Annotated in this window: 43 protein-coding genes and 1 pseudogene; 8 read left to right on the plus strand and 36 right to left on the minus strand. The window is 32.6% G+C overall.

The features are described from left to right. Window positions 1-113: pseudogene (locus tag FOF46_RS32665) on the plus strand (IS982 family transposase); the annotation flags it as partial. A gap of 18 nt (window positions 114-131) precedes the next feature. On the opposite strand, the gene FOF46_RS22220 reads toward FOF46_RS32665, so the two are convergent. The 9 genes from FOF46_RS22220 to FOF46_RS22255 all read right to left on the minus strand — a co-directional run bounded on the left by FOF46_RS22220 (window position 132) and on the right by FOF46_RS22255 (window position 8,142). Further along, complete coding sequence (locus FOF46_RS22220; protein WP_109434718.1) at window positions 132-500, minus strand: cupredoxin domain-containing protein; 369 nt, start codon at window positions 498-500, stop codon at window positions 132-134. 110 nt (window positions 501-610) lie between these two features. Next, the gene (locus tag FOF46_RS22225; RefSeq protein ID WP_143917963.1) at window positions 611-1,159 is read right to left on the minus strand and encodes a carboxymuconolactone decarboxylase family protein; all 549 of its coding nucleotides are present in this window, start codon (window positions 1,157-1,159) and stop codon (window positions 611-613) included. A 159-nt stretch (window positions 1,160-1,318) separates the two neighbouring features. After that, complete coding sequence (locus tag FOF46_RS31710; RefSeq protein ID WP_160114052.1) at window positions 1,319-1,474, minus strand: hypothetical protein; 156 nt, start codon at window positions 1,472-1,474, stop codon at window positions 1,319-1,321. A 227-nt stretch (window positions 1,475-1,701) separates the two neighbouring features. After that, window positions 1,702-2,073, minus strand: coding sequence for a DoxX family membrane protein (locus FOF46_RS22230; RefSeq protein WP_143917964.1), 372 nt, complete (start codon window positions 2,071-2,073; stop codon window positions 1,702-1,704). Between the two features lie 48 nt (window positions 2,074-2,121). Further along, a complete protein-coding gene (locus tag FOF46_RS22235) occupies window positions 2,122-2,595 on the minus strand; it encodes a hypothetical protein (protein WP_109434721.1) in 474 nt (157 codons plus the stop codon). Window positions 2,596-2,703: 108 nt separating this feature from the next. Next, window positions 2,704-3,555, minus strand: a complete 852-nt coding sequence (locus FOF46_RS22240; RefSeq protein WP_143917965.1) for a helix-turn-helix domain-containing protein — start codon at window positions 3,553-3,555, stop codon at window positions 2,704-2,706. A gap of 238 nt (window positions 3,556-3,793) precedes the next feature. Further along, window positions 3,794-4,999 carry a carboxypeptidase-like regulatory domain-containing protein gene (locus tag FOF46_RS22245; protein ID WP_143917966.1) on the minus strand — a complete coding sequence of 402 codons (1,206 nt, stop codon included), beginning with the start codon at window positions 4,997-4,999 and terminating at the stop codon, window positions 3,794-3,796. Between the two features lie 111 nt (window positions 5,000-5,110). After that, window positions 5,111-6,157, minus strand: coding sequence for an alpha/beta hydrolase family protein (locus tag FOF46_RS22250; RefSeq protein ID WP_143917967.1), 1,047 nt, complete (start codon window positions 6,155-6,157; stop codon window positions 5,111-5,113). 80 nt (window positions 6,158-6,237) lie between these two features. Next, window positions 6,238-8,142, minus strand: coding sequence for a lipoxygenase family protein (locus FOF46_RS22255; protein ID WP_143917968.1), 1,905 nt, complete (start codon window positions 8,140-8,142; stop codon window positions 6,238-6,240). 617 nt (window positions 8,143-8,759) lie between these two features. Between FOF46_RS22255 and FOF46_RS22260 the strand changes: the two genes are divergently transcribed. The 3 genes from FOF46_RS22260 (at window position 8,760) to FOF46_RS22270 (ending at window position 12,689) form a co-directional block, all read left to right on the plus strand. After that, window positions 8,760-10,994: a toxin-antitoxin system YwqK family antitoxin gene (locus FOF46_RS22260; protein WP_208746807.1), complete on the plus strand. Its 2,235-nt coding sequence runs from the start codon at window positions 8,760-8,762 to the stop codon at window positions 10,992-10,994. 72 nt (window positions 10,995-11,066) lie between these two features. Further along, window positions 11,067-12,110 carry a T9SS type A sorting domain-containing protein gene (locus FOF46_RS22265; RefSeq protein ID WP_143917970.1) on the plus strand — a complete coding sequence of 348 codons (1,044 nt, stop codon included), beginning with the start codon at window positions 11,067-11,069 and terminating at the stop codon, window positions 12,108-12,110. A gap of 66 nt (window positions 12,111-12,176) precedes the next feature. Then, window positions 12,177-12,689 carry a hypothetical protein gene (locus FOF46_RS22270; protein ID WP_143917971.1) on the plus strand — a complete coding sequence of 171 codons (513 nt, stop codon included), beginning with the start codon at window positions 12,177-12,179 and terminating at the stop codon, window positions 12,687-12,689. A 100-nt stretch (window positions 12,690-12,789) separates the two neighbouring features. Here FOF46_RS22270 and FOF46_RS22275 read toward each other — a convergent pair whose 3' ends face one another. From FOF46_RS22275 to FOF46_RS22305, 7 genes are all read right to left on the minus strand, one after another. Beyond that, window positions 12,790-13,194 (minus strand): hypothetical protein, encoded by a 405-nt coding sequence (locus FOF46_RS22275; protein WP_143917972.1) that lies wholly within the window; start codon window positions 13,192-13,194, stop codon window positions 12,790-12,792. A gap of 820 nt (window positions 13,195-14,014) precedes the next feature. Beyond that, window positions 14,015-14,518, minus strand: a complete 504-nt coding sequence (locus FOF46_RS22280; RefSeq protein WP_143917973.1) for a GNAT family N-acetyltransferase — start codon at window positions 14,516-14,518, stop codon at window positions 14,015-14,017. 547 nt (window positions 14,519-15,065) lie between these two features. Next, complete coding sequence (locus FOF46_RS22285) at window positions 15,066-15,278, minus strand: hypothetical protein (RefSeq protein WP_143917974.1); 213 nt, start codon at window positions 15,276-15,278, stop codon at window positions 15,066-15,068. Window positions 15,279-15,504: 226 nt separating this feature from the next. Continuing rightward, complete coding sequence (locus FOF46_RS22290; RefSeq protein WP_109434732.1) at window positions 15,505-15,699, minus strand: hypothetical protein; 195 nt, start codon at window positions 15,697-15,699, stop codon at window positions 15,505-15,507. A gap of 430 nt (window positions 15,700-16,129) precedes the next feature. Continuing rightward, a complete protein-coding gene (locus tag FOF46_RS22295; RefSeq protein ID WP_143917996.1) occupies window positions 16,130-16,432 on the minus strand; it encodes a GIY-YIG nuclease family protein in 303 nt (100 codons plus the stop codon). A 239-nt stretch (window positions 16,433-16,671) separates the two neighbouring features. Beyond that, window positions 16,672-18,375, minus strand: a complete 1,704-nt coding sequence (locus FOF46_RS22300; protein WP_143917975.1) for a hypothetical protein — start codon at window positions 18,373-18,375, stop codon at window positions 16,672-16,674. A 164-nt stretch (window positions 18,376-18,539) separates the two neighbouring features. After that, window positions 18,540-19,223, minus strand: coding sequence for a hypothetical protein (locus FOF46_RS22305; RefSeq protein ID WP_143917976.1), 684 nt, complete (start codon window positions 19,221-19,223; stop codon window positions 18,540-18,542). Window positions 19,224-19,261: 38 nt separating this feature from the next. On the opposite strand from FOF46_RS22305, the gene FOF46_RS22310 reads away from it, so the two are divergent. Beyond that, entirely contained in the window at window positions 19,262-19,537 is a 276-nt protein-coding gene (locus FOF46_RS22310; protein ID WP_143917977.1) for a hypothetical protein, read from the plus strand. A 1,081-nt stretch (window positions 19,538-20,618) separates the two neighbouring features. Here the strand turns inward: FOF46_RS22310 and FOF46_RS31715 are convergent. Then, window positions 20,619-20,765, minus strand: coding sequence for a hypothetical protein (locus tag FOF46_RS31715; RefSeq protein ID WP_167571913.1), 147 nt, complete (start codon window positions 20,763-20,765; stop codon window positions 20,619-20,621). 333 nt (window positions 20,766-21,098) lie between these two features. Here FOF46_RS31715 and FOF46_RS32985 point away from each other — a divergent pair, with 333 nt between their 5' ends. After that, window positions 21,099-21,257: a helix-turn-helix transcriptional regulator gene (locus FOF46_RS32985; protein WP_262713264.1), complete on the plus strand. Its 159-nt coding sequence runs from the start codon at window positions 21,099-21,101 to the stop codon at window positions 21,255-21,257. Between the two features lie 43 nt (window positions 21,258-21,300). Here FOF46_RS32985 and FOF46_RS22320 read toward each other — a convergent pair whose 3' ends face one another. The 16 genes from FOF46_RS22320 to FOF46_RS22395 form a co-directional block, all read right to left on the minus strand. Next, window positions 21,301-21,756 (minus strand): hypothetical protein, encoded by a 456-nt coding sequence (locus tag FOF46_RS22320; RefSeq protein WP_143917978.1) that lies wholly within the window; start codon window positions 21,754-21,756, stop codon window positions 21,301-21,303. 171 nt (window positions 21,757-21,927) lie between these two features. After that, on the minus strand, window positions 21,928-23,793 hold the full coding sequence (locus tag FOF46_RS22325; protein WP_143917979.1) for an AAA family ATPase: 1,866 nt from the start codon (window positions 23,791-23,793) through the stop codon (window positions 21,928-21,930). A 428-nt stretch (window positions 23,794-24,221) separates the two neighbouring features. Next, complete coding sequence (locus FOF46_RS22330) at window positions 24,222-25,574, minus strand: ricin-type beta-trefoil lectin domain protein (protein WP_143917980.1); 1,353 nt, start codon at window positions 25,572-25,574, stop codon at window positions 24,222-24,224. A gap of 463 nt (window positions 25,575-26,037) precedes the next feature. Next, complete coding sequence (locus FOF46_RS22335) at window positions 26,038-26,721, minus strand: hypothetical protein (protein WP_143917981.1); 684 nt, start codon at window positions 26,719-26,721, stop codon at window positions 26,038-26,040. An 18-nt stretch (window positions 26,722-26,739) separates the two neighbouring features. Further along, complete coding sequence (locus FOF46_RS22340; protein ID WP_143917982.1) at window positions 26,740-27,876, minus strand: ankyrin repeat domain-containing protein; 1,137 nt, start codon at window positions 27,874-27,876, stop codon at window positions 26,740-26,742. A gap of 81 nt (window positions 27,877-27,957) precedes the next feature. After that, a complete protein-coding gene (locus FOF46_RS22345) occupies window positions 27,958-28,272 on the minus strand; it encodes a hypothetical protein (protein ID WP_143917983.1) in 315 nt (104 codons plus the stop codon). Between the two features lie 451 nt (window positions 28,273-28,723). Further along, window positions 28,724-29,869: an NAD-dependent epimerase/dehydratase family protein gene (locus FOF46_RS22350; protein ID WP_143917984.1), complete on the minus strand. Its 1,146-nt coding sequence runs from the start codon at window positions 29,867-29,869 to the stop codon at window positions 28,724-28,726. Window positions 29,870-30,076: 207 nt separating this feature from the next. Next, a complete protein-coding gene (locus FOF46_RS22355) occupies window positions 30,077-30,274 on the minus strand; it encodes a hypothetical protein (RefSeq protein WP_143917985.1) in 198 nt (65 codons plus the stop codon). 61 nt (window positions 30,275-30,335) lie between these two features. Beyond that, window positions 30,336-32,843: a glycoside hydrolase family 3 protein gene (locus FOF46_RS22360; RefSeq protein ID WP_244299714.1), complete on the minus strand. Its 2,508-nt coding sequence runs from the start codon at window positions 32,841-32,843 to the stop codon at window positions 30,336-30,338. A 305-nt stretch (window positions 32,844-33,148) separates the two neighbouring features. Further along, window positions 33,149-34,114, minus strand: a complete 966-nt coding sequence (locus FOF46_RS22365) for a hypothetical protein (protein WP_143917986.1) — start codon at window positions 34,112-34,114, stop codon at window positions 33,149-33,151. 149 nt (window positions 34,115-34,263) lie between these two features. Continuing rightward, window positions 34,264-35,091 carry a carboxypeptidase-like regulatory domain-containing protein gene (locus FOF46_RS22370; RefSeq protein ID WP_143917987.1) on the minus strand — a complete coding sequence of 276 codons (828 nt, stop codon included), beginning with the start codon at window positions 35,089-35,091 and terminating at the stop codon, window positions 34,264-34,266. A gap of 152 nt (window positions 35,092-35,243) precedes the next feature. Next, on the minus strand, window positions 35,244-36,338 hold the full coding sequence (locus tag FOF46_RS22375; protein WP_109434753.1) for a serine hydrolase domain-containing protein: 1,095 nt from the start codon (window positions 36,336-36,338) through the stop codon (window positions 35,244-35,246). Window positions 36,339-36,400: 62 nt separating this feature from the next. Beyond that, entirely contained in the window at window positions 36,401-37,174 is a 774-nt protein-coding gene (locus tag FOF46_RS22380; protein ID WP_143917988.1) for a hypothetical protein, read from the minus strand. Window positions 37,175-37,190: 16 nt separating this feature from the next. Continuing rightward, window positions 37,191-37,721, minus strand: a complete 531-nt coding sequence (locus tag FOF46_RS22385; protein ID WP_143917989.1) for a DUF1572 family protein — start codon at window positions 37,719-37,721, stop codon at window positions 37,191-37,193. A 46-nt stretch (window positions 37,722-37,767) separates the two neighbouring features. Next, entirely contained in the window at window positions 37,768-38,130 is a 363-nt protein-coding gene (locus FOF46_RS22390; RefSeq protein ID WP_143917990.1) for a hypothetical protein, read from the minus strand. A gap of 157 nt (window positions 38,131-38,287) precedes the next feature. Then, window positions 38,288-38,737, minus strand: a complete 450-nt coding sequence (locus tag FOF46_RS22395; RefSeq protein ID WP_143917991.1) for a GNAT family N-acetyltransferase — start codon at window positions 38,735-38,737, stop codon at window positions 38,288-38,290. A gap of 143 nt (window positions 38,738-38,880) precedes the next feature. On the opposite strand from FOF46_RS22395, the gene FOF46_RS22400 reads away from it, so the two are divergent. Continuing rightward, window positions 38,881-39,222: a hypothetical protein gene (locus tag FOF46_RS22400; RefSeq protein WP_143917992.1), complete on the plus strand. Its 342-nt coding sequence runs from the start codon at window positions 38,881-38,883 to the stop codon at window positions 39,220-39,222. A gap of 90 nt (window positions 39,223-39,312) precedes the next feature. Here FOF46_RS22400 and FOF46_RS22405 read toward each other — a convergent pair whose 3' ends face one another. From FOF46_RS22405 to FOF46_RS22415, 3 genes are all read right to left on the minus strand, one after another. After that, window positions 39,313-40,275, minus strand: coding sequence for a radical SAM protein (locus tag FOF46_RS22405; RefSeq protein ID WP_143917993.1), 963 nt, complete (start codon window positions 40,273-40,275; stop codon window positions 39,313-39,315). Between the two features lie 54 nt (window positions 40,276-40,329). Then, on the minus strand, window positions 40,330-40,668 hold the full coding sequence (locus tag FOF46_RS22410) for a hypothetical protein (RefSeq protein ID WP_109434760.1): 339 nt from the start codon (window positions 40,666-40,668) through the stop codon (window positions 40,330-40,332). A gap of 224 nt (window positions 40,669-40,892) precedes the next feature. Then, window positions 40,893-41,642 carry a response regulator transcription factor gene (locus FOF46_RS22415; RefSeq protein WP_143917994.1) on the minus strand — a complete coding sequence of 250 codons (750 nt, stop codon included), beginning with the start codon at window positions 41,640-41,642 and terminating at the stop codon, window positions 40,893-40,895. 266 nt (window positions 41,643-41,908) lie between these two features. Between FOF46_RS22415 and FOF46_RS22420 the strand changes: the two genes are divergently transcribed. Next, window positions 41,909-42,715 (plus strand): RNA polymerase sigma factor, encoded by an 807-nt coding sequence (locus FOF46_RS22420; protein ID WP_143917995.1) that lies wholly within the window; start codon window positions 41,909-41,911, stop codon window positions 42,713-42,715. The last annotated feature ends 268 nt before the right edge of the window (window positions 42,716-42,983 follow it).

Here is a 42,983-nt window from a genome sequence, read left to right on the forward strand (position 1 = left end):
AGGGATTTAAAAATAGAATCTTATCAAAGATCACAGCAATGACCATTATTCAATATATCAATAGGTTTGAATTCAACAGAAATATAAACAACCTAAAAATTAATATTAACTAAATGCACAACGGGTAATATTTACTCTACAACTAATTTATATTGTGGAGTTTTATTTAAAGGACAAAAGTATGTGTACGTTCCTTTTTCTAATTTTACCGTTTTAGAACTTTCTGTTTTACCTTCAGCAACTACTTTAGTTACATATGCTGCAGCAATATGATTTTTAGCATCAGAAACATCTTTTCCTTCAGGAACTAAAACAAAACCAACATCTGTACCTGCTTGGTTATTAGTAATGTTAAATACATAACTTCCTTCAGATAATTTTACTTCTTTCTGAGTGAATTCTCCCTTAGTTTGCTCTAAAGCAACTGTTTTTACTTGTTGTGCTTGTGCACTAAAAGTGATGGCTAAAATAAATGTGAATGCTGTGATTAACTTTTTCATGATTTTACTTATTTATTTAAATTATTTACTGATTTTAAAATTATTCTTAAAAAAGGAGGGTAGTATATATGCCCTCCTTTTTGTGGAGTATCTATCTTATGTGGTTACACTTATACCGAAGCGGTTTCTAGTGGTTGAGCAACTGGAAAATCTACAGGAACCTTAGTTGTACTGTGTAAGTAGTTAGAAACAGTTTTGTCTCCTACTAATACGATAGTATCTATTAAATTTCCTTTGGTATATCCCGATGCTAATAAATTATCTACTACATCTTGATCTGCTTTTCCTCTGTTTTCTGTAATGTTTTTTGCAAATTTAGCCAGTGCATCAAGCTTTGTATCAAAAGAAGCTCCTCCTGCTCTAAGTTCTAATATTTGTTCATCTGTAAATCCATTCATTTTTCCGATAGCTGTGTGTGCAGATAAACAGTAGATACAATCATTAACTTGACTAACTGCAAGATTTACTACTTCTTTTTCTTTAGCAGAAAGTGATGTTTTTGCATTTGAAAAAGTTAAATAGTTTTCTAATGCTGTATCACTATGTGCATAGGTTGCATATAAGTTAGGTACAAAACCTAATCCCTTATTAAGGTTGTCAAATATTGCCTGGTTATTGGCGCTTACTTCATCTCTTGTTGGTACATTAAATGTGCTCATAATTTTTGTGTTTTTTGATCCCGAAATTTTTTCGGGGTTTATTATTATTTATTTTGTTATTTTAATTTAACACTGCAAAGATCTGGCAGAAATAAAGGGTATAAAATGAATGTTTTTCCCGATCACTTGTCAAATCTTCCCGAGTTACTTTTTTATCATCTATTTTTGAATAAAAGGCCGTTCTGCATCACAATAGAAATCATGAATACCTTTTTGTTCGCAATGTGTTTTGGCGTGAATAGAATTGATTACTTTTCTTTTTCCCTGACGAAAAATTTCGATTAAATTGAAAATTGATTTATTCTGAATGTTCATATACTTTATTTTAAAATTTCGATTCCAAATTAGCTTGGGACCTATTATTTAATGTTTAATTTCTGGTACAAAGATGCATTACAAAAGAGAGGAAAGAAATGAATGTTTTTCCCGAGGACTTGTCAATTTTTCCTAAAAAAGAAATACCCCCACGATTGTGGAGGTATGCTTAATTTTTTGAGGTTAGGATTGTAGTACTATATAACCCTATACCCTATAATATATGATTAAAAGAATTTAACTTCTTTTCTTTTTGTCCATAAGATAACTGCACTTAAGAGAAAAGTTACCACAGCAGTGATAAAAAGAACCCCACCATCATTATTAACTTCAAGCCCAAGTTTTGTAATGTGCATCATAATGGCCCCTCCTATAATACCAAGTGTTAACATGGCACCTACCCATGCAGTTTTTGGTATTAAAAGCAAAATTCCGGCAATAAGTTCAGTTATTCCGGTTCCTATTCTACCATAAGGCTCTAGTCCAACTTTTGTAAAAATATAAACACTGTCTGGGTGAGCTGTAAATTTAAATCTGAGGGTTTGAATCAAAATTATTGCTACGAGGATTCGTAGTAATAGGGGTAATTTTTTTTTCATTTTTGTTTGTGGTTGTTGTTTAATTAGCTTGTTTAGTATAATCTTATACTACAAAACACTCGGCAAAGCGTCTATTTTCCCATTAAATGTATTCTTTCTTGAGTACATATACAATTCTTCAAGGTTATTGTCTTTTTTAAATTGGTGCATTAATTCGGGTAATCTATCGTTAAGGAATTTTGCAAATGCTTCTGCATCAGAACTTCTATTCGCTCCTTTACGTATCGTTTTTAGATAAGCAGATGCCAATATTTCAAGATTACTTCTTTCAGAAAGAAACAGCAAATAATCTTTATCTTGTTTTGCTCTTTGTATTTCTATTCTAAAATTGATCTGGTTTGTAGCAATTAGCCGACCATTAAAGTTGCTAAAATTATTTGTGTATACCACTTCTTCAGCATTTTTACTGAGGTATACAGTTTCTAGCTCGTCTTCATAAATGATCTGTGCGTTGCTTACAGAAGCTGACAGAAATAAGATACTAAACAGTGCTATTTTGATAGTGTGAATCGAAGTTTTCATATCTATATATTTTACCCGAATATATTTCGGAGATTTTACGTTGTTTTTATAGTACAAAGTTGGGGCAAAAACAAATATGATATAATGGCACTTTTTCCTTAAAGCTGGTCAATATTTCCCTGCAGGTTCTGGTTTTAATTGTTTTTTGAACTCTGAAGGAGAAAAGGACGTATGCTTTTTAAACATTCTGCTAAGATGAGAAGCGTCTTCGAATCCTATTTCGTAGGCGATCTCTTTAGCAGTTTTGTCTGTATAGATAAGTAGGCGTTTGGCTTCTAAAATTACGCGATCGTGAATAATCTGCAAAGGACTTTTCTTAAGTTTAACAAAATTATTAGATAATGTCTTGGGTGACTTAAATAATTTCTCAGCATAAAACGCTACAGAATGTTCCTTTCTAAAATGTGTATCTACAAGAATATTAAAACTTCTGATAAGATCAACTTGATCATCTAATGCATCAAAATTATGCTGTTGTTTAATAAGTCGTGTTGTTGTAATGATAAATCTAGCCATTAACATGCGCAACATTTCTGCCTGTATAGTATCTACCGTATCTAACTCATCCAAAAATACACTGTGTAACTGGTCTAGTTTATTGCGTTCTGTAACATTGAGCTTAACTATTGGAGTAACTGCACTATTGCCATAAAAAAGTACACCCATACAGCTTACTTCTTTATCATGATCTTTAATACAGTAAAACTCTCTATTAAACTGATATGTGATTAGATCAGATCCGCTAATAAATTTAAAATATTGATCTGGTGTTAATACAACAATAGTATCTTTTTCGACCGTAGTCAAAATTCCGTCAATCTCCATAATTGCATCACCTTCTCTAGCCCAAATAAAAGTATATAAAACTATAATTTCTGATTTGGTATACGATTGTAATAATTCTTCGTTACCAACTTTTAGTATAGCTTCGGTCGAAAATTCTTTAAACTCCTTGATCATGTTTATTAAGTCGGTTTTTGTGTGATTTCATTACATGGATAAAGGTCGTAATTTTTTAAATTTTATTAAACATAGATAAGAGATAGATTTTTAAGATTTTACTAGGAATAATGTATGGGAATCTATTGTGTATTTTGAAGGTATAAATAAAACATCAAAATTTATAATAAGTCAAATATTGTATGATTTTAAATTGTGAGTATACGGATAACAATTATTAATTATTATATAAAGACGATTAATTAATCTTTTTTAGCTCTTCAATAATTTTGCTCTCTTTTTCGGTTTGTTGAGGTGCATTATATGTTGACCAAAATTCCTGGTTATAGGGTCTTGCCTGATTTTCTATGCTAGTACTAATCTTCATATTTCTTGTAAAAGGATATTGGGCTACGTTATCAGTAATAATCTTATTGATAAAAAGCTCTTTTTTAGGCTTTTTTATAAATAAGAGTTTTTGTGATTCTAACCCTTTAAATATTTTCCAGGTATCTTCTTCCTTTTGATATTTTAGATACATTTTACCTTTATACTCCTGATATTCAAAAATTACATTATAATACACTTGTAGTGATCCGTTGGTAAATTTTCTTCTCCAGGATCTGTTATTGATAGCCGACCTTGTTAATTCCATTCTCACAAAGGCAAAGGTTTCTGTATCAATATACAGTATGGCTTTTTGAAATGGTTTATCGATCCCGATAATTTTATAGACATATCTTTTGTTATATGGCAGAATACTTTCAATTTCATAATTCCAACCTTTTTTTGCTCTAATAGGACCATAATCAAAGCGAATGAAATCATCTTCGATCAAGTCCATAATCGAATTCTTACGCTCTTCATTCGCATTCCATGGATGTTTTTCTGCAATCTGACTTGTTCGTACTTCCACCAATTCTACAGAAGGTTCAATTTGTTTGGTGTAACCTTTATAATACAATTTTGCCGCAAACTCCAGGTACTCCACATACTGATCATCTTCATTCTGAAGATCTCTCACAAAACCTTCTAAGATATAAGGTTGATTGGGGTAATTGTTCTTTATACTCTTATATGCTTTTTTAATAATATCCTTTGCAGTAAGCGCTTTCTTTTTGGTAGAAGTGATCACTACTTCGTCCAGGCTATTAACTTTAGAACTCAATATGATTTTTTGATGATCAGAAAATGTACGTACTTTTTTCTCAATAGACTCATATCCAATCATAGATACTATTATTGAAGCATCTTCTTGCCTTTTGGGAACATAAAAAGTAAAATAACCTTCTTCATTTGAGGTTGTTCCTATAGCTAGATCTTTAATATAAATAGAGGCATAAACAATGGGTTCATTGGTTTCCTTATCCAAAATCTGTCCCGAAATAGTTGTAGTGCTTTGCTGCGCAAAAGCCGATGCCGAAACTATACAAAGAATACAATACCAATATAATGTTCTGTTCATATGCTCAAGACGAATGTGTTTCTTTTTTGTTACAAGATACACCAAAGTATAGTTATACGGTTTCTTATAAGAAACGATATAGGAAACTCAAAAATATGAACATATCTTTATTTACAGGTTCTTTTCAAAAAAATCAAGAGCGAGTTGCATGGTTTGTTGATGTATTTCCTTGCGATTTACCTCAGGATGATCGATAGTAATTTCTGGAGCTACTTTTTTTCCAAATTCTGTGGCTTCGTTTAAGAAAATATAGTGATCGACATGTTCTCCAAAAAGATGAATTTTACTTGTCGGGATTAAATTGTGATAATGTATTGCATTATGCTTAACAGGCGTATTTGTGTCTCCTTTTCCTGCAACAATGTATACCGGTGCAGTGATGGTTTCGGTTTGTTTTTTAGAATGAAAACCAAACCCTATAGCAGGAGCCATTACAAAAAAGGCTTTTATTCGATCATCTTTTACATGATCTTTATGGGTGTTATAGGATGCTACAATCAAACTATCGGTATCAAAATCTATAATCTCATCGGTTTGGGGAAACTCTGGAGGCATCTCACGATCCGTATCAGGCTCATCACTATCTTTCACCTCTCTATCTACATAACCACCTGCTAATGCAATATTAGTATATCCTCCCAAAGAAAAACCAACTCCGCCAATTTTGGACCGATCTATTTTAGGTCCAATTTCTGTATCTTCTAGAATTGTAGTTAGTGTATATTTGATATCAATAGCACGTTCCCACCATTTTACAAATTCTCTGGGCAGTTTATTAAAAGTAGAATTACCGTAGTGATCTACAGAGACTACGATATATCCTTTTTTGACCATGTCCTCTATAAACCAGGTAAGAGAAAAACGATTGCCCCCTGTACCGTGAGAAACAAGTAATAGTGGAAATTTTCCCTCTGGCATTGATGCATTAGGAATTGTCTTGATGTTTTTAAAAAGTTCCTTACGGGTGCTTTTAGTTTCTTTTGTGATTAAAGAATCATAGGTAGGATACCATATTTCTATAACTATTGGGCGATCCCTGGATTCGTCGACAATAGTAGTTGATTGTTGTCCTATATTAAATGTTTTTTCTTTTTCTTTCTCCTTGGCACAAGAAAATAATAAGACCAAAGTAAATGATAATAGAAGTACTTTTTGCATGAATATTAGGTTAGTTGTTTACAGAAAGATAGATCAAAACAAGATTTGTTACACTTGATACGATTATGTTGTGATTTTTTTTAGGTTTCAATATTTCTAGGCCACTGATATAGTTGTGCGGCTCCGGGTTTTTCATAAGAATGTATAAAACCTTCTAGGAATTCCCTAAAATTAATAAGAGCTGCATTACGAGGTTCTTTAGGATCATTACCCCAGATTAGTTCTGTTTGATTACCAGCAACGGGTAGAAAAGGAATGTAAGGAGAAGAGAATACAAATGTGAATAAAAAGGTAATCATTTCTCCAATAGTCCCTGTTTTTGGCAGATAGGTTAACAAATCTTCAGTAGGAAGATCGTTAGTTGGTAGAGGAATATCGGTCCGTTGTAAACAAGGCGGGGAGTTAGGAACAAATGAAAGCACGGGATTAGCGGTTGCATTTAATCTAGAAGCTCCATGTGCTGTAAGTCTAAAAACAAGACTTTGTAAGGTTGTAATCAGATTTTTACGACTATCAGGTGTTGGAATCCCAGCTACATTTCCATCAGAAGGGTCAGAAGAAGCGGCAATCCAGGCCTGAATTTGTTTGTCGGCAACTACCTCTTGGTCATTAGACCACGTCTGATTTACAAATGCAGTTACATAGGTTTCAACCGCATTAAAAACGGATAGCAATTCTCCTGCAATAGGATATTGATCCCAATCGGTTTTGTTTGAAAAGTCTTCCTTTTTAATACCATTGTTTTGCAAGGTAGTATTAGGGTCATCTTGCAGAAAAGATCTTCCCTTAGCAAAAGTATCTGTCATGTTAAGAAACTCAGAGGCACTGCTTACCGAGGTTGGCGGTGCGATTCTTTTCCATAGCAGGAGCAGAGTATCGTTAAAAGGAATAATAAACTCGCTTTGAGGAGCCATAAATACCCGTAAAGGATGTGTTTCCTCGACGTGATTATGTAAAGTCATTAATAATGCAGCAGAAACAATATGCCAATGATATACATGTCCCATCCATATTCCGTATAAGGTGATCGAAGTTTTGGCGGCCATTAGAGCATACAACCATGCTCCATTTGTACAGACTCCAAAAGAGTAGATCGTATTTCCTTTATTTTCGGGATTGATGATCAATACTACAATAGGTCGCAAGGATTTATCAGGATTTTGCGCTAATAGCGTAAGAGTAGCAGGAGTATATCTGGGGTTACCTTTTACATGGCTTATAGGAAGCATAGCGTACATACGAAGATCGATGGCATATAGTAATTGATCGCTTAGTAAAGTTTCAATTTCTGATGTCCAGGCATCTCCAAATACATTTTTATAATCAGTAGCTCTGGTATCATTTACTTTTTCAAGAATTAGTAAATTATAGGCAAATCCATACTTTGCAATAGTAGGCCAGAAAACACGGTTAGCAATGGCCACATCGGTCATCGTACCCATCATGTCGGGCAGAAATTTCTGAGCATTATGATACACACTATTAAAAGTAGTCCATGACATTGTAAATTGCTCAGGTTTGGTAAGAGAAAGCATAGTGATTGGATCTTCATCATTACTAGCCCTTAGATGTTCACTCGCATTCATTCGGTTTTTCAATTTAGCTGGGTTAAGCTCTACTTTAACCGATGATTTTTCGAGATCAGCTTTTAGCGATAGACGATCTGCATGTGCTTCTGCTTCAACATCTTTACCTCGCCCATATTGATATGAGTATCCATTAGCATTGTATTCATCAATTTGATATGTATTATTCATGCCCCATTTGGCCTGGGTAGTAGCATTAGCCCGTAACCCCAGTCTTACCAGGGTGCCGGGAATTTCACCTAATTGATAAGGTACTGCAGGGATATTTTTATATCCCAATTCTTGTAACGGAAGTTTGTGAATAAACGAACCGTATTTTTTACGACGTTTTAAGAAATAAAAGATTGCTCCGGCGATTAGCAATATGCCAACAATAAGTAAGATGATTTTTAAGCCCATGGTTATAAATTAGTGGTTAAAGAATAATTTTATGATATCGTTAATCTTTATTGTATCCTAATGTAATTTCCGGGGCCATGTATAATAACGACTGCTATTATTTTCCTTCTGTTTTTGTCTTACTAATTTACCAAAAGATTTGTTATCAGTTATATAGAAAATCAAAATAAAAGAAAAAATGTACAGGAGATAATATAAAAAGGTGAGAGGGTCTATAGAATTAGATAATAGTATTGTTGGTCACAAAAGTAAACCTGGATTTGCAAGTAAAAGGCAGTTTTTTTTAAATTATCAGCTCAAATGACTTCTTTTGTTGATTTTAAAAAATTATAGGGTGTTTGGCAAATATATATTAAAGAAATGCAAATATACATTACAAATAATCTGATTTTTCCAAATCAGGTATATTAGGGTTAAAATTATAATTGGGATTCTGGTAACTGCGTAATTTTTATAACTCATTTGATTGATGCATTAGTAAAAAGATAAGAAACAACAATTTCATAAACAACTTTGGCATTATGTGATTATTTATTTCAATTAACAATACTTCTTATGCACAAGAACTACATTCAAGAGTACCTTCGCTGAAAGAGTTTGAGAGTAAAAAAAATGAATTGACAATTGATGAACAAAAGAAAGTGATGGATTTTAGATATTTAAGTTTTTTTTTCATGTTTGCGCTAAGTTTTTTACAAAGCTATGCCCAAGAAAAAAGTGTTATTTATTTTGATGAGGAATGGAATAAAACCACAAAAGATAAAGCGACGTATTATCGAAACATACCTCTGGAAATAAAAGATGATAAAGTTCTCATTAAAGATTATTATATATCAGGTCAACCTCAAATGATAGGTTGGGCAGATAAGGATAATGAAGATGATTTTATTGGAGAAGTACGATGGTTTTATGAAAATGGAAACGTTAATATTATAAGTAATTATCATTATGGAAATCTAGATGGCGAGCATAAAGAGTTTTATGAAAATGGAAATAAAAAATTTACAGTTAATTATGAAGGCCAACTAAAAGAGGGAGAAGGGAAATTTTTTAATAAACAAGGAATTTTGACTTCTAGTGTAATGTATAAAAATGATAGACCCTACGAGGGAACAACAAATTGCTTTGCTACTTACAAAGAAGGAAAGAATATTGAGAGAAAATTATATTATGAAAACACTACACAATTAGCGTATGAAAAACATACTGCTAAGACTATAGTGACAGAACTATACTATAGAAAAAACGGGAAAAAGATAAGAGAGGTGATCACTGATCTGGAATTAAAAACACAAGATCGTTTTAAAGGAAGTTATTACCCAGGAAGTAAATGCGGTTATGTAGTAGGAATGCGTCATTTTCAGAATATAAAAAACGGTAAATTAGAAGGCGAAGAAGAATTTTATAATCTAGATGGTAGTGTCCTTTATCATGGTATAAATAGAGATAATAATCCTTATGATGGAACTTTTTATAGAAAGAAAAGAGGTGTCATACATGTGACTGCATATAAAAAAGGGATAAAGACAAAAGAAAAAATACTATATAATAGTAAGACAATAGCTATAGGAACCTATGTAAATGGTAAAAAACATTCAGGAACCTTTATTAGTGAAGCAGAAATACACGGTTGGGTATGCAGTAAAATCTCTACTCTTAAAGAAGGAAAAGAGGAAGGTAAACAGGTGTTTAAGCGTTTAAAAAATGAAGAACTATTAGCATATTATTATGCTAAAAATGGAGTAAAAGATGGGGAGAGTTATGATTATGATCGCGATAATGATACTGCTTATATCTTAAGTTATACAAAAGGGATTCCGACGGAAGGCAAACTTCTGAAAGATAACGGAGATGTTTTAATTTATAAAGAAGGTAAATTAGACAAGAGGAAAGTCAAAGTAAAAACCAAAGGGATTACGTTTTTCGAAATTTATAAAAATGATCAAAAAATAGGAGTTGAGTATACTGTATTTGAGATCGACGGACAAATAACACAAACAGGTACCTATCAAAACAATCAACCATATCAAGGTTATTTTTTAAGAACAATTTCAGACGTCGTAGTACTTCTTGATTATTATGAAAAAGGAATTAGAAAGTATCAATATGCTATATCAAATATTAAAGAAAATACAGAGTTAATTGATATTCCTTTTAAATCAATTTATAAAAACAACAAGATACATACTGGAGCCCAGTATGAAATGATTAATGATGGTATTCGTATTAAAATCTTAGAAAAAGGAAAAATAAACGCCATTAGTATTTGGGTATTTGCAATGCACTATGCAAATAATCTTATTTTAAAGAAAACAGATGAGGGTATGGAGATTGTCGAGATACAGAACCCAGACTTGAAAATAGTTGTTGGTAAAGAATTTATCTCGTTAACCTATAAAGAAGAAATAATAGATCAAAGAAAGAGAAATACAACCAACAATTTCATTAACAAAGGAATTGCATTCTATTTAGAAAAAGGAGTTTTAAAATCAGATATTTCCTGGGGCTTCTCTTCAGAGACCTTAGAAAAAATACAAAGCAAGAGACATGAATGGTTTAGGAGTGACTTTGTATTAGATATGTATTCGGGATTACCACCAAAAAATACAATTGAGTCAACTTTTAAAAAATTTAGCAGAGGCAATCTCGGGAGAGATAACAAGAGAGATTATATATCACATATTTTTTATGATGAAGTTGGTCAACCTGCCAAAGGGATTCTTATAGAAGAAAAAAAAGAGCTGTTTAATGCCAAACTATATCTTCAAAACAAAGTAAAAGAATCAAAGAAAAGTTTAACGATTGATTTGCTGAAAGAGCAGATTAGCATCTGGCACAAAAAGTATAATTAATAATGTAGAAGGAGAGTGCTCTTCAAAAATTAGACGAACACAACAGTAGTATAAATCACCTCATAAAGAACAATGAAAAAATATCTAATGCTAGTATGTTTTATTGGGACACATTCGTTTTCTCAAATCACCCTGGAGCATAATGATTTTGTATCTGTAGGAGACACCATTGTAGAATACTACGAAAGATTTCCCACCAGTACTATTGATGTAGGTGAGCCAGGACCAAATAAAGTATGGGATTTTTCTAATTTAAAATCTACTGCACGAGATACCTTAGTTTTTGTTGATCCTCAAGACACTCCATTTGGTGAAGATTTTCCTAATTCTAACATAGCACTCTATTCAAATAATGGCTATTATGAAGCATGGATGTTTATGAACCATTCTAGTTCTAAATTAGTAGGCAACGGCTCTGGTGTATTTGTTAATGAAAAAAAACGTGTTGATATTAGACAGGAAACAGTTATAAAGTATCCTTTAAATTATCAAGATACTTCATCAAACACCACAGAAGAAGATAAGATTGTAGAGAAAACAAAAAAAGGCGCAGATTCTATTAAAAGAACTCGAGTCTTTGAGCATCAAACAGTAGTGGATTCATGGGGTGATATTATTTTACCTAAAGGAACTTTCTTATCACTCAGATTAAAACATGTAATAAGTGTTACCGATTTTTTTTATAAGAAAGAATTAGATCAATGGGTACTTTTAAATCAATCCAAAAAAAACACATGTATCTTTTATCAATGGTGGACACAAGATAAAAAGGTCAAACATCCAGTTGCCCAAATTTCTATGGATGAGCATCATAAAAAACCAATAATCGCTAAGTTTTTACCGGCTAAACCTTTTTTAGAAATTATGAAAAGCGTACCCCTACAAACTTTAAAAATATATCCTAATCCAGCAATAAGAAGTACAATCATAGATGTAGGAGTAGAGGTGTCTTATATTTCTATATACTCTTTTAATGGACAACTCATAAAAAATATAAAAACTAATATTTCAAAAACAGAAATCAATGTTGAGGATTTTGCTAGTGCAACTTACTTTGTAGTAGTTAGAGACGAAGAAGGAAAGATAATAGGAAAAGGTCAGCTTATAAAAAAGTAAACTAGTGTATATGCGATTGGAGAAGGAAAATATAATGCTTTTGGGTATTTGATAAAAAAAATGATAATGAACATAAATAAACCACATTATAAATTAGTTGCATTGTTTGTACTCTTAAGTATAAAAATGATAGGACAATCAAAGGAAGAAAAAAGTACTATAGAAAATCTATTACAGAAAAATGCATGGTTTATTACTACATTGTTTTTAGAAGATAAATCGATTACAGAATATGAATTGACACCTATAAATAATAAACAGCAATATAAAGATTCACTAGGAGCAAGCATTGTAGAGTTTTATAAAAAATCAACAACTTTAGACAAAACAATGCGTTTTGCAAGCTTTGAAAACCTTCCTCGTTGTGGTAATGATGAAAGTGAAGATTATACTATTTACGGAGTGTATACTATTTTAAAAAACAATACACTACAAGTAGAAGTAATCGAAGCTATAGGGAATGAGGCTGTACTAGTAGGTGGTGTTTTTGAACCAATAAAAACAAAGAAACAGACATATTTATTTGAAATAATAAAAAAAGAAAACAAAGTTTTTTTAAAAAAAATCACAAAAAAATAATTTAATAATTAAAGTAGTTTGATCTTTTTGATGTAAATAATCTCAGCAGTTTTTCCATCACTCTCTTTGGTGAGAGATACATTGATGGTATTTTTGTTTACTAATCTATTTTTTGTAAATACACCTTCCCGCTTTGATTGACTATAATCAAGGTATTTCCATCATCTTCAAGCGAGAAATCTCCTTGGTAATTAATTTTTTCAAAGTGTTTCCATACTTTATCATCACAACAGGCCTCTGTACAATGTGCGAATGCACCAATAATGGTGTTCTTAATCGTTTTTGCTGCATACCCACAGGTGTTTACGCCCACAGAAAAACTAAATGTAGTATCAGATATAATAAGTTCATAATTAGCAGTTTTAGGAGGAGATATGGTATCCAGGCTATCTTCTATTTTGATTAGGCTCCATTTACCTATCAATTTTGCATCTATCTGTGCATGTATATGACAAGACATAAAAACAGTGGCAAAAATAATAGTGATGATTCTAATGCCTCCCATAGCTTTTTAATGTTTATCAATGTTTGCAATATTGTTTTTTAACCGTTATTACTAAGATAATAAAAGAAACTCATATACTGAAACGATATAAGCATATGCTCAGGTAAAATGATTTAAAAAAAGTTACCATTACTTTGGATTCCAGCCTACGCTGGAATGACAGATTTTGAGTGTTTTGTCATTCCAGCGTAGGCTGGAATCCATCTTTATTACTTATTGGAGTACTGAATGTATGGTAGAATTGTTTTAATGAGTCATTAACAAGGTTTGGTTTTTTTCTACAGAGAGTTTGTTTCATACCTATTTTGACTAAAACCACAACGTATATAAGTGGAATATTTTAAAGATAAACTTTTTTAGCAAAAGGATTTCAAAATGATAAAAGATAGTATACTTAAAACTTTTTAATTTTTGGTGAGGATTTCCGTAACGGGGTGATTAAAAGATGGTTGTATCTTGCTTATAGAAAAAAATAACATAACATATATACCCTATACTAGAGTTGTATTGTGATTAATTAATATTTGTGTGAATGGGAGCGTGAATGTTTAAGTTGGTTTTTAAGAGTTGATATTTGCGCTCTCTATTTTAAGTGTATAAAAATATATGAAGCCCCCAGTAATTATGGAGCGTAGGTACTAAGTTGGTTGAGAAGATGGTACTTACGCTCTTTTTTTATCACTTTATAAAATCAATCGAACAACAGGAGTACTACGTTTTATGTATTTTTATGCACATTATTTTCCCATTGTTTCTAAAACTTCTTTTTAGTTAAATACCAAAACCCGTATTAATTATTGCCATTGTTCTCGTGCCGTTTTTACTTCAATTCTTTTTGATAAAGATTATTTGTAGAAAGAGGTAATTCTTTTACTCCAACTTTATCAAAACCTTGTTTTTCATAATAGGAGCAAAGCTTTGGATTATTAGAATCAGCATCAAGCCTTAAATATTTACAATTGCTTTTTTTTGCCTCATTTTTAATCTGTTCAAGTATAGATTTACCTACTCCTTTACCTGCATATTTGTCTTTAACAACCAATGAATGAATATAAAGAGACTTTTCCTTTTGTTTGCCCCAATACAGTAAATCTTCCTTTAAAATCCTAACCATTCCGATAGTTGTAGAATCAGTATTCTTTATAAAATAAAATTCCTTGTTTCTTATTCCTTCTTCTAGCCATTCTATCCTTTCTAAAGGTGGGTTTTTCCAATATTGCCAATGGTCAATATTCATTTTTGCTATTTTCATAGCCGCTTCTTTAAATAAGTCTAAAACTATTTCCTTTTCGGTAATTTCTATTTGAGAAAACTTTATGTTCATTAATGTATATTCTCTTATTCAGTTTTATTTGTTCAAATTATTGTCAACAATTATATAATAACCATTGCTATTGTTTTACAGATACCATCACAAGACTAATGTACCAAAAGATTTTTATAGTGTATGTGTTTTTTGAAACGGTTGAGGCCGATTTTTATAAACAATAAGTAACATTATGATCGTGTTCTGCGAGTACTTGACTTTTTTTTTTAATCAGTGTACCCTCAGAAACTCAAAGACTAAAGACTTGCCAATGTGAATTTTGTTTTTTTATCAATTGAGATTACAAACCTAAACCGATGAAGACTTAATTTATATTTAAAACTTTTTAATTTTCAAAATGGATTTCCGTAATCGAGTGATTAAAAGTTGGTCGTATATTGCTAATAGAAAAGATAGAAATACAATATCATTTTATGGTATACTATATACAATTGAAGAATTGGGAATAATTGGTGTTTACATGAACATAGCGTAGATACATTGGCTTATTATAGCATGTATTTACGCTTTCTATTTTACGATAGATTTAAAAACAGGTATAATTTTATTTGTTAGCTTTTTTCTTAGGGCTAAAAGCATTTGCGAAAAAAAAGATACCGACTAATGTATACGTTATAAGTTCTGCAAGAAAACGATACGAGAAAAATATATCTACAAAGCTTTGATGATCTGCTAACTTAAACAGACTAGTGAGTATTGCAGTCAGTATTCCCCAGGTTCCACCAATTTTTACTCTGTATTTCCATTTTTCACTCATTCTTGTCCCTTTTTTACAAATATATTAATTTCAATCAGATCGCCAAGAAGAGTCCATTCTGCTGGTCAACAGAAAGAAAAGTAATGTATTTTATATCGTTGATCAGATCAGGAAAGAGTTGTAATACTAAGTGATTTTGATTAAACTATGATCAAGGTGATCCATTGATCATTAAAAATAGGTAGCATATATAAAGCGAACCGAAGTTCGCTTTATTTAAAATCTATTAAAAATTACAAGCGCCATGCGTAGGTAAAACGCATAATCCATTGCAACAAATATGACCAGGTACACCACAAAAAAATGAATTAGGAGTTGGACAGTACCCATACTCATCTGGATCAGTAAATCCACCAGTAATTGTTTTTTGTACTGATTTGTTTAGTCTCTTAATTCCATTAATGTTCACAATGTTTTTCATAATACTACGGTTTTAAAAGTTATCTCCTAAAGGTATATAATAACACTTGTAATGTTTAGCTCCCACAGTTAAATTTAAATTAAAAATTACTTAAATAGTGTTACTATTTTATCTCTTCTTTCTTGTAAGGATGGGTAAATGTCTAGATGCAAAGGCAATCTCGTTATACCTAAGTTTGCTTTGTCGTTCTTGAGTTTGCTTCGTCATTCTTCCTCGCAAAGGCGTTCGTTCTCACTCGGTATTGGGAGGTTACAAGGCATTGCAACACATGAATCCATCTCGGTGTTGTCAGGGTTTACTTCGTCGTTCCTGAGTTTGCTTCGTCATTCTTCCTCGCAAAGGCGTTTGTTTCTATTTGGCATTGCAAGTTCATCAGGCATTACGGGGTCACTAGGCATTGCGAGGAGGTACGACGAAGTAATCCCTACCATCAATCAAACACAAACAACCATCCATCAGAGAGATCTTTCCATTCTGGATTCTCCATGTTGATTAGCGCTTCCTTTCGTTTTCTATTTCCTGCTTTAAGTTGTTTTTCTCTGGCGATTGCAAGACCCATACTATTAAGCTCCTCAAAATACACAAGTTTATTACAGTTATATCTTGCAGAAAATGCTCCTTTATAAAATTTTGTTTTATGTTGATATACTCTTCTTACGATATTACTGGTAACACCAGTATAAATAACAGTATTGTTTTTATTGGTAATCAAGTATACGCATGGTTTTTTTATCATCTTCTTATTGTTGGTATTGCGAGACATAAAGCAATCTCGGCGTTCCTGAGTTTGCTTCGTCATTCTTCCTCGCAAAAGCGTTTGTTTCTATTTGGCATTACAAGTTCATCAGGCATTACGGGGTCACTAGGCATTGCAAGGAGGTACAACGAAGCAATCCCAGCTTTCTTAGTGGGATTACTTCGTTATTCTTCCTTATTATCATACGGTATTTGTCAATCTTACTGATATTATGCTTACGGTGCAGGATTTAGCGTATATGTATCTGTTGTTGCATCATATACATATATCTGATAAATATCACCGGTTCTATAACTATTAATATGTTTTGACGAATCAGATAGATTAATATAGGCTTTATAAATACTAGAATAACCATTGCCATTAAAAAATGTGAATACTGCAGCATTACTAAAAGAGCCATTGATCTGAAAATCCATTATAGAATTTTTGGCAGCATTTATGATCCCGTACTCATATTTTCCATTAATGGTTCCTGAAAAATTACTATCCATCCCAGAAATAGCATTATAAATTGCCGTATAGTCCAGAGTACTGGTACTAGATGAGATATTGATGTCTTTATAAACAGAATTTTTGGCATTATTATCTATCCCATACATGAAATTTCCGCTAATTGATAATCGGTTAAACCTTGTGTTTTTTATGAAATTCCAAATTGCACGTTTAAAAGTACCATTAACTTTAATATTGCTAAAGTTTAATTCATTACTAAGAGAAGCAGATGGACCAACACCAACGATAGCATCTGTTTGATTTGAAACACCAGTTATCTCTATATCATTTAAATTAATAACATCTGGAAACTGAATATTTATTCCTCTATGTTCAACATTCTGAATTTGAACGTTTGAAATATTGGCTTTAACTCCTTTTAATTCAAAACCTTGATAGATATCATCTAACACTACATTAGAGATCGTTAAATTTTTTATTCTTAAATGATCTCCATTAGAACTAATTCTAAAAGAAGCTTCTTTATCCAGGATATGAGCTTGAGGGTTGATCTCATTAATGCTCGAAGCAATGATGTTATCGACTACAATATTTTTTGCTATTCCGTTATTGATATCGATATTAATAGCATTTACTCCTCCTGTCTGAATCACATTTTCTATAATTACATTTTCTATAGCAGGATTACTAGAAATTGTAGAATTTGGGTTTTGCATTGCTATTCCTCTTAGGCTATTCTCTCCCTTAATGGTTACATTAGAAATCTTAATGTTTTTGGCATGTAGAATACCCAAAGAATTATCATGATTAAATTTTGGAATATATGTTCCTCCGGTAAGAGTAACATCTTCTACAGAGTGTTTGTCATTTATGCTAAAATCACGACCACCAATAGTGATTAAACCTCCATTATCTGTTCCTGTGGTTACTCCAATAAAAGTACTACCATTAAAATCATAGTGTCTACCATTAACGCTTAAAAGAATCTCTTTATTGACAAGAAAACTTCCTGATGCCACAAATTTCTTTATACAAGGAAATGATTCTATCGAGGTTTGAAATATATCTGATATCGGATTTGTTCCTGTATCGTCTACGCCCCACCAATGAGGAGTAACATATTCTATTTGCGGACAACCATTTACTTTTCCTCCCGCTGCGATTTCAAATATTTGAAATTTCCCAGCCGAAATAATTCCGTTTATGGTTACGGTTACTCCAGCATTAATGATCATCCTGTCCCGTACATTAAAGTTAAGAATTACATTTTCTGGTATCGTGAGGTGTTCAGTAAAAGTAACCGTGTTTTCTGCAATGATTACCCCAGTTTTATCTTCCAGATTAGCAATAGCCTCTGTAAATGATATTGAATTAGGGTTGATAGATTCGTCTAAGTCATTTTCTTCTGTAGTACAGCTATAGAAAATAACCAATAATAAAAGTGACCAAATTTTTAGTTTCATGTTGTTTGTTTTAATGTGATTCAATATTTATAGTTAGTATTTAAAAACTTATTTCTTCGTACCTGAGTTTGCTTCGTCGTACCTCCTCGTAAAGGCGTTCGTTCTTACTCGGCATTGCGAGATCACTAGGCATTGCGAGGAGGAACGACGAAGCTCCCAGAGAACTATTCTTCCTCATCTATGATCACAGGAGTACCATTACGGCCAGGGGAGCGGTACAACTCTCGTTTGGTAGGTTGCTCTTCGAATACATTATCGGCAGCAGAATTAACCTTTTGTAGTATAGCATATAACTCATTAAGTTGCTCTACCCGTGCAGCAGTATCTACAGTACGGGTTCCTTTTTTCTGTTCTTGCTCTTTATTTGCTATTCGTAATGCTTGCGAGAGGGTAGAGGGTTGAGTTAATAAATCTACAGAAGCCCCAGCAGTTTCTAAAGCAATACTATGTTGACTGATGGTCTCTTCTAACCCTTCTATAAACTGGATCATCTTTACCTGATTTCTCGATACTTCTCTAAACCTGCCAATACCAAACTGGCGTTGTATAGCTTTCTGATTAGGAAATGCATCGAGTACCCAATATTTTAATCGTTTAAAGTAGGTACGGCAATCTTGCATTGCCTTTTCTACCACTTCGGTCTTTTCTTGTAACTGGGCGATATTCACTACATCACCACCATCTTTGTAGCCTTGTGCTACTTTTTGCTCCAGGTCGGTGATAAAGTCCCTGTTAAGCTTTGCATCAAAGGTGATAAACTCTTCGATGTCGGTTTTTAAGTGTTCTACAATAATGTCTCCCCATTCTAACAGTACGGTATCTTTGATACCATAATTACGTTCTGCCATCTTTTTAATTTTTAAATTAATGATTCATAAAAAAATATGTGTTTTACATATACAGTGTAGCTGATCGTATCGTTTACATCGTTAACGCTTTCGCCGGTGTAGTTGACCCTTGTACCAACATAGTTAAGGATTGTACTGTTGTAGTTGACCCTTGTGCCAACACAGTCAACGCTTGTGCCTTTGTAGCTAACGATTGTACTGACTTAGTTGATAATTGTACCTATGTAGCTAACGATTGTAACAACATAGCTAACGATTGTACCGATGTTGCTAACAATGGTAACAACATAGTTAACACTTGTGCCAAAACTTAATCATGTACTATACTATATATGTAATCTGCAATCGTAAAGATTGCTTTGGGTAGGACATACCATTGGTATATAACGAAGATAGAAAATCTTTTTATGCTATGATGGGTTTTATGTTTTTCTTAAGATATGGTTGCCAGTAGTACAGTAAATCAAGTATCGTCACACTTCGACTACGCTCAGTGTGCAACTATTCGACAGGCTCAGGACAGGCACTGTCGAAGTATTCTCGAACCCTGAGGTTACTCGAAGGGAGAGATGTATCGAGTTTGAAAACGGGCTTCGAGAGCCTCAGCCCTCGGGTAGAGCACTTCGGCAAGCTTAGCGTGGCACACTTCGACTACGCTCAGTGTGCAACTATTCGACAAGCTTAGTGTGACGACTATATATACTATTCATTCCTACAACTCTACCAAATACTTTAACCGATGGTAGCAATCCTTTGCCAGGGGACGTAGAGACTCCCCCAAGGGAGTGACCTCATACTCGGTGGCCATACTCATAAACGCTGCATAGGTCTCTGCCAGGTAGTCGTTTTTTTTCTCGCGGGGGATTTGCATCAACTGATATATGATCTCTAGGATATCAAGATGATGTATACTCGATCCATGCAACCCCAATTGTTCTAACCCATAGACCAATTGGCAATGCTTAAGATCTTGCTGTATCAAATCAATGATTAACTGCTCGTTTTTGGAATGCATGATATTTGTTTTTTATCACTAAACAAATATCAATGAATCTTATGAGATTGTTGTCATACAGAAGGTTGACAGTGGATGATTTATGGGCACGGATTGCAAATGTGTGTTATCAGGTTTAAGGCTAAGACTAACAGTAGCGGGGAAATATATACAGTTAAGATATAGGGGTTTTTAAATCTACTGAAATCACCCTAAAGTTGATTTTGAAAGCTTAACTATAGGTTCGGAATACTAAACTTTAATAAAAAAATCTATGTCTTTGAAAGAAGATGTATTTATTTAAGTTTAAAATAAGGTAATAAAATCAAAAATACATATAGATAGTTAACTATCTATATGTATTTTTATAATTCAAATAATTATTATTAATTATTTAATTTCTAGCATAGAACTCTAGATCTTGCTCCACACATTGCTCGTCTACTTGCTAGAGATATGCTTCCGCCTTTAATGCTAGAGGCTTTGTTTTCTAGAATTGCTATAGTATTCTTTTCAAGTTTTAATGTTTTGATACTCTTTTTTTTCATAATAATAAACGTTTATAAATTAAAAATATTCGTGATTATTTTACCTTTTGGTTTCATTAAATGTATTGAGAGGGAGAATAAATAACAAGAGAACATTCTTGATATTTATAAATTTCAACTTAAATAACGTTATGTGCGTATGGGGTTAATTATTTGTTATTTAGTTTTTTACAACTTTAGTCAAGCGTTATTGTTTACGATTTTCTATCAATCTGTAAAGAAATTTTTCTGACATATAAATCAGTTCTTCGTATATTCCATAATTCCTTGCTGCCGCAAGTCTGTGACTTGTGCGTCACGTTCTATTGATTACATCATTCTTTCTTACTCATAATTGCTACTAGTCTAAGACTAGCGGGAGCTAGAGCATGCAATAAAGATAGACAAGCACTAGAAAAATTAGAAAATGGCAAAGTGAATCCTACAATTTATTCTTTATATGAAATCTCCAAAGCTCTAGAAGTATCGTTGCAACAGCTGGTTAAGTTTTGAGGTTTTTTATAGACACGGATTGCAAATCCGCGTCATCGGGGTTTTATTCAAATCCATATGTTGTTAGAATATTGTCAACTCCTTCTGATGTAATATCCCAAGCTTTAATTATACTCTTATTATTTTTCTCGAATATTGTTTTCAATAAATTTAGCAAGACACCTTTTCCTATTTGTTGTCTTCTGAATCTATTATTTGTATGCCACAGGTTTAAATTCCTTTCTCCATAAACATTTCCGCTATAAATCGAAGAGACTATTTTATTTTCAAATATGGCAACTGAATAAATTGGTTCAGGTCTACTGGTTATATTTTCAGACCATTCTTCAAATTCAAGTTTGTTAGGCTCTATTTTCTTTTCATTTTCGTAATATGAATTTAAGTACTCATTTGGTAATTCTGTCCAAATTTCAAACTGTAATTTTTCTATTTCTATGGATTCGAAATCTTCTTTTATTTTATTAAATATTGTATCAGAATAGATTAGTTTTTTATCCATTAATTATTTTTTCTATGATTTGGTCATATTACTGCCAACGGTAACGTATAAGAATAGTAGCGGATTTTACGCACTTACTTTTCGGTTTGTTACTGTTGTTTGATTTATATTTTTCACTTTCGTTCCATCACTTAAACCGCTATTACTTATACCCCTTGTTGTACATAGTTTTTAATCTTCATTAATAGGTTTTTGAACAGGGATTAAGGAATCTATTTCTTCAAGAATATGACGAAACTTCTCCCAACTCTCTTGACTAATTTCTATTTGGTGATTATAAATGGCTTGAGAAAACTCTTCTTTTGACAATGCTTGGTTTAGTTTGTCTTGATTGTAAACATCATTATCGATTATAACTCTTTTTCCTGACTTTTTATAAGAACCAGCTCCTAGGTTTAAATTTTCCGAACTGTGTTGACATGTTCTTGTGTCAAACTCATCACCTATATAGAGTCTTTTTCCGGCCACCAGCGATTTTAGTTCATCATCATTAAAGAGAAATTCAGTTGAAATCCCATCAAGCTTAATCTTGAAGGAATGAACTCCATATTCTGGTTTATTCCTAATTTTAATGTTAGTATCAGAGTCAAAAATTCCGATCCAAACCATTTTTCTTCTTTCCGTATTTCCAGTTCTTGAAGAAATTTCATTAGCTAAAAATCTATTTAATTGGTCCTCACCTAAATCAGCATTAATATTCGTTCCGCAAACTGAATTTTCCAAATCTTCTTGGGTGCCGAATTTATAAAAATGTGTCTCATTAATATTTTCGAATTCATTTCGAGAATGGAAGTATTTTAATGCACCAATTATATATTTCCAATCAGTTTTACCTTCTGTTATAATTAGTAGGTCTTCATTGGAATCAAGCGAAGCTTCCAGATCATTAATTCTTTGTGCTTGATCCTCAATTTTGTCATAAAATCTCTTGTTAACTTTTTGCAGTTCCTTGTACTCGTCTTTACTAACTTCAATTACCCGCTGATTAGAATAATTCTTCTTAAATACTTCATAGAAAGTGGTGTCTTCAGGTGCGAGTGAAATAGTCGCAGGTGAGTGAGTTGTTATCACAACAATTATATCCTTGTCAAGATAGTATTTTTTCAAAACTGTGAATAAATTCTCGGTTAAAGAGGGATTGAGAACGGCATCTAATTCATCGAGTAAAAGAAGTTTTTTATCTTCTCCTTCAATTTTTCGCAATGAGGTGAAACATAATGATATTATCGTTTTTTCACCATCTGATAAATCTTTTAAATTTCTAGTTTCAGAATCAATTATATTACCTTCCTTATCAATAGAATAGAGTCTTGGAATCTCATCAAGTTCAGCATGAATGATCTTGTAATTATTTTTGAATCGATACTCTAAATTTAATTCCGAAAATAAATTATTTAATTCCGTCCAAGGCGGTGTTCCCAAAGAAGTCTTATCAAATGCAGGTCCATCAACTGCACCAGCATCTTGTCTACCCTGAGCAATAGCCATCGCATGGGAATAAAAAATAAAACCTATTGTATCGGTAAATTGATCTTCATTTCGCCATGTAAAATCACTTTGTCGCAATGTGTTTTTAAAGTCCGATTCAGATATTGTATTACTAACTTCTCCGAATTTTTCTTTTAAAATATTAATTGCTTTGATACATGAACTAGCGTATTGAGGTAAACTAGCAGGATTCAATTTTCCTTGCTTAAATTGATTATGCGCCTGATCAATTGCATTGGTCAATTGGACAGATGTAGATTTTATGATTTCAGGCAAGTTAAAATTATCTTTAAAGCTTTTAATTTCAATTTGGTTTTGATCAACTTTTTCACCGTCTATTTCAATCGAACTACTGATATTGATATGCTGAGTTGGATTTAGTGGATTATTAAGGTCACCTTGTTCACGACCTCTAATAATATTCATCAGTTGTGATTTCCCCGAACCATTAATTCCAGAAAGAACAATAATATTTCCTTGTAGCGAAGTAGCGAAGCCTTGATCAAAGGATTTATATTTTTGGTTAAGTTTTATTGTAATTTCACTCATGTTTTCCAATTATGTACAACAATGGTATATAATTACCTTGATAACTAAATACATCCATTTATCATCATTCATAAACGTATACTAGTCGAGTAATATTCATTTATTATCCTCTAAAATAAAGCAGTACATTTTACAAATTTTACGGTTATCCACAATGTGATGTAAAAAGTTTGTTAAAGTAAAAAAGAAGGGCTAGAAAAAATATTTCATTGTATTTCATTAAGGGAGTGAAAAGTTTAAAGTGAAAAACTAAAAGTGAAAAACTAAAAGTGAAAAGTTTAAAGTGAAAAGTGGAAAGTTTGGAGTCAGAGGTCGGGTGTCGGGAGTTGGATGTTAGAGGTCAGAAATCAGATGTGAGGAGATTACAAAATAATCCGGCACCATGCTTTATGCTTTAGACACCGGACTTCATACTTGACTACTTTCTATTAGCTAATAGTACAGACGCCATTGCCATTGGGACTCATCCATTGCCCCTCAATCGTGTCTCCATCAGAAAGGTTGAGTAAGTCTGTCCCCTTTAATTGACAGCCTTGGTACCAATCAGTATCAACCTGGTAAATCATAGAGATTGCCTGAGTACCCTTAGGAAATGTAAAAGATTGCTGGGGTCCCAGTGGTGCGATCTCTACGGCTTCCTGCCAAACAATCGGACTTGCCCTTAAATCAGTAGTGTAATTAAATTTTATTGTCCTTCCTGTAGGAGGGTTGTTAATATTATTTGTCAAAGTAACCAAAATAGGTTTTGGCAATTCTGCTGGTGGCGGTGGCGGCGGATTAACCGTCCCGGTTATCACTACATTAGAAATATTGATTGTACAGTCTTTTGCAGTGGTGCCCATTGCGGTATCCAATACAAAAAAGTAATCATTCCTACTCGTCAGTGTAGCTTTTCCAATGCTAGCGTTATTCGAATTAGATACTTCTACCTTAACATCATTAGTACCTGAATTTGTAAAAACAGCAGTTATGGAGCCCTTCCACGATTCTGAATCATTAAATATCTCAACTTGATGCGCTCCTGACGCACCAGCAAAGTTTGTGTTTAGCCCTGTGCTTGGACCATATTTGCTTTCAATAAAATCTACCTCTTGTGTTTGTTGCCAAGGTTTGTTATAGATCCAAAATGCAAGCCAGGCGGTACCAGTTGCTGCTTCATGGCAGGATTTGCATACATCAAAATCAAAAGTGATCTTGGTAACTCCCCCCTCGCCAAGGTTGAATAGTAATTTGTCTGCAGTACTCACAGTTCTGCAATCGGTACCTGCGATCATACTAATGCTATCTTCTGTGTAAGAGAAGTAAGATTGCCAGTCGGTATTGCATATACCTCCTTTTTGTATGCATCCTTCTGAGCCATTGTCGTGACAAGGAGATACTGTAAAGAAATAGCCAAAAGGTAGTTCCCATTTGGCATCTGAGCTCTTAGAGACATACACAATAGGCCCTTGTGACCCGCCCACTCCATTGTCTAGCAAATAGTCCTGATTATCCAAAAGGTAGAGCTGGGATGTCTTGCTATTGTACCCCCATGTTTGTAAAAACCCACTCGCTCCTTTTGCTGCTAAAGAAACTCGACTTCCGTCCTGTAATGAATTACTCGATACGCTCAAGCAGAGTTCTGGAAGAGAAGACTTTAATACAATATATCCATCACTTGTAAAATTCCATTCCTGAAAACCTCCAGAATTTTGATTTAGAACTGCAATAGGTGTGTTTGCAGTATTTGATGGTGCTGTAATAACTCCACCATTTTTATATTTTATGTAGCCGTAATTCATAGTTAACTTTTTTATTTATTCTTCTATAAAAACTGATCTGATTAAAAATAGGAAAGAGGTGTATAAGAAAATATTTCATTGTATTTCATGGTGGGAGAAGTCGGATGTTGGGTGTCGGATGTTTGGAGTTTGGTTTTGGATGTTGGATGTCAGAGGTTGGATGTCAGAGGTTGGATGTTGGGAAATAACAAAAACATCGGGCATCGTGCTTCAAGCTTCGGGCATTAAAATGGGGTTCAGAAGTCAGAGGTTGGAAGTCGGAAGACCGAAGACAGGGGTTAAAAAAACATCGGATACCGGTCTTTGTACTTCGGGCATTAAAATGAGGTCAGAAGTTAGAGGTTGGAAGTTGGAAGACCGAAGAAAGGAGTTTAAAAAAACATCGGACATCTGGCTTCGGGCATTAAAAGTGAGGATATGGATTGCAAACATTTGCTATCGGAATACTTTGTTGGTTGCAGGTTTATTCTTTTGTTAAATCTTTTGCTGTTCCTCCTATAAAATAATTTTTAGTCTGTAGGTTCCCTTGTTCTATATAAAACATTTGGTTTAAATAAACTACTTGAGAAAATAATTCTTTTTTTGTGAGTAATCCTTGTTCATAATACTCAAAAATGGTAAAAAATTCTTTTTCATAAGATGTTACAAGATTATCATTTGAAGTTTCAACTTCTTTAAGTTCAACATGATCTTTTTGATTAGGAATAGGGGCTTTGGAGGAACTGTTTTTTTCTTTTTTTAGTTTATCTTCAGATGATGAAGTAATTTTTAGCTTCTCATTTAAGAATTCAATAAATTTAGCTAATTCTTGAGCTCTGTTAGTATCTCTATAGTTAAACTCAATTTTTCCGTTTTCGACCCAAACAGATTCAAAATAACCGTGACATTTAGCTGCTATTAATTCAAGTTGTTTTTCTTGCAAAATTAAGTCAATATCAAATACATAAATATAAAAGTCTTTTACTTCGGATCTATCTATTAACTTTAGAATTGAATTTCCGTGTATTATGGAGTGTCCACTCCAATTAGCATGAAACGAAAGTATACCTTTATTCACTTTTGTTATATCAAATTTATTAGGATCTGTAACATATATTATTCTTGAAGAAGTATCTTCTTTTATCCCTTTATAAAAATGCTTATTCATACAAATTGTTATGATCTTTTATTTTTCTAATAGATTTATAATCTCTTTATTTTTCATAGCTATGGCTAATGATAAGGGCGTATGACTTTCTGCTTCTACATTTTTATCGGCTCCATTTTCTAATAAAATGCGAACGATTTCTTTATGTCCCATTTCTGAGGCTCTGTGCAAAGCAGTAAAACCTCTATTGTCCTTAGCATTTATATCAGCTTTATTTTCAATCAAAATATTGAGATGTTCAACTTTATTTGATTGTACAGCATTCATTATTGGGGTTGCTCCTTCAGTTGATTTTGTATTTGGATTAGCTCCTTTATCAAGCAACAAACTTAATACATTTGAGTCAGCGGTTATTGCCCATTGTAACGTTGAAAGGCCATCTCCCGCCAAACAATTAATATTAGTATTTCGATCTAACTCTAGGTTTATTTTATCTAGTTCACCTCTTGCAATTGCAATATGTAATAAAGAATGGGTTCTTAGTTTTAACGCTGTTTTATAGTTAAAGTCCTCTCCAAAATATCCGAAATGAGCCATGTTTCCATAAGTAGAAAAAGCCCACATTCCTGCCTGATCTGTATTGCTTGATAAGTCTTTTGGAATAGGAGCGGGGACTGTTTCATTTAAAGAATGACTATATAGTAAAAACATCAAAATGGATTCAGTCATTTTAGATGATTCATTATCAGTGAATTCGCCTGTTATTTCAGTTATTCTTAATTGGTTTTTTTCTTGAGTCGTTTTTGCAACTACAAAAGCTTCTCTCAACCAACTTCTAATAAATAGTAAACGATCATTAATAAAATAAATCGCCCATTTGTTTTCCATTGTTGATGGATTAAACAAAACACCCTCCTCAAGTTTTTCATCTGTTGAAATCGTTAAATCACTAGAAAATGTTCTTTTGGATTTGGGTGAATACTCTGTAAAAGCTGTTCCGTCTTCTTGACCATAAGAAATAGCATTTGTAGCCATTTTAGGATCTTTTGAAGTTGAAAGCATATTTTGAGAAATTGGTCTTAAATCCAAAATTTTCAAACCCCAAGGGTTTTGTTCTGGATTAATCCATTTCAAATTGTATTCACTGGTTTTCTTTTCTTCTTGCTCAGAACTTTTTTTTTGATTCCCTCCAAATAGTTTTTTAAAAAATCCCATAAATTTTATTGATTGTTTATAACGTTCTGTGAATAATATTTTAGTTACCTCAAATAATAGCTATGCTGTTTCTGTAAGTTTTTATTTAGTTTTATAAAAATCCCCATCTTTCCAGATTCTCCTGCCTTTATACTTTCCACAAAAGTCATAAAGTTCGATAAATTGATTTTGATAATCCCTACTATGTCGGAAAACCTGTATTTCTCTATCAACAATCTTAATCCTTCTAAATATTTTGTCTTCTGAAGAATCCATAGATACAAGAAATACAGATTTACGTTTTAATATAACTTTTCCGTTAGAGTTTACCACCTTATCTATCAATATAACTTTTTTGTGTGGTAATTTCCAAAACAAGAATTTCCGTTCTCTTTCGATTGTTTCTGTTTTGAGCACTAGATTTTCTGTTTCACAACCTCTATGTTCGGTTAAATGATCAATTTGATTGTTAAACAAAAACAAGTGAAATACTAAGGTGAATAATGTGATATTGATGTCTACTACTTTTTAATTAGTGCTAGCGATTTGTGAATGAAACGTAGCGAGTAAAAAGATACTATATTTTGGATTAAGCACAGCGTCTAATTTTGTATTTTGTTTTACTTATTTATAGACATGGATTATGAATTAGTGTCATCTGGGTGGAGAAGACCGAAGACAAAGATTACAAAGACATCGGGCATCGTGCTTCAAGCTTCGGGCATTAAAATGAGGGGCAGAAGTCAGGTATTGGGTGTTGGAAATCAGATGTTGAGAGATTACAAAATTATTGGGTATCAGGTTACTGTAAATTATGTTTACAATTTAGTTCAATAGTTTTTCAAACATTAGACGATTTTGTAAAAAACTACCTCTGTTTAGAAACCCACTTTTTGATTATTTCTTTCTCATGTTCTAATGAATAGTATTTCACCTGACCATCTGATTGTTTTCCAAAAATGATATCGTTTTTTGGATATCTGTATTTATATCCCTCTATCTGGTCCTTTATCATATCAACTAATGGTCTATGTACAAATCCTGCTTCTATGGCCTTTTGTACATTAAAATAATATGAGCCTTCTGGTTTTGGCTTCCAGAAAGGGACTACTTTATATGGTATAAGTCCGTTTTTAATTAAAAATTCACCATCGATCCAATATAATTTCTCTGGCATTGCAGTAGCATGAATAAGACTAGAAACATAATCTTTAAATGGCGTTGGTTCGCAGGCAATATTAAATTCTCCAAAAGTATTTTGATGAGAACAAAGCACAATAAAACTCACCAAGCTTTTAACATCAACAGCTTGTATATGGTGATTTTTTACATGAGGTAATAATATTTCGCCTCCTCTGTAAAAGCGTATAGGCCAAAAAGGTTCGTCTATGATATTGCTTGGATCTACACTTCTAAAATCTCGCATTCCATGAGATCTGTATATTGTATAATTATCTATTTGTTCTCGTATGGCTTCTTCGGCAAACGTTTTACGAAGTGCATAACGATGTTTCATTCCTTCTGCAATAGATTCAGGACGTTTAGGCAGAGATTTTAAAGGGTCATTTTCAGTAATAAATTTTTTGTTCCAATTACCATAAACAGAAATTGATGATATGTAGTGATAATGACCTATTCTACCTTTAAATTCATCCAAAAAGTCGGATATCGCCTTTGGTGATTTTTGCCAGGTATCTACAACAATATCCCAATAGGTGTCTTTGTATTTTTTGTCGATTGCTTTTAAACCTGCTTTATTTTCCTTTTCCCTATCACAGATTATGATGGGTAAATTGTTGAATAAATGTGTATTTGTCTTTCCCCTATTTAAAAGTGTGACCTCATAGCCAGAGGTTAAAAATTCCTTTACTATACTAGGCCCAAGAAATCCTCTTCCACCTAAAATCAGCACTTTTTTGGAATTGTCATTGTGTATTCCAAAAACATCAGAAGGACTTAGGAGGGTAAGTATTGAAGCAGCTCCTACAGTCTTTAAGAAATCTCTTTTATTCATGTTTTATTGCTTTTAAAGCAAAAAAAGGGATTTAAAAGTGGATATGGGAAGTCCTTAATTAATCTGTACTGATTTCTTTTTATATTTTTCAGGCGTTTCTATCTGTTTTCTTCTTAAGGTTATTGAAGAAGGCAGATTTAGAACTAAAGCCACACTCATAACCCAACCCTTCCAATATTAAGTCGTTGTTTTTTCTTTCCCTTTTGGCTAATGCAGTAACGCTTTTTTAAAATTAGGTATTTGATAAGTTCTGGCCACCCTTATAATATGGTCATATAATTCTGATAAAGACCATGTACCTTGAGAAGGACTTATAGATATTTGTTCACTGTCTGTTTTTTTTAACACTATTAGACATTCACTAGCTTTTTTATTGAACTTATCTATCGCCCTTAATTTCTTCATATTATCATGAATTACAAATAAATCGCCTTGCCTGTGACATTTTTATGGTAAAGCAAAAAAACTATTTACCATCGCACCCGGGCTTAGCATCAAGATCTGATGCAAGGCGAATATTGCTTAGCCCAATCTCGACACCTTCTCCAGCGGTAATCATTAATGCAGAGCTAATTTTGGTCATATCAAGACCAAGATTATCAAAGCAACTTAGGCTTATTCGATATTCTTTCCAATCATTGGGAGCGACGATGATATTAAGCGTTTTATCACACGGAGTGTCTGGACCACACATACCAATTTGTAGGGCTGCGTCGCTGGCTGTAAATGATTTTGCTGAGAACGCAAGTTCCATAGCACCATTGGATTGGCGAGACATATCACTTGGTGACGCCGCACTAACCCGTATTTGGTCACGATCTGATTTTGTCCATTGTATTCTTAATGCATCTTCTTGCGCATTGTGGTCGGTTTTACTAATTATCAACCCGCCTACAGATGTAGGGAAACTACCAATTTGTTTGACTAAATCGCCTGAACTTAACCATAATCCCCAAGGTGCAACAGGAGCTCCTTTGCTAAAAAACTCACCTGTAGAGACTACTTGACTATCTTCTAAGCCTGAATCTTCTGAAAGCTGATCAACTGTTGCAGTATCGGTATAAGAAAGACCATAACCCAGGGTAAACAATGGTTTAGCGTCTTCTGATACTACAGCACTCGACGGCCATGAGAATGATAAACGACCTGTAAAATCATAAGAAGGGTCTGTTTGAAATAATAGATCTGAGATACCTCCTCCTTCACTACCAGGTAGCCATGCAGCGATAAATGCATCTGACTGGTTGATTTCTGGGTTGGTCCATAACGGACGACCAGATAGAAAAACGGATACAACAGGAATGCCTTTACTTTTAAATTCTGTCAATGTATTTACATCAAAATCATTAGGAACAAAGTCGAGATTTTCGCGGTCCCCCTGAAACTCTGCATATGGGTTCTCTCCATAAATGGCAATTACAAGATCGGCAGTTACGCTTGTGTCTGCATTGGCAGAATAAATTACTTTACCACCTGCTTTGTTAACGACTTCTTTTATACCCTCTAGTATTGATTCACCATTAGGGAACTCATCGTTGGTATGACCTGTACCTTGCCATGACAAAGTCCAACCACCACATGCCTTGGAGATGCTTTCTGCTCCGTCGCCAACAACCATAATCGTTTTTGTAGCGTCTATTGGTAAAACGCTATTATTATTTTTAAGCAAAACCATGGACTCACGAACAGCTTGTCGTGCTATGGCTCTGTTTTTAGGAAGCCCCAGAAGGCTTTCATCTCCTGCATTTTTACGAGTACTTGGTGCACCTTTGGTAAATATACCCGAGGCAATTTTTACTCTAAGAATACGGCGTACTGCATCATCCAAACGAGTCATAGGAATTGTTCCGTTCTTTACATGTTTCAAAGTGCTTTCATATAAACCTTTCCAACTATCCGGAGCCATATACATATCCAGACCTGCATTAAGTGATTGTGGACAATCTGTATTGGTACAGCCAGGAACTTGACCATGACCGTTCCAGTCACCAACCACAAAGCCATTAAAACCGAGTTGACCCTTTAAGACGTCTGTTAACAGTTCTTTGTCACCATGAAGTTTTCTGCCTTGCCAGCTAGAGAAAGAAGCCATTACGGTTTGTACCCCTGCAGGTATTGCACTATAATATCCTGCTGCATGCACGTCACGTAATTCTGTTTCACTAATAAGAGCATCTCCCTGATCAACACCTTTTTCTGTAGCGCCATCAGCAAGAAAGTGTTTAGCACTTGATATAACGCGACCAGCTCCCATAAAACCTTCTTCACCAACACGGCCTTGTAGTCCATAGACAATGCGACTTCCATAGGATTTTACTATTTTAGGATCTTCAGAGAATCCTTCATAACTTCTACCCCAACGCGTATCTTGCGGTATGGCCAAAGTTGGAGCAAAGGTCCAATCGTGACCAGATACAGTAAGTTCGTGAGCAGTTACTGATGCAATTTGCTCAATTAAGTCAGGGTTGTTCATCGCACCAAGTCCAATGTTATGTGGAAAAACAATAGCTCCACTAAGATTTGTATGACCATGTACTGCGTCTATTCCCCATATACAAGGTATAGCAATCTCAACACCTTCTTTATCAATCGATGCGTTGTAATATTCATCAGCCATTGCCAACCAGGTTTTGGTATCAGCATATGGTAACGGTCCTGGTGCCGAATTACCACCACTTAATACAGAGCCTAATCGATATTGCTTAACCTCTTCTGGAGTAATAGATCCATTATCTGCCTGGATGACCTGACCTACTTTTTGTTCTAACGTTAGTTTTGGCAGTATTTCATCAATTTGTGCTTCTATCGATGGGTCTAGCGGCAGGGCTTTGATGGTTGGCCAATCTTTTGGATTTACAAGGTTGGTTGATTTTTCTACATCTGTAGTATTCTTTTTTTGAGTACAGCTTAAAACTAAAATAGAGAGCATAACTAATAGTGAGATAGATGAGGTCGAAGACTTGATAGTACGCATATTAAAAATTGGTATTGGTTGTGGTTAACATAAAATAAATGTGTAAGTTACATTTTTTCTTAGTGTGTGTAAAAAAGTATGATGGAGTTATTTTGAAATGTTTTTTTTGGATTTTGTATAATGTTCTTGCTATGATTGACATTGGGTTTAAAGGTATACCTGTTGGTTGAAAATTAATCTACTATATTTTACTACGATTGGGTATTATAGATACGGGGTATAAATAGGTGTTGTCTAAGAATAGAGATCATATGTAGTTAAACATAGACACATGAATTACAAATTTAAGAGATATTTATTATTCTTTATTCTTTTTTAAGGCTTGTATATAGCCTATTCCTTTTATAATTCTTGAGCTTATCATTTTTTAAATCGATCCCAATAAGTGATACCCAAAAGGCATCTGTATCAGGAATAAACTCATATGCAATATATAAATTTTCGGTTTCCATAGATATAGGTACAGGAAGCATTTTGGATATTGAATATTCATTAATTATAGAATCAATAGGATTCTTATTTTTAAATAAGTAAAAACATTCTTTCTGAATTTTGTTATTGTAAATACCAAATGACACAAAAGAAATGGTATCAGTATTCTTTATCATTTTATAATGAGCGTAAACATTGGAGGGATGAAAAGAATTTTTAATAAGTGTTTTTGCTAAGTATGTAGAATCTTTTTTAAATACAGAGGTTTTACTTAAAACAATATCATTATTAGACATACATAAGTAGTCTTCATCTTTATTAACAATCTTGGTTTTTTCATATGTAGCAATCACTTGACTTTCTAATTGATCAGAGAAATACTCATAATTTTTTCTAAATAATGTATCTATTCTTTCTTGATCATCATTTAATATTATGATTGTATCCAAACCCCTTACATCAAAATATTTTTGAGCTACTGATTTTTTAATTTTATACCTTTCGTGATCCTCAGTTTTTGATATTAACTCTCCTATATAGTCTTCTGTATTTCTGTGAAATGTATTGTGGAATGAATCAGGTACAGCGTCATTAAATGCTATAGAGATGTAATAGTCATCTTCTCCATACATCTTCTGCAACATCCCAATATAGATGGATTCTTCTTGTGTATACTCTGAATTTATTATATCGCTAGTTCTTTCTGGAGTTTCAACAGTTTTATCCTCTTTTGTTATAACAATTGAATTATCCTTATTTTGGTTTTTAATTTCCTTAGTACAAGAAATGCCTAAAAAAGATAGAATTATTAAAAGGTATTTTAATGTATTTGTATTCACGGTTTGTGTTTGGTTTATTGTAGAATTGTCTAAAGGAAATATTCTGTATAATCCAAGATAATAAATTGTAATGAATTAGAAATTAAGAATTCATAATTTGAGATTCTGAGATAAGTTCAAAGTGATAAGTAAATTATGATATATGTTTATCAGTTCAGACCATTCGATTTTTTATATGTGTTGCTTTTACCCTTAATATACTCCCAAATCTGTAATGGATTTTTGGTATCTGATGGTTTAGGGAAATCTGTTTGATGTATACAGAAACTAAGAAAATCTTCAATGTGAGTTTGTGGTATTCCTAGTTCTTTAGAATAGGCAACCATTGGAAACATATTGGCTATTTGTTTCTCTATTTTGATATGCTCATCCAATACCAACCGATTTTTAAGTGCTTTTGTTTTTCCCGAAATCCTATTCATGATTTTGTGAGTATTTACTGTGATTCCGACTCCAAAAGGACTGCCTTGTAGTTTTACAAATTTCCCGTCATCTGCTTCAAAAAGCAATCGTTCGTTTTTGGTTTTTACCTTCACTTTTGCTTGGGGTAATCCTAAAGAAGAAGAGTTGATAACAGGTTTGCTGTCAAACCGTTGAGCATCAAGATGTATGTTGCCGGTTAAATTGTGTGGTTGTATTATAACTTCATCCAGATCGATAACTTTTTCTTGTAGATCGATAAAAATCATCTTTTGATGTATCATAGCCTCTGTTACCATAATTTCTTTTGTTGAGTAATGGACAGCAGAAAACTGTAAGGTGTCGTTTACGTTAACTTCTAGTTTAAAAAGCCCTTTTGCATTGGTAATCGTGGTTTTTTTGGTGTTAAGGTTAATGATCAAAACATTGGAGATGTCATGATTAAGGCTTTGAACCTTACCTATTAGCTCTTCGACATGTTCCTGGGCACATCCAATAGATGAGGTCAATGAAACAAGTAATAATCCAAAAATCTTAAATAAGCGATCATTGCTCACATTTTGGGTATTAAGGTTTTATAAAAAACCTTAAAATTTTGGAGATGTTGCAATGATGATATTAGGTGAGAGATAGGGTTTGGGGTACGAAATGCAACATAAAAAGATACAAAATGTTGGTTTGACAGGTGCTAGCTAAAGTATGTACAACGTTATTTTTTTTTCACAAATGTTGGCAAGAATATATCTTTCATTATTGCAAATGGTAATTTATCTTCTTGTGAATTATATGCACCCCCTGTAAATACAGCCACCATATCTAATGTAGGAAAGATCATAATATACTGTCCGCCGTTACCCGTTGCGGTTTTAGAAATAACCATTTTCTCTTCTATTTTAAACGGAATATTCCACCAGAAATATCCATAGTCAATTCCTGTTATTTTTGTTTTCGGAGTGGTGGATTCCTCAATCCACTTTTGAGAAACAATTTGTTTTTCATTCCATAGACCGTTGTTGAGTATCAATTGTCCAATTTTGGCCATATCGCGAGAGGTCATATATAACCTTTTTCCTGAAGGGATAATCTCCTTATCTGAAGTATGCCCCCAATGTACATTGGTAATACCTAAATCATTAAATACATATTGATCTGCGAATTTGTCAATTGTCATTCCAGAAGCTTGACTTATTATTTCTGCAATCAGAATTGCACCCATAGAACAATAATTGGATACCGCTCCTGGCTCATTGATCATAGGTAAATTAAGTGTGTATTGAAGCCAGTCTTTTTTTCTGGAAACTTTATCTTCTTGCCCTTTTGATTTTTTATTCCAATCGTTACAATCAAGCCCGCTAGACATAGTTAAAAGATGTTTGATCGTAATTGTTTCTTTTCTGTTGTCAATATTTTTGGTGACAATAGGGTTTTTAAGATATTTTGATATGGGGTCATCCACACTAGCTATAAATCCTTTATCGATAGCAATTCCCATTAGTATGGATCGTATACTTTTTGTTGTAGAACGAAGATCGTGTGGTTGGTCTGCAGAGGTTGTATTGAAATACTCCTCGATAATTAGCTGATCATTTTTTATCAATAAAACACTATGTAGTTTGTTTTTTTGATTGAGTATTTGGCTGAATAATTTATATATCCTTGTTGTATCTATTTTTTGAGACTGTAAATTGTTCGTTTTCCATCCATCATTATGTTCTTTTGGTTGAGAATATAGGTAGGTGTTTTGTCCATAGCATAGTGTACTTATCAATAAGGTGAAAAATGTTAGTGTTGCTATGTTTTTCATAATAAATGGGTAATGATCTTGATCCAGGAACCAAGATCGGTTTCTATATTTAATTTTATGTATTAAAGAATACCACTTATAAAAATGGGTTCTATCATTAAACCTTCATATCCTGGTCTCATACCATAGGCTATAATTATTATCTTGTTCTCACTATAAAAATAGACGCTACCCACAAAATAATCTCTGTAACATTGATTTAATTTTAATTGGTTTTCAAAATCAAAGGCTGGTTTATCAGATTCGTCAGTGATTTTTAAATTAAATTTTTTAATACATTCAGAACAACCCAATCCATCCTCATCAATAGTTAATTCATCCACAATCATTGTGGAGAAATTAATATTAAATTGTTGGGAATCTGCCGTATTTGTAGTTCTAAATCTTTCACTACTTATAGGAATACTTAATTTACTATGTGATTCTGGATTACTTACGCAGTCATTGTTTTTTAATATGTACTCGTGAATAGGTTGATAATATGCCAAATAACCAGTATTGCCTCTTATTATATTGTACTTATCAAGAAACCGGTTATTAAAAGCAATCATACTTTTTAGTAGATCATTAACAACGAGTTTATTTGAGACACCAGGAGTTACGGGTTTGTATTCTTTTTCTAATTCGAGCGCATCTATTGTTTTGTTTTTTTTAACATCAACAATAACAAGTCTTCCTTTCCAGGTATAACTTTCACTGTATGGGGTATAGGTATATATGGCTAGAAAATTACCTGAATCTGAAAAACCAATCAATCTTGTATTAATAATATTTTCGGCATTGCAATTTATTTGAAATAGTACAATGACGATAAAGGAATATATAATTTTTTGCATGTTGATATAATTGATTTTATTTAGAATTTTTCTCAAATTCTAATCGGATATATTCATTTGATTTTCCTTTTGGTATTGATGGTGAATTCCATTTTTCATTTAAAACCATTTTCCCAATAAAAGCAATTTGACCGATATGATATGGGTAATGAGCAATTTGTCTAGTTATGTTTTCAATTAATTTGACTTTTTTATTTCTTATGAGAATTGGTTTGTGAAAATTACTTTCATTAATAGAGCCTAAAGCATCATAAAGACAATTCCATCCTTTCTCCCATTTTTCAATTAATTCTGAATATGTTAAGTTCTGAGTCTTAAATTCACTTTCTCGATCTCTCCACTCTTTTTCTCCGTCACTCTCAAAAAAATCTGTCCATCTGGATAACATATTTTCTGATACATGGATCATTATGCATGCAATATCATTACTTCCTTCATTATATTTCCAATATAAATCTTTCTCTGTTAATTGTGAAATTGTTTTATCTGCAACTTCCTTATAGGATTCGAATTGCTTCTTTATATTGTTTAGATATTCTTCTATCATTAGTCCTTACTTTATTTCTGTTTTTTTTATATAATGTTAGACTTTGTTACTGATTTTTCATTGCATCCAGATAATAATTATAACCTTCTAGCTCTTCTTTAGATACTTTTTCTACTTTCAACAATACGGGTTTATCCATTAAGAATCCTTCTTTTGCCATAGGAGCATGCCCGATTAGGAAATTTAAATCTGCAGAGTTTAAGTCATTTGGTTTGGTTTTAAATTCATCAGAATACATTCTTATATGCACTGCAAATTCATCTAATGCTAATATTTTTGATACACTATAAAATCCATTATCATTTTGGATTATATAAAACCCGTCCACTACTAAATCATTAGATTTTTCGGAACAACCTGTCATCACGAATACTCCAATAATCAATATTAGTTTTGAAATAATTCTCATACTACTTCTTTTTCTTAAGTCTACCGTTTAAATAAACTCAATTGGATTATTTTTTATTGATTTTATATAGCTAATCTACCGTAAGATTTACTATAATCCTAATGAAGAATTACAATCAATTTACAATGTTTTTCTAGTGAAGGATAAGCATATTTTGTTATAGAGATTTCTTAAAACCTTTATGTGTTGAAGAATCAAAGCCTAATTTTTCGTAAAATTTAATAGAATCGCTTCTATCAGATTCGGTTAAGAAGATCATTTGCGAGCACTTTCTTTTTTTTGCGTTATTTTCTAATTCGCTCAAAAGGCTTTTTCCTATTCCTTTTCCTCTATGTTCTTTACTCACAACAAAATTTTCCATAACGAGAAATGGTTTACATGCTCCGTACAATTCTTCACATATAACACCTTGTATGGTCCCGATTATTTCTCCGTTCATTTCTGCACCTAAAAAAATGTATTGAGAATCTTTTGAAACCCTCTTAAAGACTTCTTTCATTTTTGTGAGGTTCATCGCATCATTCCAAAATAGCGAATAGAGTTCTGCTACTTGATGTAAATCAGTTTCTTTGAGCCTTCTTATGGAGTAATCTAATTTGGTATTCATAGATATAAGTCTTGATAGTCTTAGAAGAGTGATTTTTCCTTCAAAATTAGGATAAAAACCCCATGTAAATTAGGTAAAAGACGGTTGTTTTTGTTTGGTTATAGATTTTATTTTATATCAAACAAAAACTAAATATATTTATTATGACAACAGTTGAATACATCAAAAAGTATGACATCGCCTATTATGGAGGAGGAAATAATAGTAAAAATTATGCATATAGAGCAATAATAGGACTAAGAAGAGATAACGGCAGCTTAATCGGTGCTGCTTATTTTCATAGAGATGCATCTACTCTTCCTAATACAGATTCGATGAGTGGTTCGGGATACATTTATGTACATTATAGCGAATCAGATCTTGAACGAATTGTAGATTTACTTCGTAACGAAGAACCCGTTTATGTGCGATATGTACCAGGTTGGGAGATGGCTTCTATTAATACATCATTAGAACCCATAGGAGAAGAAGAGTTTAACGGGTAAAGTCAGAGATTTTAATAAGCGCGGATGTTGAAGTCCGCGCTATTAGTATAGTGAACTTTTTTTACTTTAATGAGAAACAATAAAGTAATTTTATTTAACTGCATTTTGGTATAGTGAATTTCTAATTTGTTTTATGGTAATGTTTTTAGTTTTTATTCCTATCGTATTGCATAAATCGCAAACATCATTAAATTTAGAATTTAATATTTCTGAAAAGTCAATATCATCTTTAATAAAAGAAATAATTTTATTAAAACCTAAATTGGATAGAGCCCATAAATAAGGATCGTTTTCTGCAAAATCTATGATTTCTTCGAAGCTATTCTCTTTTAAGTTTCCAAGAATAAGTTCATTTTTCTTATTTACTATATATGTAGAGCAGCAAGGATATACATCTCCATTGGGCCATACAGAAAACACAAAAGATTTTTTTAAAGGACATCTCATAGCTTTAGAAGTAATTTTTTCTTTTATAATGCTGCCACAGCCTTCTTTATTTTCCGCATATCCTACTTGGGCAACATAATGAAAATCAACTTTAATCAGAGAAGTATTTGAGTCAATAAGTTTAGATAATATATTTTTACTTAGATATTTTTCAAATTCTTGCCTTTCATTTTTAAATAGTGTGACACTAAGTAAAATAGGAATGTTATGCATTAAAAGTTCTCTGATGAATACTATATAAATTTTTTGATCTGTAAATTTTAAATGGGAAGGATCAATACTAATGGTAATATCATTTATTCTATTTGAAACTAATTCATTAGCTACGGTTATTGCATATTCTTCTTTTTTTGTCCAACCAAGTCCAGTGGTTAACCCCCAAGGGATACCTGAGTCATTACATAATCTTACTGCTTCGAATAGTTTTTTTCTTCTTATTAAAGGTTCACCACCTGTAAATCCAACTTTTTTGAATTTTCTTGACTCAGCTGTTTTTAAAACATCAAATAAGAATGAATCTTTTAAATCTAATGGTTTAGGAGGAACGCAACAAAATGAACATCTTAATGGGCAATTGTCTGTTAAAGAAATGGCTAATGTATGCATGTTTTATAATTTATATAGCACGGTTTTTATAATGAAACCGCGCTATGATCATTTTTAGCTATTGACTACCCAACCACCATCTTTATATACTATATTCCAGCTATATGGATCAATATCGGAGTTGAATGGATGAATAGATTCTAGATCGTTAACCCCGTATTTTTTTAATAATTCTATTGTAGTGTTGATACCATCAAGTTGAGTGATAGCATCACTTGTACCCGGTTTTATAACAAAATTAGAAAGATTACCATTATCATCAGATTTGATAACTACATCAGTACTATCTTTAATAATATCTTTTTCTTTAAGTTTAGATGTGAGTTCAGAGAAGAACTCAGTCCTAGTTAGTCCATCGTTTTTTAGTTTGAGATTTAGTTCATTTAAATCCATAATCAATTAAATTAGATATTACCTACTCTATACAGTTTTCGGCTTCCCTGTTTGTTTTAACATAAAAAGATCGTATTCCTTTTTTACAATATTTTTGGTAAATCAGTAGTACTTAGATTTTGGTGTTGATCAAACATGGTATACAAATGACTAATTCATTTTTAAATACTTGAATCAAAAGAAGTTATTATACCAGGGTTTATCAATACCCGATATTGGGTATTTTAGTTTTTAAAAGCTTTAAGAAAGGCTAAGAGGTTACTTTTATTCTGGATTTTTAATTTAGCTTTTGTATTTTTCCAATGGGTTCTTACCGTATGAAGAGAGATAAATAACTTTTCGGCTATTTGTTGATGCTTTTTGCATTCTGCAATTAGAGATAAGATTTCTTTTTCTCGCTGAGTTAGTAAATGATATTTGTATTCATTTTCCAGGATAAATTGTTCTTGTTCTATAGATTCATTAAGGAATTTTAAGGTAGATTTTATGTTTTGACAAGGCAGCTTGATAATCATATTTCCTTCTTGATCTACTCCTTCATAAATAATTTTACTTTTTTTATAATTTCGGGTATTTTCAACTGAATTAGTAAGCCATTGTCTTGCTTCTTGCTCTGTAGTAAAATGTATTGGAACAATGCAGGACTTTGTTTTTTCGAAAGAATTGATTACACTAACATGCGCTAAAATATCTTTACTAACTACAAAAGCACATTTCTTGTTACCGTATGTATAGCAAGGTTTATTAACCATTTCTTCAATCCATAGCTGTATAGTTTGATCTAAGTGCAAGGTGAATTTTTGTTGTAACCATAATGTATACATTGGTCTAAACTCCTCATAAAATAAAGTATAGGCTAACATTTCTTTTTTAAAATCATTGATACAGTCTGGTGAATTATACCAATATTGTATAAATAGACTGTTTTGGACTTCATAGGTAATCGCTAGATATTTCCCCTTGTAGATTTTCATTTAATTTTAACTAACAAAATGATATAGTACAATATGTTAGCATTATATCTATTTTGCGTTTGTAACCCCTTGTAAATGTGTTGTATAAAGATACACTGCTATTTTTTCTTTTTTTTACGGGATTCCATATTGAAGAATGAAAAATTTAAAGACACGAACAGAGCGTACCAAATTACTTTGATGTTATAGGTTTATTCTTATACTTTACTTTTTTCTATACTATTTGTCACACTTCGTATCTTTTGAATGTCTAACTTATAGAAGATATGAATGAACATCTAAAAAAACGTATTGAAAAAGCTAATTTGGGTGATAGAAAAGCACTTGAATCAGTTATTATTGAGGTTAAAGATTTGGCTTATAATCTTTCTTTGAAAATGTTACTCTTTCCAGAAGATGCAAAAGATGCCACACAAGAAATACTAATCAAAATAGTAACTCATTTAAGCACTTTTAACTATAAAAGTCAATTTAGAACTTGGGTGTACAGAGTGGCTACCAATTATTTACTATCCTACAAAGGAAAACAGGCGAGAGAATTTGCAATGCCATTCGAAGACTATTCTGATTTAATCGATTTGGGGCAGTCTGATATCGTTAAATATTCTAAAAACGATGGTGAACTTTTACTGTTGGAAGAAGAGGTTAAAGTGAGTTGTACACAAGGACTTCTTTTGTGCCTGAATGAGTTGGATAGGATTGTTTACATATTGTCAGATATTCTTGAGTTTAATAGTATTGAAGGCTCAGCAATAGTTGCAATTACAGCCGAAAATTTTAGAAAAAAATTATCTAGGTCAAGAGCTAAAATCAGAAATTTCATGAACAATAAATGTGGTTTGGCAAATCCTGATAATCCTTGTCGTTGCAAAAAGAAAATAGATTTTTTAATAGACAAAAATATGATTAATCCTAAAGATCTGAGGTTTGCAAAAAGTTCAAATCGCAGTATTGATTTGGTACAGAAGATAGGTGTTTTAGAAAAATCAGTTGCCATTTATCGTTCAACTCCGGATTTTCCAACTCCTCAAGCCATATTAGAAGAAATTAAACAAACACTAAATATTAATTGAAGTGAGTAACACTAATTTTAACCTAAAACAATTCATCATTATTACGTTGATAACAAGTATTTGGATAAATGCTTCTGAAGTATTTCGATACTTCGTTTTAGTTATGTCCAGAATAAAATCATTTTTTGAAAACAAAGCTGGTTGGAGATTCCTATGAAATTGACCCGGGTATTCCTGTTTAAATAGAGCATAGCAAAACAGTTCCCAAAAGCGTGTTTATTTCAGTGTTAAAATTACGATTTTTTTCTTTTTCTTCTCATCGACTCTC

The organism is Aquimarina algiphila (assembly GCF_007489275.1).
Taxonomy (GTDB): domain Bacteria; phylum Bacteroidota; class Bacteroidia; order Flavobacteriales; family Flavobacteriaceae; genus Aquimarina; species Aquimarina algiphila.

Coding starts and splice junctions, on each gene's coding strand:
- FOF46_RS22420 (WP_143917995.1), top strand. CDS start 41,909: ATGAATGAACATCTAAAAAAACGTATTGAAAAAGCTAATTTGGGTGAT.
- FOF46_RS22240 (WP_143917965.1), bottom strand. CDS start 3,555: ATGATCAAGGAGTTTAAAGAATTTTCGACCGAAGCTATACTAAAAGTT.
- FOF46_RS22280 (WP_143917973.1), bottom strand. CDS start 14,518: ATGAACATAAAGTTTTCTCAAATAGAAATTACCGAAAAGGAAATAGTT.
- FOF46_RS22325 (WP_143917979.1), bottom strand. CDS start 23,793: ATGAGTGAAATTACAATAAAACTTAACCAAAAATATAAATCCTTTGAT.
- FOF46_RS22250 (WP_143917967.1), bottom strand. CDS start 6,157: ATGCAAAAAGTACTTCTATTATCATTTACTTTGGTCTTATTATTTTCT.
- FOF46_RS22300 (WP_143917975.1), bottom strand. CDS start 18,375: ATGAAACTAAAAATTTGGTCACTTTTATTATTGGTTATTTTCTATAGC.
- FOF46_RS22285 (WP_143917974.1), bottom strand. CDS start 15,278: ATGAGTGAAAAATGGAAATACAGAGTAAAAATTGGTGGAACCTGGGGA.
- FOF46_RS22255 (WP_143917968.1), bottom strand. CDS start 8,142: ATGGGCTTAAAAATCATCTTACTTATTGTTGGCATATTGCTAATCGCC.
- FOF46_RS22340 (WP_143917982.1), bottom strand. CDS start 27,876: ATGGGATTTTTTAAAAAACTATTTGGAGGGAATCAAAAAAAAAGTTCT.
- FOF46_RS22375 (WP_109434753.1), bottom strand. CDS start 36,338: ATGAAAAACATAGCAACACTAACATTTTTCACCTTATTGATAAGTACA.
- FOF46_RS22400 (WP_143917992.1), top strand. CDS start 38,881: ATGACAACAGTTGAATACATCAAAAAGTATGACATCGCCTATTATGGA.
- FOF46_RS22415 (WP_143917994.1), bottom strand. CDS start 41,642: ATGAAAATCTACAAGGGGAAATATCTAGCGATTACCTATGAAGTCCAA.
- FOF46_RS22230 (WP_143917964.1), bottom strand. CDS start 2,073: ATGAAAAAAAAATTACCCCTATTACTACGAATCCTCGTAGCAATAATT.
- FOF46_RS22275 (WP_143917972.1), bottom strand. CDS start 13,194: ATGGGAGGCATTAGAATCATCACTATTATTTTTGCCACTGTTTTTATG.
- FOF46_RS22350 (WP_143917984.1), bottom strand. CDS start 29,869: ATGAATAAAAGAGATTTCTTAAAGACTGTAGGAGCTGCTTCAATACTT.
- FOF46_RS22225 (WP_143917963.1), bottom strand. CDS start 1,159: ATGAGCACATTTAATGTACCAACAAGAGATGAAGTAAGCGCCAATAAC.
- FOF46_RS22305 (WP_143917976.1), bottom strand. CDS start 19,223: ATGGCAGAACGTAATTATGGTATCAAAGATACCGTACTGTTAGAATGG.
- FOF46_RS22410 (WP_109434760.1), bottom strand. CDS start 40,668: ATGGATTTAAATGAACTAAATCTCAAACTAAAAAACGATGGACTAACT.
- FOF46_RS31715 (WP_167571913.1), bottom strand. CDS start 20,765: ATGAAAAAAAAGAGTATCAAAACATTAAAACTTGAAAAGAATACTATA.
- FOF46_RS22265 (WP_143917970.1), top strand. CDS start 11,067: ATGAAAAAATATCTAATGCTAGTATGTTTTATTGGGACACATTCGTTT.
- FOF46_RS31710 (WP_160114052.1), bottom strand. CDS start 1,474: ATGAACATTCAGAATAAATCAATTTTCAATTTAATCGAAATTTTTCGT.
- FOF46_RS22235 (WP_109434721.1), bottom strand. CDS start 2,595: ATGAAAACTTCGATTCACACTATCAAAATAGCACTGTTTAGTATCTTA.
- FOF46_RS22245 (WP_143917966.1), bottom strand. CDS start 4,999: ATGAACAGAACATTATATTGGTATTGTATTCTTTGTATAGTTTCGGCA.
- FOF46_RS22220 (WP_109434718.1), bottom strand. CDS start 500: ATGAAAAAGTTAATCACAGCATTCACATTTATTTTAGCCATCACTTTT.
- FOF46_RS22390 (WP_143917990.1), bottom strand. CDS start 38,130: ATGAGAATTATTTCAAAACTAATATTGATTATTGGAGTATTCGTGATG.
- FOF46_RS22395 (WP_143917991.1), bottom strand. CDS start 38,737: ATGAATACCAAATTAGATTACTCCATAAGAAGGCTCAAAGAAACTGAT.
- FOF46_RS22330 (WP_143917980.1), bottom strand. CDS start 25,574: ATGAATTACGGCTACATAAAATATAAAAATGGTGGAGTTATTACAGCA.
- FOF46_RS22270 (WP_143917971.1), top strand. CDS start 12,177: ATGAACATAAATAAACCACATTATAAATTAGTTGCATTGTTTGTACTC.
- FOF46_RS22335 (WP_143917981.1), bottom strand. CDS start 26,721: ATGAATAAGCATTTTTATAAAGGGATAAAAGAAGATACTTCTTCAAGA.
- FOF46_RS22385 (WP_143917989.1), bottom strand. CDS start 37,721: ATGATAGAAGAATATCTAAACAATATAAAGAAGCAATTCGAATCCTAT.
- FOF46_RS22290 (WP_109434732.1), bottom strand. CDS start 15,699: ATGAAAAACATTGTGAACATTAATGGAATTAAGAGACTAAACAAATCA.
- FOF46_RS22320 (WP_143917978.1), bottom strand. CDS start 21,756: ATGGATAAAAAACTAATCTATTCTGATACAATATTTAATAAAATAAAA.
- FOF46_RS22405 (WP_143917993.1), bottom strand. CDS start 40,275: ATGCATACATTAGCCATTTCTTTAACAGACAATTGCCCATTAAGATGT.
- FOF46_RS22360 (WP_244299714.1), bottom strand. CDS start 32,843: ATGCGTACTATCAAGTCTTCGACCTCATCTATCTCACTATTAGTTATG.
- FOF46_RS22380 (WP_143917988.1), bottom strand. CDS start 37,174: ATGCAAAAAATTATATATTCCTTTATCGTCATTGTACTATTTCAAATA.
- FOF46_RS22355 (WP_143917985.1), bottom strand. CDS start 30,274: ATGAAGAAATTAAGGGCGATAGATAAGTTCAATAAAAAAGCTAGTGAA.